A 57,671-nucleotide genomic window follows, 5' to 3' on the forward strand; every position below is an offset into this window, starting at 1 on the left:
CTCGATACCTTTGGTAGAACCTAATTCATACAAGTTAATAGAACCGATTGATGAGCAGACTTTTGGGCTTAACAATGAATATTGGTTGAGCTATTACATAGGCCGCGACATATTTGATAAAAAATTTATTTTCTTGCCAGAGAGCATTGTTGATAATAATTTCATTAAGCTACCGGTAATTAATAAACCTGGTGTGATGATATTATAACCCATCTATAACTTGCAGTTGGTGTACCGATGAACGAATATTTGAATAAAGCTGTTTATACACTACAAAAACCTTACGATATAATTGATATGCTTCCATATCTGGCTCAATAATGGTTCGCCCGGCGGTATCTTTAGCCATAATTGTTTGGATATCTACACCTAAACAATCCATTGCCAGATACACAGCTCCTACCGCTGATGCATCTTCAGATTGCAGTACAGATAAACGTTTACCGGTTATATCGGCCAGTACCTGCACCCACACAGGCGATGATATAAACCCTCCGCTTATAACAATTTCCTGTATTGATATTTCCGGTTGCTCTACTGCATTAAGCACATCATTAAGTGCAAAGCAGATGCCTTCCAGCGCTGCCCTTAAAAAATGCTTTTGCTGGTGCTTTGCGTTGATATTGATGAACGCGCCTGAGCTTTTTGCATCCCAAATCGGCGCACGTTCTGCATATAGATAGGGTAAAAAAACAAGGCCTTCACTACCTGCTTTTACAGTAGCTATCTCTTTAAAAACCTGGCTGTAAGTATCGCTTGACAGGTTACTGGTGTTTAGAAAATTTTTTAGCAGCCAGTCAAGCGCTGCGCCGCCATTATTAACCGCGCCACCACATATAAATACATTGCTTTTCAGCAAATAATTAAAGGTCATGGCATTAAAGTTATACACAGGTTTAGTGCTTCCAACACGTACTGCACCGCTTGTTCCAATAGTTAAAGCAGCTACGCCAGGCTTTATTGCATTACCGCCCAGGTTGGCGCAGCATCCATCGCTGGCACCTGTTACAAAAATGGTACTCGGGTTAATTCCTGCTACATTATCACCGGATTTTAAACTCCTTTTATGCTGTGTACTTACAATTGTAGAAAGCCTTGAACTACTTATGCCGGCTAATTCCAGGCTTTTTTCGTACCATTTTAGATTGAGTATATCAAACATTCCGGTTGCTGATGCCATAGAATAATCTATTTCAAAAACACCAAACAGTTTAAACCACACGTATTCTTTTAGGGAAATAAATTTGTAAGCGTTATTAAAAACTGTCGGATTGTTTTTACTTAGCCACATTATTTTGCATAATGGCGACATGGCATATATAGCTGTGCCGGTATGCCGGTAAATATTCTCAGCATACGCAGAACTTCTCAATTCTTCGGCAATTTCTCCGCTCCGTACATCAGACCACAGCATAGCATCTGTTAAAGCATTTCCTGCTTCGTCTACAGGTAATATACTATGCATAGCGCTGCTAAAACTTATTGCAGTAGGTGTATAACCAATTTTTGCTGTGATATTGCTTATACAATCAATAAACGCCAACCATATTAAAGTTGGATTTTGTTCGCTATAGCCATGCTGTGGGCTATTTACCGAATAATGGTGCTGTACAGTTGCGAGTGTTTTACCATTCTCATTTAGCGCAACGGCTTTAGTACTTCCGGTACCTAAATCAACCCCAATAAAGTATTTTTGCATGCCCGAAACTTTATTATAAAGAATGCGTAAACTTAGCAGAAGATTATTACAAAATAATTCACAATGATGTTATTTGTTAACATTACCTCCCCGAACTGCGGAAATTAATTCTCGGCAAGTTAAATTGGGCAAATATTAGTTAAATATTTTTTTTGCGTAGTAAGCTGTTATATAACGATTTATTGGTTTATTAAGGTAATTATAGCTATTTGGCATGATATTTCTTAGTTAAATTTAGTATAAAAACATCATATTTATATCCTTAAACTACGAATAGGTAGGTATGAAAAAAACCCTGTTGATTGTTGATGATGATTTGAGCATTTTAAAATTGCTTAATTTTATATTATCTAAGGACTATGAAATAGTAGTTAAGAACAATGGAATTGAGGCATTTAGCTGGCTTGAGAACGGAAACCTGCCCGAACTGATTATTTCAGATCTGCAGATGCCTTATTTTGATGGGCAATCGTTTTTAAAGAATGTTAAAATAAGCGGTTTTTATCGCGATATTCCTGTTATCATGCTGTCTGCAGCGCATGATCTTGATGAACAGGTTGCCAATATGCCTTTTAAAGTTGATGCTTATATGCATAAACCCTTTAATCCTACCGAGCTAAAAAACGCCATTATTAAAGCACTAAACGTTTATGATACAGCAAACAGCAACTGATTGGAATGAAAGTTCTAATTCTCAGATCAGGATTGCCTATGCTGGTTTGGAACATAAAGATCTGATTGCATCAGATCTGTCAGGTTATTTTAACATTAAGTTTAATGATTCTATAAATGACCTTGAAAGTTATTTAGGTGAACAATCTATTTTAACAGTACCTGATATCATATTAGTAGAGGTTGATCAGAATGAACAGTGCTTTGCATTGGTTGAAAGGCTGAGAAAAAATTTTCTAATGAACGGGTTGATAATTGTAATGTTATCAACCAAAAAGGATAAAAAATTAGTGCAAAAGGCCATGGAAATGAAATTACATGACTTTTATACTTTTCCTTTTACAACTTCCGATTTGCGGGAACGACTGAATTTTCTGGTTAAATTTAAGTTGATCAAACCACGCTTGCTTGAGCTTTCAAAAGAAGTTGATACAACTTACAAAATGCCCATTGGCAAACGCCTGCTCGATCTGGCGATAGCCGGCATCATGTTTATATGCCTGCTGCCTGTTATGCTTATTGTGGCTATATTAATTAAGCTTGATTCTAAGGGCCCTATTTTTTATATCAGTAAACGTGTAGGAACCGGATACAAGGTTTTTGATTTTTACAAATTCAGAAGCATGCGTACCGATGCCGACCAGTTACTTGCTAAGATGGCAGTAGAGAATAACCAGTATGCGGCGGACGAAGATGGTGCAAAAAAAGCCGCTTTTGTTAAAATAAAGAACGATCCACGTATTACTAAACTGGGCAGCTTTTTACGTAGCAGCAGTTTGGATGAGTTACCCCAACTGATTAACATTCTTAAAGGGGACATGTCTGTTGTAGGTAACAGGCCCTTGCCTGTATATGAGGCCGAAATGCTGACATCTAACGAGTGGTCGATGCGATTTTTAGGGCCTGCCGGGCTTACCGGTTTATGGCAGATAAGCAAACGCGGGAAGGAAGATATGAGTGAAAGAGAGCGAAAAAAACTGGATAATTTTTATGCTCAAAAGTATTCTATCTGGCTGGACCTGAAAATAATTATTGGTACTGTTCCAGCTTTATTTCAAAAAGAGAAAGTATAGCACATGAAAAGTAAGTTACTGATAACCTGTTTATTTCTTATTACAATCACAACAACGCGGTTATATGCACAACAGGAATCATTTGTATCTGAGGTTAACTATCAATATCTTGAAAAGTTAATTGCTACAGCTAAAAAGAACTATCCGGAAATAAAGCTACGACAGGCACAAGTAAACGCTGCAAAGGCAAGCTTAACGCAAACTAAGGTATCGTGGCTTGATGCTTTTACGGCATCATACATCTACAGCCCACGCAACGCCCTTAACCTGGTTAACCCTACAATATTCAATGGCTACCAGTTAAGTGTTTCAATCAACCTGGGAACTTTTTTCGCAAAACCTTTTGAAACAAAAGTGGCAAAAGAGAATTATAACATTGCTCAATACCAGCAACAACAATACAATTTAAACATAGAAGCAAATGTAAAACGCCTATACTATGCCTACCTTGAGGCACAGGCCGATTTAAGAAACCGTGCAAGAGCTGTAACTGATGGCGAAATAGCGGTAAAACAATTAAAATACAGTTTTCAAAAAGGCGAAAGCACTTTTCATGATTATAATGAAGCCTTAACAAGTTTGTATAATCAAAACTCATTTAAGGTACAAGGCGAACTTTCAATGCTTACGGCAAAGGCCAATCTCGAAGAAATTTTGGGTGCTAAATTAGAAGATGTTAAATAAGAAATGGAATTAGGAAATTTTTTTAAGCTATTATGGAAACATCGTCTCCTGTTAATTATTGTTCCGCTTGTTACGATAATCATTTCTTTTTTTCTTGTTAAAAATCTTGCTGATAAATACGTATCAAATGCCCAGATTGCTACAGGTATAGTAGACCAGTCGCGGCAATTGCTTGATGCCGACCCTACAGGATCAGCAAAGGAGCAGTCAATTGCTCATGAGTTCAGTAACCTGATTGAGATTATGAAGCTGAAAACGCTTATCAATCAGGTTTCGTATCAGCTAATACTTCATGATCTTAGCAATGACGTGCCTTTTAAGCCGGAAAGCAAGCTTTTCAAGACAATGAACCCACGCGCAAGAGCTCATGCTATTGAAGTTTTTACCCAGAAGTTCAAAAACAAACAGCCTCTATCCTATTACAACAAAGACGAAAACGGTTTGAACGAACTGTTACGCTCAATGAAGTACGACGAAAGGTCATTAAGAAAAGATTTATACATAAACCGTGACGAGGACAGCGATTTTATTACCGTTGCTTATGAGTCTAATAATCCCCAGTTATCGGCATTTGTAGTTAATGTGCTTTGCAGTCAGTTTATTGATTATTATACCCACACTGTTCGCAAAAATGAAACGGACGCGGTAAATTATCTGTCAGATTTACTTGAACAAAAAAGGCAGATACTAAATAAAAAAACCAATGAGCTACAGGAATACCGTATAAAGAACGGCATTCTTAACCTTGATGAACAATCCAGGGCCATTTTCGATCAGATAATGGTATTTAACGATCGTAAGCAACAAGCCGAAAAAGACGTTGCTTCTTATAACGGCGCTATACAAAAGCTAAATAATAAGTTTACTCCGCAGGAAAGAGGTTATATCGAAGCCAATGTAAGTAAATATAACCAGGCGGTGACTAACACCCAAGATCAGCTACACATACTTAACGACAGATATATAAGAAGCGGCTTTGACCCTAAACTTAAGGCCGCTGTAGATTCCTTGTCTAACAAACTTACCGCCCAGATAAACGAAACTTCTGATAAATACATCAGCAGCCCCTTAACAAGTAAAGATGAACTTATCAGGCAAAAGATTGGGCTCGAAGTTAACCGCGACCTGGCACGTTACAGCATAAACGCCATTAATACCAGTTTAAATGAGCTAAATACACGTTTCAATAAACTGGTACCTTTTGATGCTACAGTTAAAACTTATAATTACGATATTGACATTGCCAGCAAAGAGTACCTGGATGTTTTGAATAAATACAACCAAACTAACCTGCAGTCGACTTTCTCCATAAAATTACGCCAGGTTGAGCCAGCTACACCAGACGCAGCAGAACCATCAAAAAAATTACTACTTATTATTTTAAGCGGTGTAATAAGCTTTGCTTTCTGTGTAGTGGTTTTATTTGGTATTTTCTTTTTTGATGATACAATCAAAGAGCCAGCCGAATTAGTAAAACGCACACACCTGCCATTGTTAGGATATTCAAATACGGTTGAAGGTACGCTTGATCTGCGCAAACTTTGGGACGTTGAAAATCGGGATAAAATGAGGCTTTTCAAAGAGCTTATCAGGTCTATTCGCTTTGAAGTTGACCAGGAGTTGCGAGGGGAAAAGATCTTGGGCATTACAAGCCTTACTAATGCTGAGGGAAAAAGCATTCTGGCAGTTAGCTTGGCCTATTCTTATGCCATGATCAATAAAAAGGTGCTTTTGATAGATGGCAACTTTTCAAACCCTGCAATAAGTAACACCGTACAACCTAAAATATATATTGAAGACTATTTTAAAAACAACCCTGACAATTACGAAACATTAAGTAGTACCACCAATGTTATGGGTAACCATGGCGGAGATATAACCTTGCTTGAGTTAAGCGATGAAAATTATATTCGCAGCAAGTTTAACGAACTCAAAATGAAATATGATATTATCATTATTGAGACTCCCCCACTTTCAGAATTAAATAAATCTAAAGAGTGGTTATTGTTTGCCAATAAGATTGTAGCAGTTTTTGAAGCGGATAAAGGTATTGCTAAATGGCAAAACAACAATCTTCAATATTTACGAAATCTGAACAGCAAATTTGCAGGTTGGGTATTAAATAAAACCAATGCGAGCCAAAATAGGTTTTAAAGCTATCCTATAATCAAGATGTGGAACAGAGATGAAGATAGAGCCAGTATCCAAAACAGATAATGAATTTGACCAACTTACCCTTCTGCAAAAAAAAACACGCTTAGCAGCCATTATACTTGCTTTTGTAGGGGTATTTGTTTGGGCGGTTAAAATTCTATTTCTCTAACAACACGAATGCTTAATAATCAAGCACATAGCAGTAATTCAATAACCAGCTTTTTTAAAAGGCTTATTGCCGGCGAGCTTTCAACGCTTGCCATGGTATTGCTAATGCTACCTGTGGCTATACTTATTGGTGTAGCCATAGCTTATGGCGGCATTGTTGCGGCTGGCGGGATATTAGTGATCATTGTAGGCATTCCGCTTGTACTGGCTATAGTGGCATACCCTATTTTTGGTATAGCAGTGTTTATGGTGGTGGCGTTCTTTTTAAATTACGTATCAGAGTTTGTTCCACCAGACACTCCTACAGGTATTATACTTGATGGAATCACTTACCTGCTGATATTTGGGTTCCTTTTAAAGTTTAAATACGACCGCGACTGGAGTTATTTTAAAACCCCAATAAGTTACTGGGTGCTTGCATGGCTGGCATATAATTTTTTCGAGGCCATTAATCCTGAGTCGCCCTCAATACTGGCTTGGGTATATACTGTTCGTACGGTAGCCTTTATTATGCTGATGTACTTTATATTTGTTTACCAGATACGTAGCCGCGCAACAATTAAAGTTTTATTTAAGCTTTGGTTACTTTTGGCATTGCTTGCAGCAATTTCCGGTTTTCAGCAAGAAAACTTCGGCTTGTTTCCGTTTGAAAAAACATGGTATTACCAGGATCCTTTGAGATTGAGTTTTTTATATATAAACGGGCACCTGCGGAAGGTTGCTATCTTTCCTGATCCGGTTACTTTTTCATACAATATGGTAGTAGCTGCCGTTTTGTGCTTATGTCTTATTTTCACAAAAATTAAAACTTATAAAAAAGTATTACTTGGTTTAGCCATACCTTTTTTCTTTTTAGTGATGCTTTACTCAGGTACCCGTGGCGCCTTTGTTTTGCCTCCGGCAGCACTTGCAATGCTGGCTGTAATGAATTTTAATAAAAAAATATTAGCCGTAGTGATAACTTCAGGATTGATGCTAACGGCATTGATATTTATGCCCACATCAAACCAGTTCATCAAAAGGTTTCAAACAGCTTTCCGGCCTTCAGACGACGCTTCTTTTAATGTACGGGCCGAAAACCAAAAACGTATACAGCCGTATATATTATCGCACCCTATCGGGGGCGGGCTGGGTTCGGTAGGAATATGGGGACGTCGTTTTGCACCAAATTCATTTTTGGCGAAGTTTCCTCCTGATAGTGGTTATGTTAGGGTTGCCGTAGAGATGGGTTATATTGGGCTGTTGCTGTTTAGTGCTTTGATGTTTGTAATTTTAAGAACCGGTATTAATAATTATTACCTGATAAAGGATCCTGAGCTTAAAATGTACTGCATGGCAATGGTGCTTATAATTTTTGTTTTTAATATTGGTAATTATCCTCAACAGGCACTGGTACAATACCCGTCAAATATTCTGTTTTATTTGGCATGCGCGTTACTAAATGTTACATTACGCTTAGATAAACAGGAAAGAGAACAGCAGGCTGCACAGCAAGCCCCGTTATTAAACGTTTGAGAAATAACATATGTCGTTACTGTCAGTAATAAAGTCAAACCCTCGTTTAAAAAGCCTTGTACACTGGATGATTGTTATCCCTGGCCGGGCTACGCCGCGATGGTGGGTAAAATGGTTTGTTAATCCTTTTATTCATAAACGTGGCAAACGTTCTGTTGTGCGCTTTTACGCCCGTATGGACATTTTTCCTTTTAATAAGTTTAGTATGGGCGAATACAGTGTTATTGAAGATTTTGCTGCTATAAATAACGGCGTAGGAGATATCATAATAGGGCATCATACCGGTATAGGTTTAAGTAACACACTTATTGGCCCTGTAACGCTGGGCAATTATGTTACTTTGGCGCAAAACATAGTCCTTTCCGGCCTTAACCATGGTTTTGAAGACATACATACCCCTATCCGGCTGCAAAAAGTGACTACTAAACAAATCAATATTTGCGATGAAGTGTGGATTGGTGCAAATAGTGTGGTTACGGCTGGTGTTACCATTGGCAAACACGCTGTAATTGGTGCCGGCAGCGTAGTAACTAAGGATATCCCTGAGTATTGTGTGGCTGTTGGTAATCCGGCGAAGGTTATAAAAAAATATAATCATGAAACCGGTAACTGGGACAAGGTTTAGCCGTATAACCCTAATATGCCTAATTTAAAAAAGCTTGTTAATAAACATACCATTTCGTTAGCTACCAGTGCAGCAATGCCGGTAATAGGCATGTTGGTATTATCGCTAATGTCTCATAACCTTTCTGCTGCTGATTTTGGAAATTATATATTCCTGCTCATTACCATTTTGTTAGCCGATACTTTCAGGAATGGCTTTGTACAAACATCTTTGATAAAATTTTATGCCGGCACTTCAAAAAAACGCTCTTTTGAAATAGCCGGGTCAGCTTGGTATGTAGGTTTAATACAAACCTTTGTTTTTATAGCAATAGATGCCATAGTGTATTTATTTTATCATAGCAAAAGCGTGGACGCAGAGATAACCATACAGTGGTTCGGCATCATTTACTTGTCAACCTTACCTGCAGCTATTGCATCGTATATTTTACAGGCCGAAGAAAAATTTGGTCAGATGTTGCTGTTGCAGGTTATCAATCAGGGTTTATTTCTGCTTTTTATCTTAATCCTTATCTTCACCCGTCACTTATCATTTCAAACTGCTGTTTATGCTTATTTTGGTGGTAGTGTAATCACTTCTATATTTACAATTTTAAACGGGTGGTCAAAAATCCGGACTTTAAAACATCGTACATCTTTAAGTGTCAAAAAATTGGCCCATTTTGGCAAATTTAGCGTGGGTACTTCCATCAGCTCTTACCTTTTACGAAGCTCAGATACTTTTATTATCAAATTAATGTTTAACCCTGCCCTGCTTGCAGTATACTACATACCGCAGCGTTTAATGGAAGTGTTCGAAATTCCGATGCGGGCTGGTGTAGCCACCGCGATGCCCGAGCTTTCGGCAGCGGTACACCAGGACGATCAGACAAGCGTGGCACGCATCATGAAACGATATGCGGGCATGTTAACTGTAGCGCTTATACCCATCGCTATAGTGTCATTTATATTAGGGGGATTGGTTATAGACCTTTTATTCGGTAAAAAATATCATGATACCGAAGCGTTAAATATCTTCAGGCTGTTTATGTGCTATGTAATGTTAATGCCTATCGACCGCTTTTTTGGAATCACCCTCGATATCATTAATAAACCGCAGCTTAATATGATGAAGGTGATTATTATGCTGATAGTAAACGTTGTAGGTGATTTTGTAGGCATACTGATTTTTAAAAGCCTTTACGCTGTTGCTATAGTGTCGCTTTTTACTTTTTTTTCAGGCGCCATATTTGGCTACTGGGCTTTAAAAAAACATTTAAAATTTACTATCAGAGATATATTTAAATTAGGTTACAGTGAGTTAAAAAGAGTTGTGGGCGATTTGTTAAAGAAGTCTCAACCAAATAAAGTTCAGCTATAAGATAAAGTTTAATTATGGATATCGTTGTATTTGTTTTTTCTGCACTATTTACACTCATATTTATATATCTGGGTATCTATAGCCTTTATTTGTTTATTTTTTCAATCTCAGGAAAAATCATCAAACAGCCTGTTCCCCCTTCTGCAAGCGGTTATAGTAAGTTTGTAATTTATATATGTGCTTATAAAGAGGATGCGATCATACTCAATTCGGCGGCACAGGCACTTACAATAAATTACCCTCAAGACAAATTTCATGTCTGTGTTATCGCCGATTCTATGCAACCTGAAACTATTGTTCAGCTTAAGGCTATGCCTTTACAGGTATTAGAAGTGGTATTTGAAAACAGCACAAAATCAAAGGCGCTACATCGGGGTATTGCCGAAACACATGGCGATTTTGACGCGGCGGTTGTATTTGATATAGACAATATTGCCGCACCGGATTATTTGCAACAGATAAACAACTATCTGCATGCAGGCAATCGGGTAATACAAGGACATCGCATAGCAAAAAATACAGAAACACCCGTAGCAATTTTGGATGCTATCAGCGAAGAAGTCAACAATCATATTTTCCGTAAGGCTCAGCAGGTATTTAAATTATCTGCGGCTATCATTGGCTCAGGCATGGTGCTGGAATATAAATTATTTAAAGACACTATGGCGCAGATAGATGCTGTAGGCGGCTTTGACAAAGAAATGGGATTGGTACTTACACGCCAGAAGATACATGTAGCTTATGCCGATAAAGCTTACATATATGATGAAAAAGTAAGTAACCCTGAAGTGTTTAAAAAACAACGTCGCCGATGGTTATCAGCACAATTCAATTTATTGAAAACTTACGGCTCAACCGGTTTCAAAGAACTGTTTAAAAATGGCAATTTCGATTATTTCAACGAAATTTATCAAACGGCTATCCTTCCACGTATATTAATGCTTGGTTTGATGCCCTTTATGCTTTTACTTTCATTATTACTACCCAATATAGGCCCAACCTGGCAATTATGGCTTGCAGCCACGGTTTGCTGTTACATTGGTATATTAGTTGCAGTACCAGCAGAGTTTTTTAATAGTAAATTGCTAAGCGCAATGGTAAGGTTACCATTGATATTTTTTACAATGCTGGCATTACTGTTCAAATTAAAGGGAGCAAATAAAAAGTTTATTCACACGCCGCACAACCCGGGTACCAAATAAAATCGTATTTAACTGAAAAAAGGCAATCAATCAGGGAATAACGGGGAATTTGCTACCCACTTAAATTATTAGGGCTTTTATTATATGGAAGTAGTATTAAATAATACACAAATAGATTATCCGAAAGGAAAACCGCTTCATCAGCTTATTGAGGAAAGTGCTCAGTCCTATCCCGGCAATGTGGCGCTTACCTTTCATCATACAACCTTTACTTATTCCGAACTTAATGTTACTGCCAACCGCCTTGCTAAAGAATTGATTGCCCGGGGCGCGGCAACGGGTAAAATCATAGGCCTGGCGCTTGACCGTTCTGCAGAAATGGTGATAGGGCTTCTGGCCATATTAAAATCCGGAGCCGCTTACGTGCCGCTTGACCCTGAGTACCCTAAGGACCGGATTGAATTTATGCTTGATGATTCCGGAGCTTCTATCCTGCTTACTTCAAAAAAATACAAAGGTCACTTTGCATCTAACACAATTGAAGTATTGATAGAAGATGCACTGGAGGCATCGAAAAACCACTCAACAGATAATCCGACTGTAAATGTAACCGGCGCTGATCTGGCTTACGTATTATATACATCTGGCTCTACAGGGAAGCCTAAAGGTGTTCAGATAGAGCATCATAGCCTGGTAAATATAATGCTGAGCTTTCAAAAAAAGCCGGGCATTACACCAGATGATAAGGTACTGGCGGTTGCCACTATCTCATTTGATATTGCAGGTATCGATCTTTATCTGCCTTTAACCAGCGGCGCTCAAATAATACTGGCCGACTCTATAACCGCTAAAGATGGTCGCGCTTTGTTGGATATTGTGCGGAACCAGGGTGTAACCATATTACAGGCAACCCCTTACACCTGGCGTATGATGCTGGAGGTAGGATGGGATGATTATTTGCCCATAAAGGTATTCTGCGGTGGCGAAGCTATGGCAAAAGATTTGGCCGAACGCCTTGTACCCCGCAGTAAAGAGGTTTGGAACCTTTATGGCCCTACTGAAACGACCATTTACTCTATCATTAAACAAATTACAGATGCCAACGATATAACTATTGGCTGGCCGGTAGACAACACGCAGATCTATATTTTAGATGAGCAGAAAAACAATCTTACCAATGGTGATATAGGTGAAATTTTTATTGGCGGCGTTGGCGTTGCCCGCGGATACCTCAACCGCCCAGAACTTACTGCCGAGCGCTTTATTGACAATCCATTTGCTTCCGGGGAAAAGATATACCGTACCGGGGATTTAGGTAAGTATAAACCTGATGGGGATATAGTTTATCTTGGCCGCATAGATCATCAGGTAAAAGTGCGTGGTTATCGTATTGAGCTGGGTGAGATTGAACATAACCTGGGTAAGCAGGAAGGTGTAAAACAAGCGGTAGTTATTGCGCGCGAAGATACCCCCGGTATTCCACGCCTTGTAGCTTATGTAGTGCTTGAATCTGGGCAAACCGGCATTCCTGAGAAAAGCATGCTGGACAATTGGGACAAAGCATTATTTGAGGTGCTGCCCGAATACATGATGCCCGATGATTATGTGCTAATGGACATCATACCGTCTACCCCAAATGGAAAAATTGATCGTAAAGCCTTGCCAAAACCTGATTATAGCCATATCAACCGTGACGGCGAATATGTAGCTCCCCGCACCAGCAATGAAAAACTGGTAGCAGAAATATGGGAAGAACTGATGGGGCTTGAAAAGATCAGCATTTTTGATAATTTCTTTCAGCTTGGCGGCCGCTCTTTAGTAGCGGTTAAAATAATGGCCCGCCTGGAACAGGAAACCGGCAAACGACTTCCTTTGGCTACACTTTTTGAATATTCTACAGTTGAAAAACTGGCTGCCAGATTGGAAATAGATGCAGAAGCAATCACATGGGAATCGTTAGTTCCTATCAAGCCCAAGGGCAGCAAAATGCCGCTTTATATAGTACATGGCGCCGGCCTCAATGTATTGCTTTTCAATGCGCTTGCTATGAACATGGACGATGAGCAGCCCGTGTACGGTCTGCAGGCGAAAGGCTTGAATGGTGTAGATGAACCGCTGGATGTGATGGAAGAAATTGCGGCTAATTACGTAGACGAAATTATTAACCATGATCCTGTTGGGCCCTATGCTGTAGCCGGATATTCGTTAGGTGGGTTGATTGCTTATGAAATGGCCAAGCAAATGCTGGCTATGGGTAAAGAGGTGAAGATGTTGGCTATGTTTGATACCTATGCCGATCAAACACAGAAGTACGACTCTAAGTTAAAGCGGGTGATAGATGATAGCTGGACGCTGATCAAGCAGGTTGCCTATACGCCGGTATTATTTTTAGAAGATCCTAAAAGAACTATTGAGTATAAAAGCCGTGAAATAGGAAGGCGAATACAAAAGATATTTAAGAAGCTTTTTCCGGATAAGGTTAAAAAGAAAGAGAGCTTTGCTGCTTATACCAATGAAATACACGAGCGTAGTTTGGCGGCGCAGAAAAATTACCTGTTAACACCTGTAAATATTGAGATCGAACTATTTCGTGCTAAAAAGAGAACCTTTTACATGGACGATTTCAAATTTCTTGGGTGGAAGCCTTACGCGCTAAAGGGTGTCCGGGTACATGATATCCCAGGCGAACACAATACCATTTTTGCACCGCCAAATGATAAGCAGTTTGCCGAAGTTTTGCAAAAGTGCCTTGACGAAGCGGCAGCAAGATAAGGTGCTTAGCTGTTTGCCAGCGCCCTGTCTAAATGCACATAGCCACCGTCTACATAAATAATTTGCCCGGTGGTGTGGCTTGACCTGCCTGACAGTAAAAAGGCCACCATATTGGCAATTTCTGCAGTAGTGGTCATGCGGTTACCTAAAGGTATTTTTGCCTCTATTTCCTTTAATTTAGTTTCGGGTCTTGGCAAAGTATTTATCCAGCTTTCATATAACGGTGTCCAACATTCGGCTACAACCACCGCGTTTACACGGATGCCATATTTAAGCAGTTCTACCGCCCATTCACGGGTAAGCGCATTACGGCCACCATTTGAGGCTGCGTATGCAGAAGTATTCCCCTGGCCTGTATCCGCTGTTTTTGATGAGATATTGACGATAGGACCTTTTGATTGCTTCAAATAAGGCAAGGCGTGGTGCGCCATTAAATAGTAATGCACTAAATTTTTATGTAGTGAAGCCATAAAGGCGTCGTAATTACCTTGTTCAAGCCCTACCCCATCATTTACACCTGCGTTGTTTACAAGCCCTTCTATTCGCCCGTATTTGTCGGCTACAGTTTTAACTGCACTTTCACATTGAAACGGGTCTGTCAGTTCTGCTATAACATGGCTTACCTGTAGCCCCCTACTTGTTAAACGCTCAGCAACAATTTTATTATCCTCTTCATTACGGCCCACAATCACTGGTATGGCTCCTTCCTGGGCCAATAAAGTAACAACGCCTTCTCCTATCCCTTTGGCGCCGCCGGTAACTATAATTACTTTATTTTTTAAATTTAATTCCATAAGGCAGAAATGTTAATGCCCAACAACCATCTCTACTTTTCTTACTCTCAGGTTTTTTAACGCAAACAAAAGTATCGCCACAAAAGACACTCCGGGTACCATATATGCCAACTGGATGTTTGATACGTCAGATATGCGGCCCATTATCGGAGGCAAAATAGCACCACCTACAATCCCCATAATCACTAATGAAGAACCTAATTTGGTTTGAGGGCCTAAATCTTTGATGGTTAACGAAAAGATGGTTGGGAACATGATCGACATGAAAAACAACACAGCCATTAATATGTAAACTACGCCTGCTCCGTGTAAAGTTACCGCCGCTGCGATAAGGCCAATATTAATTATAGCATAAGCTACCAATAATTTTACAGGATTGAATACAAGCATTAATGCCGTCCCGGACAACCGGCCTAACATAAATAATAGTAAGGCCACACTTAGCAGCTTTGCTGCGCGGTGTTCACCAAAACCAGCTACATACTCGCTGTAACGGATAAAGAAGCTGGTAACACAAGCCTGCCCACCTACATAAAAAAACTCTGCAACTACCCCGGACATCAGGTGCTTATTTTTTGTCAAAGCTTTAATTCTTCCAAACAACGGCTTATCTTCCACAGCTTTCATTTCAGGGGATTCTTCCTTAATAGCAGGGAAGGCAGTACGCCATACGAAAACAGCAACAAACAATACGGTAATGCTTATAATAACAAATGGTAACTGTACAGATGACGCCTCATGGTTCAAATAAGCATTAAGTTCTTCGGGCGCCATAGCTTTTTCCTGAGCATCGGTTAACACTTTGCCAGATAAAATAAAAGTCCCGCCTATGTATGGTGCAAACGCGGCAGCCATGCCATTGAATGATTGTGCAAAATTAATTCGCTGTGTAGCGCTTTTAGGGTCGCCAATTAAGGTAATAAGCGGGTTTGCAGCGGTTTCTAAAAAAGCCATCCCGGAAAACACCACGAACAACGCGCCTAAAAAGAACGCGTAATTACGAACAGCGGCGGCGGGGTAGAACAACATTGCCCCAGCCGAAAAAAGCAGTAAACCTAAAATAATACCGCCTTTGTAGCCATATTTTTTCATGAATTGCGCGGCAGGTATAGGCAGAAAGAAGTAAGCGACATAAGATGCGGAATCAATCAGCGAAGATTGGAAATCGGTTAACTGACAAGCTTTTTTAAGGTGCGGAATCAATATAGGATTAAGATTTAAAGCGAATCCCCAGATAAAAAACAACGAGGTAATTAGTGCTACGGCAGCTAAGCTTTTGTCTTTTGGCATTATGATAGTTATTTTTTCAGATCAGTAATTGGCGGTCCAATATAGTTATTTGAGTGTAGCTTACAACAGTTTAATTAACCTCAAGCTCGTCTTTTGATGGCAATTTAGGGAAAGGCCCATGAGGCCCTTGCTGATACCAAAACACTACTGAAGCAATATCGTCTTGCAACGGCAGATATCGCCCACCGCTGCGCCAGCCAAGATCCTGTAAAGTTACCTTCAGGCTTTTTTCAAAGCGTATAGGGTCGGTAACATGCCAACGGTACAGTCCAAAACGTTGGGCCACATTATAATGACCATCACCCCGGATTACTTGAGGTAAACCTGTGTAAGGCCCACTAAATTCGGTGTATTCAACACCCTCGGTTCCATCAGGGCGTTTCTGGCGGCTGTCAAAATCATACGAACCACAAAAATAATCTTCGGTCCCGGTACCTATTATAGTCGGAAATTTAGTGTCCCCGTCCATAAAGAATTTAATCTCCCCTTCGCCCCACCAGCCATTTTTGTTTGAGCCATAAGCCAGGTATGTACCTACGTACTGGCCTTTACCACGGATGCTATCAACCAATACATAATCCTTTTTGTAAGGCAGCGGATTTATTCTTCTAAACTGCGCATGAAAGTAACCAGCATCTTCAGGCACCTTGGTTAATGTATAATCTACCTGATAATAAAGTATCATATCCTCATCATTGATATTCTCCATTGTTATTCTGCACTTTTTGCGGAACGGCATAGGCCAATAGCAATTAAAGGCGCTGCCCGGGTTAACAGTAACAGCAAGTGAGTTTATTTGGGCATACTTACCCCAGCCCATGCAAAAAAAGTCGCCTACGGGCGCTTCAACGGATGGCGTTGTTTCATCATCCCAATAAAACCTGATAATAGAATAGCGCCAGTTACCGGTTGGCGTCATCCAGATATGTTGTATGGCACCCTCGCCATTTATTTCGGCTACTGTAAACGTGGAATGCTTTTTTATGACAACACTTGGACTAACCTTCCATCCCTGCCCAAGCTCACGCGACGCGTTTGCGCCCGTGCCTGTAGTGGCCATACCTCCTTTTCCCTTTTCTCCTGTAAAGTTTTCCGGACTGATAGAACGGCTTACGGCATCAGATGTCCTGAATATATTACCCATATTAGCATCAAGTCCGTTAAACTTTTGCTGTGCACGCACAGTAAATGAAAGCATGCCGCACAAGGCAGCAACGAAGTAAAGCTTCTTCATAATTTTGCAGGTTTAAAACCTAAATGTAATAAAATATATTTTCGGACGCATTAAACAACAGTGATACTCCATTAAGCCAATTGCTATAAAGCGAAGGGCTTTTGGTATCTTTGCCTGTTTATGAATATGAGCTGGGAAAAAATCAAACTGAACAAGCAACTGGTACGGTCATTAATTGATGCCGGGTTTACTTTGCCAAAAGAACTGCAGTTAAAAACACTTAACCGCATTATTGGCGGTCAGGATATTGTAGGCATTGGCCCGCAAGGCAGCGGTAAAACTACTACGCTGATTTTGGCAGCGCTTAACCGCTTTAAACATAGCGCGGAAAACGTACCCCTGGTTTTAATTCTAACAGCCGACCAGGAAAAGGTTGAGCAGATTATTGAACAGTTTGATGGATTTAACCGCAATAAAACTATCCGTATTGTTACATTACATACTGGTAACAGCATAGACCAGCAAATGGACGATCTTGCCGACGGAGCAGATATTGTTGTTGCCACCCCTGACAGGGCACGCGCCGTTTATTTAAAACTTGGCCTGAATTTAAACAAGGTTGAGCTATTGATAGTTGATGAAGCTCAGGATATAGTTAAAAAAGGATTACAACTACCCACTACGGAGCTTTCAACCAGTATAGGTAAAGCACAACGCCTTGTATTTAGCGAGGTGATGCATGATAAGCTGGATAAGATGATCTCTCCGCTGATGCACTTACCGGCTACTATTGAAGTGGATGATTTAGGCGAACAACAAGTTTCGGTACTTTCACAAATGCTTTACCATGTGCCCAATTTTGGCACTAAGCTTAATTTATTGAACCTGTTTTTGCAGGATGCAGAAATATTTAACAAGGTAGTTTTATTCTGCAATACAAGGCAAACCGCTGAAACCGTTTATAATAACCTTTTAAGAAAGGCGCGGTTGGCGACAGCACTCGTAAAACCATTGTCTTTTGAACATAAGAGCGTTAAGGACGTAGAGGAATTTAAAGTTAATGATCAACTACGTTTACTTATCATTGCTAATGAAACCGATGAAATTGTAGACTTAACTGAAATTCCTTTTATTATTCATTTGGACTTACCCGGGGATAATGACACCTATATTAAACACATTGAACAGCGCGAAAGCAATACAGATATTGAAACTATTGCCTTAACTTTTGCTACCGACCTTGAGCTTGACCAGGTACGGCGCATAGAACAGTTGACAGGCCATAAAATGCAAAGGGCCGATTTGCCTGAAGACCTCGTTATAGAAAAAGACAGAAAAGATAAAGAAGCGGAGAAAGCTGCTAAGCCCAAACAGGTGCATAAGCCTGCAGATAAGTATACCCCCGGCGAAGCCTTTCATCAGAAAAAGCCTGAAAATGCTAAAAGCTACAATTATAGCTCGTCAATGAAAGCTAAGATGAACAAAAAGAAGAAGCATTAAGTATTCAGCTCATTATAGTATTCTATGTAAAGGTCTTCAACCTTTTTGCGCGCCCATGGTGTCTTACGTAAAAATTTAAGGCTTGAGGTGATACTTGGATCTTGTAAAAAGCAATTAATACGGATGCGATAACCCATTTCTGCCCAGCCTAAATGACTTACAAGTGCTGTAAGTATAGCCTCTAAAGTTTTGCCATGCAGCGGATTATTAGGTTGTGTTTGCATATTGAGCACTACTTTTGATTCTTAAAATACAAGTTGGGCAAAGGTATTAACTGATTGATTAAACAAAAAGTGCAATGGAAATTATTCCATTGCACTTTTTTCAATTATTAATAATAGCTATTTATTCTTCCATTTTTCTTCCAGCACCTTCATAAAGTATCCGCCTACAACGCTACGCGCCTGAAAACCTACTTGCTTACCATTAGTAGTTTCGTGCCAATCGTTAAGCGGAACACGGGTAGGTGTTTCGGTAGCAAATTTATAAATCGGATCTATCAGCGCCTTAAAATCCTGTGGATTGTCGGTCAATGAAGCTGTCCATATAATCCAGTCAGATTTAGTATAGGTTTTACGGCTATCGAGCGGCAAACCAAATTCATTTTGCTTGGTAAGATAATATTTGATCTCTTTAGTATATACCTCTTTGGGGAAGTTATCCAAATCCAGCAGTTTATCCCATACCAGGTTATACTTTTGGCTCCATGTATCGGGTTTTCCAAATACCAGCGAGTAGTGATCACCTGCATCAGCCATTTGCATCCATTTATTGACATAATCTTTTGCAATAGCGTTATATTTGTTGTAAGTGGCTTTGTCACCAAGCATATTGGCGAGCATAGCATAACCAGCTATACCATTAATGGCTTTAAGCGACAAATTAGCATTACGGGCAAGGTGACCGGCAAAATCGTCGGTACAAAGCTGATTTTTAGGATCAAGACCGTCTTCTACTAAAAAGTTAACCCATTGTGTAAGAGTTTTCCAATGTTTTTTTGCGTATTGAGCATTGCCTTCTGCCTTGGCAATTGCCGCAGTAAGCAAAACCATGTTACCCGATTCTTCAACAGGCATATCTTCGCCGTAGGTTTGGCCATTTGCTAATGGATATGTACCCAAATCATGCGCGGCCCAGGGTTTAGCAAATTTACCGCTTTCACTATAATAGAATATACCATTAAGCATACCTTTAAGTAAATTAGGATTGTATACCAAAAACAATGGTGCCGAAGGATAAGTAACATCAACAGTATTAATGGAACCGTTACTAAAATTTTCTTTTGATAAGAACAAAATATCCCCTTGAGGGCTTCTTACCAACGCATGTGCCGAAATAGCCTGACGGTATGCTATAGCGCATAGTTTGGCGTATTCTTCACCACCTGCTGCGGCAGCTTTAATACTCATTTGATCATCAAACGCCATACATTTTGCTATTATTCGTTTGTAATCTGCTGCGGCCTGCTGTAGTTCGCCTATTATTGTTTTTTTGCCATCCTTATTCCACCAAGGGCGCAGGTTTTTACCAAAATACTGAACTGAATATATATCATCGTACCCTAACTCTACAAACTTTTCTACAGGTGCATTACCTACTTTTCCGAATGGTATAACGGTATTAAGCATAACACTTGTGCCGTTGGTTGCAGCAGGTTTAATAGCGCCCGCAAATGAGCCGATTGCCTCATCATCGTTGCTAATGTATTGCGAAGCGTTTTCAGCAGTCGGTGCAGCAACATACATATAACCCCAATCAATTCGTAAATCATCACCCCGTTTCTTCAACAATGGCTGTTCTTTAGTACCGGCTTTTAAAATGTTCAGGCCATTTGCTGTAGATTTTGTAGCGATTACCTCCTGTGTTGGTTTGTTACGGGCAATATCGGCTGATGCACCAAGATAAACCTGTACATCATGTTGTTTACCATCGGTTGATCTTACTTTATAAGTAATGTAAGTAACCGGCCTCGACATTAAACTCAGGTTATCCATAAGCAAAGGCGAAGTAAAAGCAAGCTCCAGGCTCGCATCACCTGCATTAAATTTATAAACAGTACGTGTAGCCGTAATCAACACCCCTATTTGTTTGGCATCTTTAAGATTTTTGTATGCTGCAGGTTTAACTTCATCGGCAAAGCCCGCATCAAGCCAAGCGCCACCACCTGTATTTTCGCAATGCATTGCTAAAACATTCTCGCCATCTTTTAATTTGCTCAAAACGCTTTTACTTAACTCAATGGGTTGTAAGTCGCCATTGGCACCTTCACTAACGTTAATTTTTTCGCCGTTCAGGTAAACTTCTGCTGCATCGTCATGGCGAAGCCTGAGTATGAGTTTATTTACATCAGTTTTCACAAAAGAAAAGGTTCGGCGTACCCATAAATGCCGGCTGGTCCAAACAGTTTTTACCTGTTTTGCATCATCACCAAAAGGCGCTGTGCCGTTTTTCCATGAGCTGTCATTAAAGTCTGATTTTTCCCAGTTTGCACCCGGATCAGTTTCGGTATACTTACATGTGTATGGTTGTTCTTCGCCTGATGCTACAAGCGTACGATAAGTTACCGGTTGCTGCCCCATAAAACGGTAGGTTACACCATCTACTTTAATCAATCCTAATAGTGATTGGTTTTTACCTGTCCAATGAACGGTAGTCGATTCGTTTAACTGATCGGTAAAAGACCAGACACTAAAATAAGGGTTATGGGTGATCAGCGGATAGGCCGGCGCTTTTGTTGCCTGCGAGTGTGCAAAAGAACTCACACACATGCCTGCAAGCAAACAAGCATACTTTAAAGTACTTCTCATGAATAGATGTTAATTTAACAGTTATTTAATTTGGCTAAATATATCAACTAACTTTAATTTAGCCTAATAATTGTGGTTTTTGCGTATAAGTCTCCCAAAGTAATTCACCAAAAAGCGTATTTGCCCATGCAAACCATTTTCTGGTAAATTTAGTTGGATCATCTTTATGGAACGACTCGTGCATGAAGCCGGTGCCGCCATGTGTTTTACGTAACATTTCAATACATGTCTTGATCTCGTTATCATCATTGCTTGTTAAAGCCCTTATGATAATACTGATAGGCCAAACCATATCTTTACCAATATGCGGGCCGCCGATACCCTCGCCTGCTGTACCTTTAAAGAAAAATGGGTTATTAAGCGATAACAACATTTTTCGTGTATTAATATAAATTGGATCGGTATTTTTAATAGCATCCAGATAGGGCATGCCCAACAAACTTGGCACGTTTGCATCATCCATTAAGTTGAAACTGCCAAAGCCGTTTACTTCATAGGCATACACCTTACCATATTCAGGATGATCTATAACCGCATGCTTTTGTAAAGCTGTATCCACCTCGGTGGCAAGTGCAGTAAGTTCGGCAGCTAAAGCATTGTCCTTTGAAATATTGCTCACCATCTCAGCAGCTTGTTTCAAACTGGTAACCGCGAAAAAGTTTGAAGGGATAAGAAATGAGTAAATGGTAGCATCATCGCTTGGGCGGAAAGCCGAGCAGATAAGGCCTACAGGTTTAACAGGATAGCCAAAACCATTCATCGGTACGCCATCTGTAGCCCAGGCAGTTTTACGTTGAAACGAGTATGGACCGTCGCTTTCTTTGCGCTGCTGTTCTTTAAAAGTTTTTAACACGCTTTGTATAGCCGATTTCCAACGAGCGTCAAATGGTGTAGTATCACCCGTAAGTTTCCAGTATTTGTAACCTAAGCGGATGGGATAGCATAATGAGTCGATCTCCCATTTACGCTCATGTAAACCGGGTTTCATATCAGTAATATCATCCTTCCACTCACCTACTTTGTTAGGGTCATCATAAAAAGCATTGGCATATGGGTCTCGCAGTATACAGGTCACCTGGCGGTTAATAACACCAGCAACCAGATCTTTAAGCTCCTTATCTTTATTGATGAAAGCGATATATGGCCAAACCTGCGCACTGCTATCCCGAAGCCACATAGCATCAATATCGCCGGTAATTACATATGTATCTGGCTTACCATTTAAGTTTTTATAGGTTACTGTGGTATCAAGTGTGTTAGGGAAACAATTTTCAAAAAGCCATCCCAATTCAGGATTTTTAACTTTTGATTTAAATTCTTTTATAGCCTTTTCTATTGAAGCGCTTTTAAACCTGCGTTGCGAAGCCGGTACCCTTACAACAGGAAATGCAGCATCAGCAGATGCTGCAAACGATAACTTGCTCATTAATACTCCTGCACCTAATAGCGAGGTGCTACCTATAAACTGCCTTCTCTTCATTACTTTTTTTGGGTGTAAAATAAAAAATCTTCCGGTAAGTTTACCGGAAGATCATCTCAATGTTTAAAATTTGCCTGCTGCTTTTAATGTAGCCGCGGCTTCTATCGTTGTAACTCCACTTATTTGTGTTGTTAAATCTGTTGTTCCAGATGGCTTGGTTTTCCAATCAGGACTTACCATAAAATCTGGCCTGCTTATTCCTTTAGCAAACAATGTTTCGGCATTATACTTCAGAAAAGTTGCATAAGCGTCGCGTTTTGCAGAAGGTACATCGTCCTTAAGGGTAAGCAGGGTAAGGTATCTAACCAGTATGCCTTTAAATAAACCACCATCGCCCTGACCTTCGTTCTTAAGTAAGCCACCTGGTGAAATGTCAAGGTCTTTGATTGTGGCATCAGCATTGGTGATCGCATCAGTCAAGTAAGCTCCATCACCGGTAGCGTTGTACAACTCTAAAGCTGCACCCATAAAAACACCCTGATTGTAAGTAAACTTGTTTTTATCTATCTGGCCATCGCCTTTAGAGTTTATACCATCCCACACAATACCAGTTCCATCAAGCAATTTGCCTTTTAACCAGGTATAAAGCTCTTTCGCAAGATCAAGATCTGCCTGGTTTTTTTCTAACTGATATAAGCGTGCTGCAAAAATTATAGCAGGTGCATTAGCTGGTGTATTTTTATAGGTAGGTTGAGATTTACGCCATGCAATACCACCACCTTCATTATCGTTTTTACCTTTTTTGATATCTGTCCATAAAATTTTAGCAGCGTTAAGATAATCTGCGTCTTTTGTGGCATTATATCCGCGTAAAGTTGCAAGGGCAAGCCATTCCATATCGTCGTAATAGTCATTTTCCCAATGGTTGCCGTTGGTTTTGTAAATGCCATTTAATAACGATTTCATGCGTTGCTTGTATACATCATTTTTGGTGCGTAAAAAGCCATCCGTTAATGCATCAAGTGTATGGGCCTGGGGCCAGTAATTAAAAGTGGTGCTTCCCTGATTATTTGCAACAAAATAATTCCCGTTTGATGATAAAAATGTAGAATAAGTTTTATCCTGCAACGTATCAGCAGTTTCGGCAAATGTGTAATTGATTACTGCCGATGGCTTGTTGCCGTAAAGCGGAAAGGGTTTATCTTTTAAGCACGATGTTAACGCTATAGCAGCGGTACTTAACAGCGCAAGCTTTTTTATATTTTTAATATTTATAGTCATAAACTTAATTTAATAGGTAGGCAGAAATTTCTACCTACCAGGTTTATAAACTTTATTGTTTAACTGTTACAGTGTGCATATAAGCAGGGACGTCAGCATTAAACATCACCTTGATATCTGCATTTTTGTTATTAAAATCATGGTTAAATTTATAAGTATAATCCCATTGTGAATTATTTACAGGAACCATGTAATAATATGATGCAGGTGTGCTTGCTGTAGCTGCACTGTTGTCTGCATTTACACTTCCATAAAACTGATCGGTAGTTGAACCATCAGCATTTTTGAACGTAAACCTGAATTTATAACGCTCATCCAGTCCCCAGCTTGCTTCATATAGATCAATAGTTTTGTTATCTGCCTCCCATGTACCATTGCTTGTATATGGCAAATCAAACCAGAATTTATTATCGGGTGAGAACCATAGGCTTACTTTCGTAACTTCTGTAGTTTTAAACAGCGCATCAGAAAAGCTTACTTCCAGTTTAACCACTTTGGTGTCACCTGTAAAGGTTGTTTCGCCATCTTCAACTAATCTGGTTCCATCATAAGAGAACTTTTTGATGCCACCTGTTTTGCTGTCAATAAACTGATAAGTACCTGCTTTTAACGAAGTATAAACCTCAAATTTGCCATCACCTACCTTCTTCATCTTTATGGCCTGGCTTACATCTGTTCCGGCTTCTGTTGCAGATCCTGTTAAATAAACCGCATCCGGGCTTTCAAAACCAACCGGCCGCTCAATCTGAATGGTATGGGTTGTTGTACTGTTTTTTACATTTACACCCCTTGATGAACGTACAGTCCAGATTATACTTGCTGTTTCCTGTGGTTTAGCGCCGGCCATAGATGCAATTTTATTCAAATCGCTGTAAGACAGGGTTAATTTGTTGTATAAACCATTGCCATCAGAGGGCACCGAATAAAGAGGCGATGAAAAGTCTCCGCCCTCTTTATCAAATGCCACTTCATATAAAACCAACCCATTATCTGCAGCGCGCGCCTGCTCCCACTCAAATGATACTGAGCCAGAAGCGCCTGACGGAATCTTTACATACTTTGCATCCTCTGGCGCAAACAGGTTGTTTACCGGGGTTACATCAGCAGTATCTATAGTTTTATCTTTTTTGCAGCCTGTTACTAACAGTAATGCCATTACACCTGCACTTAAGCAGTAAAAAATATTTTTCATGATCTTATTTGATTTTTGAATTCTTTTTACAAAATGTGTTTATTACCATCCCGGGTTTTGTGTCAGGTTAGGATCAACGGCCCTTTCATCCCTTGGTATTGGCCATAAGTAACCCTTACTCGGATCAAATGTGCGTTGATTGGCCCTGATATAACCATCATCTACACCGGCAGGGCCAAATTTGGCGCCATGCGCCCATCCGTTCAGTACATCTTCGGCAATTTTCCAACGGCGTATATCAAATATGCGCAAGCCTTCCATACCAAATTCAATGCGGCGCTCGTTACGTACAATCTCACGCATTTCGCTATCACTTACCGATGGATAGTTAAGCGCAGTGGTTTGGCTAAAGCCGGCACGTGAACGAATAGCCTTTATGGTTTGGTCCCATACGGAAGCATTCATCTGTCCTAATTCCATTTTTGCTTCGGCATACATCAATAATACGTCTGCATATCGTATCAGTATCAGGTTTAAGCCCGAGCCAAAATCCGCGGCATTAGAAGTGGGATCATAGTATTTACGGGTATAATAACCGGTTGGTGAGGTAATTGAACCTGGTGAATACTCGTCAGGATGCGCCTGATCCGGATCGGTACCTGGCTTGGTATAAATAACCTTGATACTGTTATCAGGCTTTTTCCACTGATATAAGTGATAAACAACGGTATACGTTAAGCGTGGATCGCGATTTTCATAAGGATTGTTTTCATTATATTCAGATCCTTGCTGGCCAATGCGTTTACCATTCAGCATTAGATAGCTATCTACCAATTCCTGTGTTGGTGCTATGGCATTAAGCCTGCCGTTTACAGATAATGGCGCCATGTCCCTGAAATCGGTATAAAACCTGGTACCAACTGACGGCGGGATATACTGAAGATCAAACATTACTTCGCTGTTATATTCGTTTTGAGATAAGAACAAGCCCTCATAAGACGGGAAAAGCGAATAGGTGCCGTAATCAGTTTTTCCAATAAGTTTTTCGGTTTCAGTAACCACGTCTGCCCATCTGTTTTCATACAACAATACTCTTGCTTTAAGCGCTATGGCAGCGCCTTTGGTTGCCCTGCCGCGGTCTTCTGCTGGCAAAGCTGTATTAACAGGCAGATCTGCTGCAGCCGCATCAAGCTCACTTAAAACAAAGTCGATAACCTGTGCTTTAGGTGTGCGTGCTATAGTTTTTGATTCTTCGATAGTAAGGTCTTTTTCAATTAAAGGCACATCGCCCCACCAGGTTTCCAGCATGAAATAATGCCATGCACGTATAAACCTTGCTTCTGCTTTCATACGCGCTTTTAAATTGGCGTCCATAGAAGCAACCCTGTCTACATTCTCTAAAAAGATGTTACAGGTTTTTATGCCCGAATAGTGGTAACCCCACTCATCTTTTAAACGGCCAAGCGATGGGTCATAGGTGCCGGCCGCAATAGAAGCTACGCCATTAATATCTCCACGCCCATTATAGGCATTGTCTGACAGCGCTTCATTTGAGAAAAAATAACCGCTATTGGATATTTGTGAATATGCTGTATTTAAAACATTATTGGCTTTATCGGTGGTTGTCCAATAATTAGCATCGGTAAACTTGTTAGTTGGTACCAGATCAAGCTTTTTACATGCCGTAAGCGATGTAATAAGCATTAAAGCGAAACCTATTTTATTGATATTAGTTTTTTTCATGTCCTGTGTAGATTAAAGTGTAAGATCAATACCAAAACCATAGTAAATTGGCAGCGGATATGCTCTGGCACTGTTGGCGCCACCTGCAGATACGTTGCCACCTAACTCTGTTGATTCAGGATCGATGAACTTCATAGGTGAAAACGTCAGCACATTTTGCCCTGTAACATAAGCCCTCACTTTTCTCATTCCTATTTTTTTAGCTACGTTTTGTGATAAGGTATAGCCGATCTGCACATTCTTAAGCCTTATATATTTACCATCAAACAAGTACATATCAGAGCCCCGGCGGAAATTGTTTTCATTTGACTGGCTTCCGCTTGCTGACAGACGAGGATAGCGTGCATCAGGGTTTTGTGGTGTCCAGTAATCTAATTGGTGCTGGTAGATTACCTGTGAATAATTTACGTGAAACGGCTCAACCTGCTCACCACGTACAAACATGTTACGTTTACCTACGCCCTGGAAGAACAAGTTTACATCGAAGTTTTTAACGTTAAGGTTATAAGTAAAACCAAAGGTCAGACGAGGGAAACCACTGCCGAAAACAAATTTGTCGTTATCATCAATAACTCCATCGCCGTTTACATCAACATACCGGTTATCACCAGGCGCTACTGTTAAACCGTTCGGCTTAGGTCCTGCTTGCACTTCATCAAGGTTTTGGAAGTATCCATCGCGTTTTAAGGCCACGTAAGAACCTATTGGCAAGCCCACTTTGTTTAATAGTTGCATTTCGTCGTAACTGCGTAGCTGATCGCCTCCCTCAAGCTTTAGAACCTTATTTTTGGTATCGCCTACGTTAAACGAAAAACTGTGATTAAAGGCCCCGGTTTTGGCCCGATATGTTACATTAAGCTCCCATCCACGATTTTGGACTTCGCCGGCGTTATAATTTGGCAGCCCTGCACCAAAAGTACCAGGCACAACCGGCGGCAGTAAAATATCCCTTGTTACTTTATTGAAATAATCTAAAGAGACAGTAAGAGCGTTTTTAAAGAAAGTTGCATCTGCCCCTACGTTAAAAGTAGAAGCCCTTTCCCAGCGGATATCCGGGTTAGCAAAATTAATAGTTGCTGTACTTACCGGTAGATTGTTAAAGGCATAATATGAACTTGTAGAAATACCATAAGTATTTAAAAACTGGTAATCGGGAACACTTTGATTACCCAATATACCATAAGAAGCACGTAGCTTTAAATCTCCCACATTGTTGCGGTAATTCTGCATAAAATTTTCTTCAGTAAGGCGGTAACCAGCCGTTACAGATGGGAAGAAAGCATCGCGGTTTTGAGGGGCAAACCTTGATGAGGCATCCACCCTGAAATCAACCTCTCCGTAATATTTGTTTTTGTAAGAGTATGATGCCCTTCCAAATATTGAATTAAGGCTATTTTCAGTCTTATTATTATTTGTTGCTGTTGATGATGTTTCAATAACTGTACCGGTTACAGGCGTTCCTAATTCCGGATCGGTATATTTTAAACGCAGGTAGTTAGCTTCGTTATTGGTCGACTCGTTAGCTACGCCAATCAATATATCAACGTTATGATCTTTATTGAAAGTTTTAGTGTATTGTGCTAAAAACTGCGAGTTGATAAACAGGTTTTTATTGTTATCATCAGTTGTGTTTCTGTCGGATCCATAAGAACCTTTTGGTAAAAAGTTAACCTGCATTACGCGGCCAAACATGTGGTTCGACAATAATGTACCTCCAAAAACACCTTTCAGTTTCAGATCTTTGGTGATAGAAAGCTCAGCAGTCAGGTTACCAAAAATGTTATCATTATCGCGTTTGCGGTAACCACCTTTTTCAAGTATACCAAGCGGGTTAAACTCAGCAAGTACATCATTTGTAAGATAGTTGCCGTTTTCATCTTTTATTGGATAATAAGTTGGTGTACGGCCCGCATCAACTATCAATGTACCCGTATTGAAAGAATGCTCTTTGATCTCTGTACGAGAGTATGCTAATATGCTGGTCAACTTCAACCTGCCAAACTCGGAGCTTAGGTTCATCCTGTAATTATATCGCCTTAAACCGTAGCCCGGGCCAACTAAGTTATTGCGCTGATCAAGCACACCTGCAGATACCAGGTAGGTTGATGTGGAATTACCGCCGGATAGGCTTAAATTATGATTTTGCTGAACCGCGTTCTGCAAGATCTCGTCTAAAAACCACTCGTGGTCGCCTTCCTGTTGAAACTGACGTATTTGTGCAGGTGAGTAGATTGGTGTTAATCCAGCATTTACCACTGCCTCGTTGCGCAGCATGGCGTTTTCATAAGAATGTACTGGTTTATAACCTACGTGGGGTACCTGTACGCCAGCCTGTCCGTTATAAGTTAATTGCGCGCCACCATTTTTACTTCCTTTTTTAGTAGTAACCAAAATTACACCGTTAGCAGAGCGTGAGCCATAAATAGCGGCACTACCTGCATCTTTTAACACTGAAATGCTTTCTATATCATTAGGGTTTAAAAGATTAAGGTCTCCCCCTGTAATACCATCAATAACAATAAGAGGATTATTATTATTAAAAGTACTTACACCACGAATATTGATAGTTTGGTAAGCGCCGGGCTCGTTACTGGTTTGCTGAATAATTAAGTTAGGAGAAGTTCCCTGCAATGCCTGGGTAAGGTTTACAGCCGGTTTACCTTCAATGTCTTTAGAAGTAACCTGGTCAACCGCGCCGATAACGTTCACACGTTTCTGGGTACCGTAACCTACTACTACAACCTCGTTAAGCGAGTTCGCAGCAGCTTTTAGTTGTACATTAACTGCGGTTTGACCATTTAGTGGTACTTCTTTTGTTTCAAAGCCAATAAAGCTGAATACTAAAGTTGCATCAGCATTTGGTGCTTCAATTACAAACTTACCGTTTACATCTGATACGGTAGCTATAGCAGTACCTTTTACTTTAACAGTAACACCAGGCAGCGGCAGGTTGGTATCATCTACAACGGTACCTGTTATTTTTGTTGCGTTAACTGAGCTAAACTTATTAGCTGTAATAGTAGATGCATCGGCTGAATGCTCGCCAATAACAATCACGTCGTCAATAACCTTGTAACCAAGGTTAAAAGGAGTTAAAACCTCGTTAAGTACTTCCTTAACGGTTTTATTATTAACATTTAGATTTACCCTGTACGATTGCTTTAACAAGTTGTCTGCATAAGCAAATTTCACTTGATTATTGGCCGCAATTTTATCAAGGGCATCGCTAAGCTTTAGGTCTTTTAGCTTAAGCGTTACCGTTTGCTCTAAAAATTTCTGACCATAAGAAGTGTCTGCAACAGCGGTTAAGCACATCAGGCAGACAGCAAAGCAGGCGAGCGAGGTAAATTTCATTAATATTAATACATAACGAACCACTCCATTTGAAAATAGAGATATATTCATAGATTTGAATAAATTAAAGTGTTTGAAACTCAAGTAATACGCTATCTGAATTGGACCTCGGTAACGTATACTTAATAATAACCCGGCATTTTAATTACCCTGTATCAAATGCCTATTTGAGCAGGGTTTTTTATGTAATTATGTTATCATCTGTTTTTTAATTTAGGTTAATGGATAGTTGGTTTTATATCTTTTATACAATTGGTTTTATTAACATCCTTTACCTCTAAGCTGGTAGCTGTTACCATTATCAACTGCTATGGTGCGGCCTTTAACCAGTTTAGAAACAATCTTCATTACATTCTCAAATGACACATTAGTAAAATTGGCAGTAATTGAACAATTTACAAGGTTATCATCTGCTTTTATCTTAATCCCAAAACGACGCTGAATTGCGCTTAACACCTCGGGTAATGGCATATTTTTAACTATAAAACTACCATCCCTCCAACTGGTCAGTACCCCCATATCTACGCCGTGGTTTTTAATGGCAGCATAGTTGTTTTTATCAATTACAGCCTCCTGTTTGGGTGTGAGGTATACGGTTTTAACAGATGGGGCAACTACACCTACCTTTCCGCTTGCTACATCAACTTTTATATAATCCTCATCTTTATATGCCTTCACATTAAAGCTTGTACCCAACACATGTGTTTTTATACTACCTGTATTTACAATAAAAGCCTTATTAGCATCATGTGCTACATCAAAAAAAGCTTCTCCGGTTAATTGAACTTCCCGCTTTTCACCACGAAACTCTTCCGGATAAGTCAGTTTACTCTCGCCGTTTATCCAAACCTTTGTCCCATCCGCAAGAGTTAAACTTGCTATCTGCCCTTTTGATGTCGTAATCTCTATTTTTGCTATTGGCGATACCACATCAAGTATTGTAGTACGGTACTTGTAAGTAATCCCTGTAACAGCAATTAACACAATTAACGATGCAGCAACCACCCACTTTTTATTAGAGGCCACCTTTTTTTCGGGCGTTTGATTAATAGCCGTTGTAATACGCTGGTAAACGGCAGCATGGTCAAAGTCAGCGTTCTGATCTTTAGCAGACCTGCCACCAAGCTCAAGCTTGTTAAAATATTCATTTACAAGCTTTTCCTGCAAAACGCGGTCTTTTGCTTCAATTTTTTTTCTCAGAAAAGTGAACTTTCTCATTTGGTTTATTATATGTAAGATGCACCGACGGTATGCACCCCCTAATAAAAATTAAAAAAAATATTAAAAAAAGATGCTTAGAAAAGCTGTAGTAACAAAACGGCTATCACCAGCGGAAGGTAATCGTTAAGGCCGGTACGCAGATAGCGAAGCGCAATGGTTATTTGGTTCTCTACCGTTTTGATAGAAATATTAAGCTTGGATGCAATTTCCTTGTTAGATAAATATTCTTTTCGACTTAGTGTAAATATCTCACGGCATCTATCAGGTAGCTGCCTGACATTTTCATCAAGCAGGCCACTGATATCTTTCTGCATCACCTTACTGTCTGTAGTATACTTTTCGGTTAACATAGCAATTGCAGAAAGATCAAGCGTAGCTTTTTTTGTACGTATATACATTAATACCCTGTTTTTGATTGCCACCTTCAGGTACCACTCCACCGAGTTTATATTTAGCTGGTTACGCTTTGCCCACAAGTCGATAAATAATTCCTGTACAAGGTCTTCACACACATCCTTATCGCGGAAAAGATTGTAAGCGGCATAATAAATCTTAGATGAATACTTATTGTACAGAACCTCAAATGCCATACGATCGTCATTCCTGAGCAGTTTCAGCAACTCTGCATCAGGCCACAGCTGATATTCCTTGTGTGGAGACATATATAGATGGTAAAATTTGATGTATAATTGGTTAGGCATAATTACAAAGTTTATTTTAAATTTAAAATAGCTTAGTGTAATTAGTTGTAATTTTATATTTATTACGAAGTAAACTTTGTATAGAATAATGCAGTTTACTATGGTATTTAATTGTAAAATGTGATATTACAGCCCTAATCAGTTTCCCAGATCATGAACAGAAGCATTTTTTTAAAAAACAGTGTTTTGGCAGCCGGCGCAGTATTAAGCGGTAATGCGGTTTTAGGAAGTACAGCAGCAAGTTGTAATAGTAACGCAACGGCCGTTGAAACAACCGCGCCATTTAACTTAAACTATGCCCCGCATGATGGCATGTTCAAAAACCTGGCTGGTAACAACTTTCTTGACCAGATACGCTTTATGTATGATCAGGGCTTTCGGGCAATTGAAGATAACGGAATGGCCGCCCGCACGCCTCAAGAGCAGGAAAAAATTGGTAACTTGCTAGCAAAGTTAGGCATGCAAATGGGTGTTTTTGTAGTAGATAAAGGTGGTAATGGCGCCAATACTTTAACTGCCGGTAAACAGGAACATATTGACATTTTTTTAAAAGGATGTAAACAAGCTGTAGAAGTATCTAAACGTTGCGGAGGAAAACTGGCTACAGTTGTTCCGGGAGATTTTCAACGCAACCTACCGTTAGATATACAAAATGCCAATGTAATAACAGCCTTACGCAAAGGTACGGAGATGCTTGAGCCTCATGGCATTGTAATGGTTCTGGAGCCCTTGAGCGATACGCCCGATCTATACCTGCGTAATTCAGCCCAAACTTACATGATCTGCAAAGCGGTAAACAGCCCTTCCTGTAAAATTTTGTATGATATGTACCACATGCAAAAAAACGAGGGTAACCTTATCAATAACATTAAATTTACCTGGGATGAGATAGGCTATTTCCAGATAGGCGATAATCCGGGAAGGAACGAGCCTACGACCGGCGAAGTTAATTACAAAAATATCTTTAAGTTTTTACATAAAAAAGGCTACAAAGGCATTTTAGGTATGGAGCACGGCAATTCGCAGCCAGGGAAAGAGGGCGAAAAAAAGGTAATACAAGCTTACCGGGAAAGTGATAAGTTTTTATGATTTAGTGATTACCAGCCGGATCATAAGCATACACTACCTGGTAAGGCACACTTTTTAATTTAGCCGACAGTTGGCCAATTGCCAGATCTTCTGACTGTGGAGTGGGTTCGCAAACCGAGTAAATTTTGCCATTGTATACTACAGGCTCTCCAACCGGGCTGTTAAATTCAACAGCCATGGTAATGTGTGTAGGATATAAAAGGGCTATCATAGGCAGATTATACACTTCTTTAACCAAATAGAAGAACAAAGCCGCTCGGTCGTCGCAATCACTGTACTTTGCTGCAAGCGTTTCTCCAGGGGAAAGGCGTTTCTCCTTTCCATAGTTTTCACTGTCGTTTTCATATAAAAATGCATAACGGGTAAAACGCATCAGGTAGTCCACTCCTTTTTGCTGATCCATACCTTTAAGATTCTTTTTAAGGATAGGGATAAGAGAGCTATAGGTCTGCTTACTTAACGGAATATTAAAATAGGTTTCGAAATTCACACCCGGATAGTTGATAAATGCCTTTTCCTGATCAGAATTAAGCTTTAACTTAAAGTGATAAACTTTGCTCCCATATTTAAAGGACATGCTTTTTTCAACATCATGCTCGGGCTTAAAATCGGGCATCATGTTAACCTTATAAGAAAATGGATGTATGGCCTCAGCAACCGGCAGCTTTACAGGAACCGGCGGGTCTTCATTTAAATTTGCGTTGGCATAATCATGAATATTTAAACATACATACTGTTTGCCATCTACCATGAAATAAGGAATATCTCTGATATCCTCATCGTTGTAAACGTAAAAGATCACCTTTTTACCCGACAACGCTAACCTTGCATCATAACCAGACCGGGTAAGCATGAACCACTTAAAAAAAGTATACGTACCGTAATTACGCTCTTTAGGCGCTATTTGCTGTGCAACACGCCGAACAAGCTGGTAATACAACCAATCGTTCAATTGATGCCGGTTTTTATATGCTTTAAGTGAATCTATTAAAGAATAATAATTTGCTGTGATAACATTTGCATAAGCTGCCTGGAAGTCGCCAGCTTTAAAGTCTGGGTTTATGCTTGTCTTGGATAATTCATTCCCATTAATTGAAATAATAAATGGGTCTTTAAAAAAATCAACACGAATTTGCTGCCCTTGCCCTTTAGCGATGGTTAATGGTACTATCAGATACAGTACAAACAAATAATTTACAAGCAAACGCACGGCTTAACAAACTGGTTATATTCAATATACATTTATATAACGTTATCTTAATACAAAAGTTATAAATTTTACAATACAGGCGATGTAAGATCTGGGAAACCTGAACATTATAGTACACAATCGCTTTAATCTTATTCCTCTTTGATCTTTAAATCGTTGATGTCATCAAGCAGAAAACAATGGGTAAAATTGGTCATCCCTGTTTTAGGGTAATAACCCACCGCTTTGGGTGCAGCCAGCAATATGAGTTTAGCCTGCGGCGAGTGTTTCTTTGTTTCGTGTATCAGCTTAACGCCAATGCCCTGCTTTTGATAAGTTTCATCTACCGCCAGATCAGAAAGGTATGTACAAAAAGCAAAATCGGTAAGGGCCCTGGATACGCCAACCAGTTTACCATCTACACGAGCCGTTATGATCAGATTGGCGTTTTGAAGCATGGCTGTAATGCGATCGGCATCGTTAACAGGTCTGCGTTCGCCTAAGGTGCTGCGATTTAAAACGTCTATAAATTCACCAGGATTAAGCGTTAATTCTCTCTGGTAGACTATATTTAATGGCATATCTGCTTAATTTGAATAATAATCTATCAAATATCGTAACCTATAATAAACTTGCAACATTTGCGATCATTTATCTGCCCCCTTCCTTTACCCATGCCTATTAAACTGTAAAAGCCACCTATAAAGGCAGCTTTTACATAAATCCTAACAAATACAACGCTTATAAGAAAGAGTAGCCTAATGATAGGTTGAATAAACTCACACGTGTTTTAATGTTAGTAGAACCGTCTATGTACTCTTGCTTGGTAAGGCCGGCTTCATACCGCAGGTCGATAGAAATTCTGCGGATATCAACACCGGCGCCTGCTGTTAAAGCAAAGTTTGAGTCTTTGTAACGCAAACGTGCAGCATCGCCAACTGCCGAGCCGAAATTGTTGTCTTTATTAATAGCGAAAGAAAGCAACGGACCGGCGTAAAACCTGCCGCCCAGGCCAAAAGCGCCAATTTTACCACCTAAAAGTAATGGCACATCAATGCTTGTAAACTTAGCTGAGCCGCTTGTACCATTACTGGTATTGATATCTACATTCTTGCTGGTGATATACAGCTCTGGTTGAAAGTTGAAGCCGATTGCGCCAAAGCGGGCCCATATACCTGCCAGGTAACCGGCGCGGTTATCGGCACTGAATGTACCTGATGTATTGGATAAACTTGAAAGGTTGACACCAGCCTTGGCCCCTACCTGAACGCTTGGCAATAACTGCGCTTTACCGGCGGTAATACCGGCTATAACTATGCAAAGGGTAAGTAATGATTTTTTCATTGGTTTAATTTGATTTATATCGTTTAACACTATATACGTGTTTTTGTGTTGACAGGTAACTGTTGGTGCAAAAATAATTGCTAAAAATAAACCCGGCTTGTTAATACAGGCCGGGTTGTAATTGTATAAGGTTTAATTAAAGTGATAAACGGCCCTGGTAATAATCTAATATTTTATTGTAGATGTAGCAATCATAGCGTGCATTGATAAGGTTCAGATTGGCCCTATCAAGGTAGTTTTTAGCAAGTACGTAATCTACCGAGGTAAGTACACCTGCATTGAAACGTATCTCTGCAATTCTGAACGACTCTGCATAAGCTTTTACCTGTTCCTGCAGTGTCTGATAACGATCATAGGCATTGCTCATGTTCATATAAGCCTGTTCAACATTTTGTCGTAATTGCACCCTTGTGTTTTCTTCAACATACTTCTGTTCTTCCAGATCAATCTTGGCGAGAGTAATCTTGTTACGATTTTGGAAATAGTTAAGTATTGGTATGCGTACGGTTACACCAAATTGGGTATTATAATTGTTTTTAAACTGATCCCAGTATCTTATCGGTTTATCATTCAACTGTGCAGCGCTTGAATAGTTAGTATTCAATCCACCAAATAACGACACCGTTGGAAATAAAGCCCCCTTTGCAGCCGAAACTCCTTTTTCAGCACTCTGACGCCTTAAAGTAGCAGCTTTTACATAAGCCAACTGGTTTAATGCGGTTTGGTACACCTCGTCTGATGTGTTATCTTGCTTAACAATATCGCTTCCGCTGATTCTCTCGAAATTAAGGTTTGCACGGTACGGGATGTTCAATATCTGTAACAGGTTAAGCTTCGAGGTTTGATAAGTTGCCTTAGCGTTTACATAATTAACCTGGTTATCGGCATAGGTTCCTTTTAGATCATACAGGTCTGACGGAAGCTTATTGGCGCCTTTTTTTTCAAGTATCTCCAGCCTGTCCAGTTGTTTTTTTGAAACCTGCACCTGGTTTTCTACCTGTGCAAGTAACTCGGCATTATCCAGCACCTGCAGATAGGCGGTAATGGTGTTTATAGTTACCAGGTCTTTAGCCTGCTGAAAATCCATCTGTCCTGCCTTATATGCCAGTGAAGTTTGCTTGATCTTGTTCAGATTCTGCAGCCCGCTGAATAAGGTTAGATCACCGTTTGCATTGTAATTGGCAAATTTTAAGGATTGATCAACATAAGTGTTAGTGTATGGGTTAATGCTGCGACCATTGTTGATACCATGATCAACCTGCGCGCTGATAAAGGGCAACAGGTTTTCCTTCGCCTGATTTTTATCAACCTTGGCCCTTTGCAGGTCGAGCCCGCTTTTTCTGACATCAAGGTTATTTTTTAATGCGATATCTATGCATTGTTGTAAAGTAAGTACGCTGTCGGCAGTTTGGCTGTGGGCCAGGGCCGGTACTAAAATAATTAAACTAAAAAGTATTGATTTAAAGTGTCGCATTTTGTGTTAAAATTCAAAGGTTTTTGGATGACTCTACCCTTCCATCCAGCAGGTTGATAATGCGCGAACCGTATTCGGCATTTTTTTCTGAGTGTGTTACCTGTATGATGGTAACACCATCCTCCTTGTTAAGCTTTTTAAACAGTTCCATAATCTCTTCGCCTTGTTTAGAGTTAAGGTTACCTGTAGGCTCGTCGGCAAGCAGTAATTTGGGTTTGGCAATAAGCGCCCGGGCAATACCAACCAGTTGCTGCTGCCCACCAGATAATTGTGAAGGAAAAAGATCTTTTTTTCCTACTATCTGAAACCTGTCCAGCATATCAGCTACCATCGCTTTACGTTCAGATCCTTTTACATTCTGGTAAATAAGGGGTGTTTCGATATTTTCTGCAACGGTTAACTCATCTATAAGATGATATGCCTGAAAAACGAAGCCGATATACTGTTTATAAAGGGCAGAACGCTGCTTTTCTTTAAGCTGATGCACCGGTTGATCTACAAAGTAATGGTAGCCTCCTGATGGCTCGTCTAACATGCCGATAATATTCAGCAAAGTTGATTTGCCAGAGCCTGAAGGACCCATTATTGAAACAAATTCGCCTTCATCAACATCCAGGCTTATATCGTTAATTACGTAATTTTTATTTCCGCCTACCTGATAATACTTTGAAATGTGTTGCAGTGATAACATTGGTTGGTAATGTAAATGATAAATTAATAGATTATTTGATCTGCAATTTCTAAAACAGTTTTGGTATTGCTGGCATGAATAACATACCAAAAACTTAGTTATTTAATTATCAGCAACTTATATAGATTTCAATACGACTTGACTGTACGCTTCTGTACATCGTGCGTTCGGTAATGATACAATGGAATGCAGAATGGGGAGTTGTGAATGGTGAATAGTAAGTATTAAGTAAGGAATGTTGAATCGATATAATTTTTTACAATATTTAATAAAACCTGAATATTGTCAACCAACCACTCACTATTCACCATTCCGTACTTACTGCTCACGATATCATTCGTTCCTTAAGCTTTTAACAGGATTAGCCAATGCAGCTTTTACAGATTGCAGGCTGATAGTAAGTAAAGAAATAATTATCGCAGCTATGCCTGCCAGTGCAAACAACCACCAGTTTAAATTAATACGATACGCGAAGTTTTGAAGCCATTTGTCCATAGCATACCAGGCTAACGGCGCTGCCACTATGAAACCCAGCATCACCAAAATGAGATAACTTTTTGATATCAGGTTGATAATATCAATTACATCGGCTCCCAGCACTTTACGAATACCTATTTCCTTAACCCGCTGCTCAACCGTAAAGGTTACCATCCCAAATAAGCCAAGGCAGGCCAAAAACAATGTTAATATACTAAAACAAGTAAAAAGCTGCTGCAACTTAAGTTCGGTTTTATACTGCTCGTTAACCAGATCGCTCACCCAATTATACTTAAATGGTTTGGTGGGATAATAACTTTTATACAGCTTACTTAATGCGGTCAGGAATGCCCTGTTTTTCCCAGGCGACACCCTTATCAGCATAGCGCCATATTTAGGAGTACTTATAGCCTGTATAAGGGTTGGCTTAAGTTTATTATGTAACGATTCGCTGTAAAAATTGCTGACAATGCCAACAGGTATGCCCTCAAACTTTGGTGTTTTACTATTTAATTTCAGGCCAAGCAAACCGGCAGTATACGTGGTAGCAATAAGCGGCTGCTGCTGTATCAAAGCCTTTGTTTCCGGGCTTCTGCCCTGGTTCATCAATGAATCCTGGTCGATAGCATCAGTAGCCGACTGTGGGTCAAACAACCTGCCTGATTGTAAGTGCAATTTAAGTACTGCCGGCAAATCGGCGTCACCCTGTATAAAAAATACGTTCAGCTTTTCGCCACCCACATCAACCATTCTTGACATACTGCCAGAGCCCGATGATGGATACCAGTCGCTGATGCTGGCGTTGGATACTCCGGGCAAACGTTTCACTTCATTTTTAAAGGCTTCGCCGCTTGTGCCCCAATCGGTAAAATCAAGGTTGACCAGGTTTTCTTTATCAAAGCCTAAATTTTTACTGCTCATAAAGGTGATTTGGCTATGTACCACCAGTGTGACCACAATAATTATTACCGAAATGGCGAATTGACCAATCAGCAATACTTTTTTTAAAGTGTTAAGGCCAACATCCCCAGATAGTTTGTCGCGAAGTATCACTGTAGGCTGAGGCCTTGAAAGATACCATGCCGGGTACAAACCGGTACCTATACTTACTAATAAAACAACCGATACGGTCGACAGCAAAAAAACAGAATCATAGAAATTAACGACAAGTGTATGGCCAATATAGGTTTGCACCGGCTGTAATGTCAGCGGATAAAGAACCATAGCAAGCGCTAAAGCAATTACAAAGAATAATACCGATTCAGCCAGAAACCTAATGATCAGCTGTCCTTTTGCTGCACCAAGCACCTTACGTACACCGGTTTCTTTTGCCCGAGTGAACACCCTGGAAATGGTAAGGTTCACAAAGTTTATACACGCTATTAATAGCAATAGCACCGCTACCCCGGCAAAGATGTATACATTACGCATACTGCCATGTACAGTTTGTACTGAGGCAAAATCAGATTTTAAGTAAACATCTTTTAAAGGTTGAAATTTAAGCAGGTAATCAACTTTCTTATTTTTTAGTTTTGATTTATACCAGTTGTTCACCTTGTCCGTGAACGAATTGATATTTACACCTGGCTTTAGCAGAACATACTGGGTTTCGAAATAATAAAAAGTGTCTTCAACAGGCATGGCATTGCTCTCGGGCTTGTGCTCGGCTATCGCCATGGCCTGTGCCCTTAAATGTGTATTTTGCGGCATGTCCTCAATAACGCCTGTTATTAGATATTTTTTGGGTTTACCATAATCGGGCACTGTAGATATTACCTTACCTATCATGTTATTACCTTTAAAGTATTGCTGCTGCATACTTTTGCTGATTACCAGATTAGTATATCCTTTGACATAACTGCGGGGCGTACCTTGGAGAACTTTAAAGTCAAACAGGTTCCATACGGAGGGCTCGGCATGCAGTATATTAAAGGATACGCCTTCGGCATTTTCGTTGAACTTTAACCGGCTCTCACCAACAGAAACACGGCAGTAATCAATCACTTCAGGCAGGTCTTTTTTCAGATTCGGTGCAATGCCCGAGAATGCTACCGGCATAACGCCTTCGTCTTTAACATTAGCATTTACCGATAGTATGCGGTATATGTTATCGCCTTTAGTCCATTGTTTATCGTATGATAATTCATCGAAAACAACGGTCGCAACAATTAAACAGGCTGTTAAACCTGCTGTTAAACCTATGATATTGATGAGAGAGTAAGCTTTATGTTTCCATAAGCTCCTCCAGGCTATCTTGAAGTTAGTATTAAGCATTGTGAAGGTGTTGAGCGTTTCTTTATTCTGATCGTATACTTTGTACCGGATTGCTAAGCGCGGCTTTTACAGACTGGTATCCCACCGTTAAAAACGCGATAACGATAGCTAAACCGCCTGCTAAAGCAAATATCCACCATTGTATTTGTATCCTGAAGGCAAAGTCCTGCAGCCAGGTACGCATAAAGCTATAAGCTAAAGGTGATGCAATGATTATAGCGATGATTACAAGCTTTAAAAACTCAAAAGATACCATCCTGGTAATGCTTAATACCCCTGCGCCCAGTACTTTGCGTATGCCTATTTCTTTTATACGCTGGCGTGTTGAAAAGACAGCCAAACCAAACAAGCCTAAGCAGGAGATAAATATGGTAACACCGGTAAATGCAGTTAAAATAGCACCGGTACGCTGTTCCGTTTTGTACATCTCCTCATATTCCTGGTCAAGAAAATAATATTCAAAAGGACTGTTAGGGTAAAACTTTTTCCATTGCGCCTGTATGTTTTCAATGGTTGCTGCCATTCTACGGCCCGTGGTTTTTACGAGTACTTTGCCAAACCAGTCGTACTCGGCAAACATTACCATCGGCGTTATTTCCTGGTGCAGCGATGCAAAGTTGAAATCTTTAGCCACTCCTTTTATGGTACCTGCACGGCCGTTTAAGTTCATTCGCCTGCCAATAGCTTCCTCAGGCGTCCATCCCATTGCTTTGATAGCAGTCTCATTAAGTATAAAGCTGTACCTACGATTATTGAAAGCGGTATCCTGTACCTGCTTTTCATCGCTCAGATTAAACTCGTTTCCTGCTATTAGCTTTATTCCTAAAGTGTTGGTGAAATTTTTTTCTACCGGGATAGCTGTTACAGATAGCTCAAAGTTAGATGCTTTACCTTCGGCACTATTAATAGTATACCCTCCGCGAATATTAACCGGCGAATCATAACTTGCCGTGGAAGATAATACTTCCGGTTGACGGGAAATCTCCGTTTTGAACGGTTCAATGCTGCTGAAAGGCATCCCACCAATATCTATTACTACAATTTGCTGCCGGTTTATACCGGTATCTAAACTGCGCATATAGCTTAACTGCCGTATGGCTATCAACGTACTGATTATAAAGAATACCGATACCACAAATTGAAACACCACTAACGATTGCCTTACCATGTTGCCGCCAGACTTTGAATTCGACCTGCCCTTTAACGATGCTACAGGTTTAAGCGCCGATAAATAAAGCGATGGATAAATACCCGCTAAAAAAGTTACCCCTACAAGTAAAGTTATTAAAGCAAGTGCAAGCCATGAAACATTCCAAGTTGAAAAACTCAACTGCTGACCAGCAAAATCGCTGAAAAGCGGAAAAATAAACGCTGTTATCACAACGCCTGTCACCAGTGATATAAATGTGATAATGCCCGCCTCAATGATAAACTGGCTGAACAGTTGCACGCGTAAAGCACCCATTACTTTTCTTACGCCAATCTCTTTGCTTCTTTCGGCAGAGCGCGCCGTAACAAGATTTAGGAAGTTTACACAAGCCAGCAGTAAAAGCACTAAGGCTACAATCCCCAGTATATAAATGTATTTGATATTGCCGCCAGGCTCCAATCCGTAAATTGCCTTCGAACGTAAATGAACATTTGTAAGCGGCTCCAGCGTATACCATGATTTTGTACCGCCAGGAGTTGCTTTCATTAAACGATCCAGGTAAGCGTTCATTTTGTTTTGAACGCTTTGCATGCTTACCCCTGGCTTAAGTAACAGGTAAGAGTAGTTATTAGCAGAATCCCACTTGTAAACCTTTGGAGACTCCATACTGGCGGCATTAACCATCAAATCAAACTTTATTTGCGAGTAAGCCGGCACATCTTCAATTACACCGGTAACTGCCAGGTTTTTATTTTGGTTGACCTTTAACACCTTACCTACCGGGTTTTCGTCGCCAAAGTATTTTTTAGCAATAGATTGTGTGATAACTACTGATAAGGGATCTGAAAAAGCGGCGACTGCATTCCCTTTCAAAAACTTAAAACTAAATATCTTAAAAAAAGATGGATCAGCAGCCAACACATTTTTTTCAGCAATCAGCTTATCATTATATTGGATAGTTGCAGGCCTCGAGGATGAGTAATTAAAAATGCGAACCCCGTCTTCAATCTCATCAAACTCCTGTTTAAAAACAGGCACAGGGGCCGTTTGTGTAACAGCAATTGTGCGCGTTTCCTTATCATCTGCAGATTTAACACTGTAAGCCACACGTACAATCCTGTCGGCATTGATGTTGAACCTATCATACCGGAGTTCGTTAATTATGTATGTAATTAACAGCAAAAAACAGCATATACCAACGGCTAAACCAGCCATACTGATCAATGATGTACTTTTGTTATTTAGCAGGTTGCGCCAGGCGGTTTTTAAATAGTTTTTGATCATGAGACGTTATCGCAAGGTAATCTTATTATTCGCTCCTTAAACTTTTCACCGGGTTTGCCAGTGCGGCACGTATAGCCTGAAAACTGATAGTTGTGAGCGCAATTATCATTGCAAGCACACCAGCAACCAGGAATACCCACCATTGAATATCAATACGGTAAGCAAAATCCTGCAGCCATTTGTGCATGAAATACCAGGCAAGAGGCGTTGCAATAAAAAACGAGATCAGCACCAGTTTCATGAAATCGGTAGACAGCATATTCACAATACCGGGCGTTGAAGCACCTAAAACCTTGCGTATGCCTATTTCGCGGGTACGCTGATAGGTACTGTAAGATGCCAAACCTAACAAGCCCAGGCAAGATATAGCAATAGCCAGTATGGCAAAATTGAAAAACAGCTTGCCAAAGCGTTGTTCACTACGGTACTGCCTGTCGAAAAACTCATCTAAAAAGAAGTAACTAAACGGTTTGTTTGGAATATATTGTTTCCATTTACCTTCAATATCTGCCAATGTGCCTTTTAAATTTGCGGTATTTACTTTGATCGAGATCAGGCTTAAAGCATTAAGTTCAACACGCATTGTTAAAGGCTCAATTTTCTCTTGCAAAGATTTGTAATGAAAATTCTTCATCACTCCCACTATCTTGCCCTCACGTCCCCATTGTTTAAAGCGCCTGCCCACAGCCTGCTGAGGTGAGGTATAACCGAATAATTTTGCGGCTTCCTCATTGATGATCATAGCCTGAGAGGTATCAGTACTGATAAAGTCGCGGGAGAAAGGCCTACCGGCCACCATCTTTATACCAAACTGTTTGATGTAATCAAAGTCTACAAAATATAGTGCAAGATTGGCCACTTGCAGGTCTCCTTTATTATTTTCAATTTCTGAGTAAGCACCGTTATAGCCACCGCCTGGTACACTTGATGAAAATGTGGTTGCCTTAACACCCGGTATACCGTCTACAGCCTGTTTAAAAGCTTGTTTACCGCTATCATTATCAGTACTAAAGACCAGCATCTGATCTTTAGAAAAGCCCAGATCGCGGTTTTGCATAAAGTTCATCTGATTATATACGATGATGGTGCCGATAATAAGCACTATTGAAACTGTAAATTGTACTATTACAAGGCTTTTTCGCAGCAGATTGCCTTTAGTACCCGCAGAAAAGCGGCCCTTCAACACCATAACAGGTTTAAATGAAGTTAATACTGCTGCCGGGTATATGCCTGCAAGTACACCAATAATTACTGCTACAACAAAAAGAATTAGAATGTATGATGAGTTTGAAAATATACCCGGGCTAATAACCTTACCCGAAAGCTGATTAAAAGTTGGCAACAACAAAGCCGATAAGGCAAGGGTGATTAAAAACGCGATAATACATAACACCACCGACTCGCCAATAAACTGCCCTGCCAGCTCGCCTTTTGCTGCACCAACCACTTTACGTATACCTACCTCTTTGGCCCTTTCTACAGAGCGTGCAGTAGTAAGGTTAATAAAGTTGATACAGGCAATAAGTAGTATGAACACAGCCACAATGCTAAAAATATAAACATTACTCATACTGCCGGTTTCCTGCCCGCCCCTGGTAGAGTGCAGGTACACATCTTTTAATGGTTCCAGTAATAAAGTGGCAAACATCTTATTGCGCCTTGCATCTACGCCGTTATGCTTTTCTACAAAGGCAGGAAATTTAGTTTGCAAGCTTTTGGCGTTTACACCTGGTTTAAGCAACAGGTACGTATTAGCACCATAATTACCCCACTGAGTATCTATATCCGGACGGAATTTTTGCGTCAGGCTGGTCATAGACAGCAGGACATCTGCTTTTATCTGCGAGTTAGCAGGCATATCTTTCATTACACCGGTAACCTGAGCAGGTACGGCATCGCCGGATATTAAAACAGTTTTACCTATTGGGTCGCTGTCGCCAAAGTATTTTTTTACAGCAGTTTCTGAAAATATGACACTTGTAGGCGCCTTCAATGCTGTTTTTGGATCGCCTTTGATAAGTTTAAAATCAAAAACCTTAAACAACGACGAGTCGGCTAACATACAGTTGTCTTCCTGGAATTTGATGTTGTCCTTACGAATCAGGAAGTCCTGACGTTGTACACGCACAAACGACTCTATCTCCGGGAAATCCGCCTTCAAGTTAGGTGCAAAAGCCCAGGATGTGGCATCTGTGTTAATGGTTTCAGATGGTGTTTTAATATCCGTTACCAAACGATAAATACGGTCGGCCTTGGTATTAAACTTATCGTAACTAAGCTCAAAAGCCACATACATCGAAATAAAAAAACACGCGGTGATACCGATAGACAGACCGGTGATGTTAATAAACGAGAATACTTTGTGTTTCCACAAATTCCTAAGCGCTATTTTAAAGTGATTTTTTAACATGTTATTGGTTGTGATAAGTGTTTTATTCGCTTCTTAAACTTTTTACAGGGTTGGCAACCGCCGCTTTAATGGATTGAAAACTAATGGTGAGCAAGGCAATAATTACAGAAACTAATCCTATAAACAGAAAAACTGTAACAGAGATATTGATGTGATAAGCATAATCCTGCAACCACTTTTGCATTACGTACCATGCTAAAGGCCATGCAATTAAATTGGCGATGATGACCAGCTTTATAAAGTGGCCGGATAGCAGCAGTACAATATTCTGCACAGATGCACCCAACACCTTACGAACGCCTATTTCTTTTACACGCTTTTCGGCCGAGAAAGATGCCAGGCCAAATAAGCCAAGGCACGAGATGATGATAGCCAATGCAGCTAATATGCCTACTATCTGACTTACCTGGTTATCAGCCTGATATACCTCGGCAAAATGGTCATCAAGGAACTGATATTCGAAGGGGTGATCAGGGTTAAGCTTCTTCCAGGTTGCTTTAATAAACTCAACGGCTTCTTTAGATTGGCCTGCCTTGATTTTTATAGATGCGGTATTAAAACCCCATTTACTTTGATTGACAATGAACAGGTTCTCAATTTTATAATGCAGGGAATTGAAATTAAAATCTTTTGCAATACCGGTGATAACACCCAATGAATCGTAACCAAAGCGCTGGCCAATGAGTGACGATAACTCTGCCTTGGGATAATCTTTAAGTAGTTCTTTGGCCATCGACTCATTGATGATATACTCCCTTCCGTTTGCAGACTTTTCAGATGAGAAGTTTTTACCTTCAATAACTTTGATGTTGTAAGTACTTAAGTAGTTATTATCAACAACAAGCTGGGTACCGGATAATTCGCGCAATGGTTGGTTGTTATACTTAAACTCAACACCTGATTGATCAAGGTGGCTGCCTAACTGATCCTGAGATGCTGTAACACCTTTTATTAGCGTATTTCCTGATAGCTCCTGTTTCAACAACTCATAATTTTTGTCGGATATCCTATCCATAGGTACAGTAACTATCTGATCGCGCGTAAAACCCGGATCTTTTTTCTGCATGAAATCAAGTTGCTTTAATACAAAGATGGTTGCTATCATCAAAAAGACAGCGCTGGTAAACTGGCCAACAACAAGTACATTACGTAATGTGCCCTTGTTTTTCCCGCTTTCAACCGAACCCTTCAAAACTTTTGCCGGTTGAAATGAGGATAAAAAAATGGCTGGATAAATGCCCGATAACGTGCCAACCAATAAAGTACCTGCTAAAATTACCACCATTAACTGCGGGCTGTTAAAAATATCCAGATTAAGATTGCGCTGGCTTAAGTTATTGATGTAGGGCAGTGCAAGTTCAACCAAAACGATAGCAAAAATCAAGGCAAACAAAGATAACAAGATGGTTTCTGCTAAAAATTGTATCGCTAACTGCGCCCGCTGTGCTCCAATTGACTTGCGCACGCCTACCTCTTTTGCCCTGTCGGCAGAGCGGGCGGTAGATAAATTCATGAAGTTTATACAGGCTATGACCAATACAATAAAAGCGATTACAGCAAATAGGTTGGTGGACTTTTTATCAAATTTTTGATAGTTTAAATAATCAAGACCTATATCAGCTGAGTTGGCATGCACATCTTTTAAGGGCAGGTAAAAGAGCTCGTAATATTTCCAGCCATCGCCGTTGATGTGCTTTTTAAGAAAGGCAGGCATCTTTTTTTCAAACGACTTGATATTTGTGCCATCGGCTAATTGCAAATAAGTGTTAAGCCAGTTACCGCCCCAGTTATCCATCCACTTTTGATGAATTCCCGGTAGTGAAAATATAGCATCGAACTGCAGTTGTGAATTTTGCGGCGGATTGGCCATTACCGCAGTCACGGTGAAAGTTGCCGTGTCGCCTCCATAATGGTTAATTACCTTTCCGATGGGGTCTTCATTGCCGAAAAGTTTTTCTGCGGTTTGTTGTGTAATGGCTATACTATTAGGAGATTCGATAGCTTTGTGCGCATCACCCTTTATAACATCAAACTTAAATAGTTTTAAAAAACCGGTGTCCACTGCGAATACCTGCGGCAGGAACATTCTTCGTTCTTTATAAGTAACCTGATATTTGCGGTCCCACTTTACTCTTGTAAATTCTTTAACCTCAGGAAACTCCGCTTTTAAAGCCGGAGCCATCGGAAACATGGAAAGCGCAACTTTTTGGGATGCCGCCATACCAGGAAATTTTTGTACCTCATTGAGCCTTACAATGTTTTGCCTATGAAAGTTGTCAAAACTTTTTTCATAAGTCACAAATAACATTATTACAATACAGGCGGCCATGCCAACTGCAAGCCCAACAATATTTATAATAGACGAAACCTTGTTTTTCCAAAGGTTACGCAGAGCGATTTTGAGATAATTTTTAATCATGGCAGGCTTTATAAAGGCTAATGTTATTCGCTTCTTAAACTTTTGATGGGGTTCACCAGCGCAGCTTTTGCTGCTTTATAACCTACTGTTAACCATGCAATAACCATAGAGCCTAGAATGGCCAATACAAATACACCTGCGGTTAGCGGTATGCGGTATGCAAAGTTTTGCAGCCAGCCCGTCATCATATACCAGGCAGCCGGGATAGCAATCACGAATGATATGGTAATAAGTATCATAAATTCTCTTGAAAACAACAACACGATATTAAATACCGATGCTCCCAATACTTTGCGCACGCCTACTTCTTTAGTGCGCTGTACTGCCATAAATGATACAAGGCCATACAAACCAAGGCATGAAATAAATATAGCGATGCCGGCAAACAGCTTGTAAACTAACGCTAATTGATTTTCCTGTTTGTAAAATTGCGCAATGTTTTCATCCAGGAAGTATCCGTTATATGCATACTCTGGATAAGTGTTCTCCCACATTTTTTGTATGGCTGCAACAGTTTTCGTTAAGCTTTTCGTTTCAATTTTTACCGCAGCCTGCGACAGGAATGTTTTTCGTGGTGAGATTACAATCGGTTTTACCGCATCACGCAATGAATTGGTTTTAAAATCTTTGACTACCCCTGTAATAGGCGACCATGTTTTTGCCCCGCCTATCTTAAGTGTTTTGCCTATGGCGTTTGCAGCGTTTTTAATGCCAAGCTTATGTATAAAGGTCTCGTTAACTACAACCTGCCTTACGGTATCGCTTGGATCATAACCTTTACCGGCAACAAAGGTGAACCCGAATGTCTTGAAGTAATCGGCATCGCCATATTTAAGGAAAGTGCTAAAATCAGGGTCTTTCATCGAGTTATCGAAATAAAAGTTTGAGCCCCAATTGTTCTCTGAAGATGGTGCATCTGAAGCAAAACTTACTGATTTTACATCTGAACGTTGCAGCAGCTGCTGCTTAAATGATTGCATTTTACTGAGGCTGATACTATCGGTATAGCCCGGGATAATAAGCACCGCACTTTTGTTAAACCCAAGGTCGGCCTCGTTAACATAGTTCATTTGCCTTACCGCAACGATCGTCCCGATGATCAGAAATTGTGCGATGCAAAATTGTGCTATAACCAGTGCCCTTCTCAACGGTATACCGCCGATAGAAGCGGCTGTAATTTTATTTTTAAGGGCAAGCACCGGTTTAAAGCCTGATATCACCAAGGCAGGGTAAATGCCTGATAGCAGGATCACAACTATAAGTGTAGCAGCTAAGAACGCCATTGTACCTGCATTAAACAAACTGATATCATCAGGTACACTGGCTATATTCTTCAAGTATGGTAATGCAATACGAGCTATTGCAACCGCTATTATAATAGAAAGCAGCACCACCAGTGTCGTTTCGCCAACAACCTGGCCTATTAACTGCTTACGTGTACTGCCTAACACTTTACGTATGCCAACCTCTTTAGACCTACCTACTGACTGAGCTGTAGAAAGGTTGATAAAGTTAATAGATGCCATCAGGATAATAAGCACAGCTATAAACGATAACGTTTTTAAAGTTGCTTTGCTGGTTAAATGATCGCCAAGCGTATTGCCAACCTTAGTGTCAAAATGCAGTTCGCTTAGTGGCTGCGCCAGATGCATGCGGGTAGAACGTGTTTTTTCAGACGTATTCTTTTTTGTAAATGCATCCAGCTGCTTTTGAAAGGTTTGCTGACTTAACCCTTTCGGCAACAAAGCAAACATTTGGTGATTACTGCTTAATGTGTTCCAGTTATTTTGATATCCATATAGATCGCCCCCTTGTTTCCAGGTAATGTATGATATCATTACATTCATAGGGATATCAGTATTGTTGGGGATATTATCTATAACGCCTGCCACACGCAGTGTAAGTGAGTTGTCCATTTTTAAGGCCTTACCCTGCGCTTCTTTCCAGTTACCAAAATATTTATCAGCTGCAGATTTAGATAATACAACCATATTGGGTTGCGACAATACTTTTTTGTCGCCGCTTAGCCATTTAGCAGTGAAAATATCAAAGAATTGCGGCTCCATAAAAAAGACACCAATAGGCTCGATAAACTTTTTATCGCCTGCATCGGTACTTCCATTACTACCTAAAACGGTTATCTGGCTGCCGTAGCTGGAGTTTAAACCGGCAAATGTAATTTGAGGATAGTCGGTACGTAACCCTTCTAACGCCGGCACAGAAACACCAGGATTATAAGCCATATTCCCCTCCTGAGTTTGCTCGGTGATGATATGGTAAATGTTACTGTAGTTGTTGTTAAACTTGTTGTAGCTGGTCTCGAACTGAAGGATAACAAATATGAGCAGGCATGCTCCGATCCCAACACTTAAACCCGAAATATTTATAATGGAATTAGCCTTATGGCGAATAAGGTTGCGCCACGCTATCTTAACGTAATTTTTTATCATTGCTTTAAGGTATTTCCTATAAAAGGTTAAAACCTATACCAAAACAATAATATATTTAAAATCAAGTACTTACAATATAAAACATTAGTGTACGCTGTACGTATGTGTAACACCGGTGTACGGTAATGATACAATCCGGTAGTGAGGGCTGAGTAGCAAATAGTGAGTAGTAATATATTAAAGATGATTAATAACCTGAAATTACCACTCCATATTCACTACTCAACCGTAGGCTATTCATAATTCTTAAAATCCGAAATGTTTGATGTAAGTGTTAAGGTCTTTGTCGCCCCGGCCAGATATGCAGATAACTACGTTATCGTTCTTTTCAAAAGTCATTTTTTCAAGATAAGCCAAAGCGTGCGACGTTTCTATAGCAGGAATAATACCTTCTAACTGAGAGCATAACAGCCCTGCATCTAATGCTTCATCGTCTGTAATACTTGCATATTTGGCGCGGTTTATTTTGTATAAATGCGCATGCTGCGGGCCAATCCCGGGGTAATCCAGCCCAGCTGAAATAGAATATGGCTCAATCACCTGCCCGTCGTCGCTTTGCATTAAAATAGTGCGGCTGCCGTGTAAAACACCTTCACGGCCTAAAAACGTTGTTGCTGCCGAGTGTCCGCTATTCACACCTTTGCCCGCCGCTTCTACAGCAATCAATTTAACTTCCTCATCATCTAAAAAATTATAAAACATACCCATGGCGTTACTACCGCCGCCAACACATGCCAGCACATACTGTGGCAACTCGCTGCCGGTATGCTCAAGCAGTTGCTTTTTAGTTTCTGCAGATATAATAGATTGAAATTTGGCAACCATTTCAGGATAAGGAAAAGGCCCTACTACCGACCCGATGATATAATGCGTATCAACCGGATTGGCTATCCAGTCGCGCAGGGCCTCATTGGTGGCATCTTTAAGCGTTTTACTGCCGGATGTTGCCGGCACTACTTTAGCACCCAGCATTTTCATTCTGGCTACGTTTGGCGCCTGGCGCTCCATATCAATCTCGCCCATATAAACCACGCATTCAATGCCCTTTAATGCACATACAGTTGCTGTTGCCACACCGTGCTGGCCGGCGCCGGTTTCAGCGATAATGCGTTTTTTACCCAGGCGCTGGGCAAGCAATATCTGCCCTATGGCGTTATTGATCTTATGTGAGCCGGTATGGTTCAGGTCCTCTCGCTTAAAAAATATGTTTGCTCCATATTTTTCTGAATAACGTTTAGCATAGTACAAAGGTGAAGGGCGGCCAACATAATCGCGTAGCAACTCGTTATACTCATTTTGAAAGTCTGGATCTTCAAGTATTTTTATGTACTCGCGGCGTAGTTCTTCTACATTTGGATACAGCATTTCGGGTATATATGCGCCGCCAAAATCTCCGTAATAACCTTGTTCATTAACTCCGTACTTCATTGCTGTAATTTTTTATAGTATCAAATGCTTGTTTCAGTTTATCTATGTCTTTTAGTCCGGGTGATAATTCAAACCGGCTGTTTAAATCTACACCGTAAAATGCAGGATGTTTTATCTGCATTACCTCTTTTATGTTTTCTGCACTCAATCCGCCCGACAGGAAAAATGGAGTGCTTAATTTATATTTTTCGAGAACTCCCCAGTTAAATGTTTGGCCAGAGCCACCATGAGCAACTGTTTTGGTATCAAACAAAAAGTAGTCGACGGAACTCTCATATGCATCCAGTATGCTAAAGTCAAAGTTATCGTCTACGCCAAAAGCTTTTATCACTTCAAACTTACCTTTAAATAATTTGCATAACTCCGCGCTTTCGTTGCCATGCAATTGAATAGCGTCAAAATGGTATTTATCGATCAAGGTATTTATGGTATGTGCTTCCTCATTCACAAAAACACCGGTTTTCTTTATATGAGGTGGTATATCTGTAAGTGCCCGCTCATCAACTTCATCAATAAATCTTGACGATTTTTGATAGCAGATAAAACCCATATAATTTGGCGATAAAAGTTCAACAGCCTTTATATTATCCGGATACTTGAGCCCGCAAACCTTAATGTGCATGTTAGTTAGCTATTAAAGTTTTAAAACTATTAAGCGCCTTTTTGCTTGTTAACGATGCTTCTGCTTCGTAAAAGCAATCGGCAAAACTACGTTCGGGATGAATAGTTTTTATGGCAAGCGCTGCATTGCTTAATACCACGCTTGTTTGTGCGGTGGTTGCTTCATCGTTCAGCACCTCCATAAATATTTTGGCAGATTCTGCTACTGTATGTCCGCCGGTTATTTCATCCTCGTTTAGTTTAGTAAAACCAAGCGCCTCTATACTGTTGACCTTCTCACCCTCCGCCGAAAAAGTTTTGAAATCGCAGGTAAGCGACACCTCATCATATCCATCTAAAGCATTTAAAATAGTATATTTTATACCAGATTTTTGATAAAGATAAGCATACACCCTCGCCAGTTCCAGATTAAACACCCCAACCATCTGGTTTTGCGGCTTAGCCGGGTTAACCAGCGGCCCAAGCATATTGAAGAACGTCTTAACTCCTAATTCCCTGCGGATAGGTGCTACCGTTTTCATAGCCGGATGGAACAGTGGCGCATGCAAAAAGCAAATGTTGGCTTTATCTATATTTCTATTTAGCATGTCGTTATCATTGGTAAACGTATAACCCAAATGCTCCATCACGTTTGACGACCCGCAGCCGGACGACACGCCATAATTACCATGCTTAGCTACCTTATACCCTGCACCTGCTACAACAAATGATGCCAAGGTAGAAATGTTGAACGTGTCCTTACCATCGCCCCCCGTACCACACAAGTCGATCAGTTCATTGCCTTCCAGATCAACAGGCAGGCAAAGTTCCAGCATGGCATCCCTAAAGCCTTCCAACTCATTAACGGTGATGCTGCGCATGCAATAAGCCGTCATGAAAGCGGCCATTTGGGAGTTATTGAACTTGCCCAGGGCAATATCTTTTAAAATATCCCGCGACTGCTCACGGGTGAAAGTTTTATGTTCAAATAAATGATTAAGTATCTGTTTCATCGAGTCATAAAAAAAGGGTTACCTTACGGCAACCCTTCTGTAATAAATGCTATGTTAAAAACAAAAAATGAGGTTGCCTTACGATATCTCGTTAAGCCACCACCAGTTATTGTTCAATTGTAATTTCATTTCGATATGGGCAAATATGAAGATTGTTTTTGCTATATGCAAGTATTATTTTTAAGCAGTAATTTTGAGTGAGTAAATTAATGATTTATTACTGATCAAATGCATACGCTATTGGTAAAACAGCTCATTAACATACCTTAATCACACTTATCGGTTTACATGTCTATACGCACACAAAAAATTAATCCAGAGAACGACCTTGGTTTTGGGCCTCAACCTGTTATTAAAAATCAACCCCTACTCAATAAAGATGGATCAGTAAATATTAAGCGTCGCGGATTATCAAGGTTCAATACAGCCGATACTTACCATACGCTGATCACCATGAGCTGGAGCAAATTCTGGGTGGTTGTACTTAGCGGTTACTTATTTACAAATCTTGTGTTTGCTACGGCTTATGTCGTCATTGGCAAAGAAAGCCTTGATGGAACATCCGCACATAATGGTATGAGCCATTATTTAGATGCATTCTTTTTTTCGGCCCAAACTATTTCAACCGTAGGTTATGGTCATATCAACCCCAAGGGTGTTGTGGCAAACAGTATAGCGGCCTTTGAGTCCATGCTCGGTTTGCTTGCGTTTGCGTTGGCTACAGGTTTGCTTTACGGCCGGTTCTCCAAACCATCGGCTAAGATAATTTATAGCGAGAATATTTTGGTTGCACCCTATCGTGATGGTGGAAAGGGGTTGATGTTCAGATTAGCAAACATGCGTAAAAATGTGCTGATAGACTTATTTGTGGAGGTGGTTTTTTCTTATAATGAAGTGGTTGATGGCAAACCGGTACGCCGTTTTTTTCCGCTAACGCTCGAGCGAAAAAACGTCAGTTTGCTAACGCTGAACTGGACGGTGGTGCATCCGTTGGATGAAAACAGCCCCCTTGTGGATATGACCAATGAAGAGTTGATCCGCAATGAAGCAGGATTCTCTGTTTTACTTAAAGCTTTCGATGACACCTTTTCACAGACGGTTCATTCGCGCACTGCTTATACCGCCGCTGACTTGGTGTGGAATGCCAGATTTATGCCGATGTTTAGCCGAGACGAGGATGGACGCATAGTTTTATACCTGGACAAGCTTAACGAATTTGAAAAATCAGACCATGTTTAGCTGCTGAAACGCTACTTCAATAATGAGTTACGTTCTTTTGCAAACAGATTATAAACCTGCTTATCTAAAAAAGACGGCCATAGCTTACTTAAAAGTACAGTAAGCTTTCCCTGAAATGTCATGGTAAGCGTGCGTTTGCGCTGTTCTATGCCATTAGCTATAATGCGGGCAACCTCCTCAGCGGTCATCATCTTATTTTCTTCGAGTGTACTTTCGCCTTGAGAGACACCATCTTTGTTCAAGGCCGTATTCCGGATGTTAGATGCTGTAAAGCCAGGGCAGGCTACCATAATGTGTACACCTGTTTTTAAATTTTCAACCCTTAAAGCATCCATAAATCCATTCACAGCAAATTTTGAAGCCGAGTATCCTGTACGTCCAGGCAAGCCCTTGTAACCTGCAATGGATGATACCGCTACAATACTGCCTTGGGTTTTGACAATCTCAGGCAGTGCATATTTGGTGCAGTACACCGTTCCCCAAAAGTTAACATCCATTAACTTTTTCAAAACATCTACATCAGCATCATTAAATAGCGCCCGCATAGATATACCTGCATTGTTTACCAATACATCCACACGTCCAAAAGTTATAAGGCTTTGTTTGATCAATAAATGGCAGTCATCTTCAACTGTTACATCGCATTGTACGGCAACGGCTTTTATGCCGTGTTGCTTTTCAATGTCCTGCGTTATTTGGCATAAAGTAACATATTGCCTTGCACCAAGGATGAGGTTTGCTCCACGAGATGCCAATTCATAAGCAAGTGCTTTACCGATGCCAGATGAAGCACCTGTGATGATGACTACTTTATCTTTCAACTTCATATTTAGGCGTAAATAGTTGCGGTACGCCCGGTAATTTTAGTTGAGGCATTTTGAACAGATATTTTGCCGCGAATATAACCATAGCACCATAAAAGTGCTTAATATATTCCCAGGTTATTTTGGGGGCAGACTGCTTATTGAAATTGAGTATATAAGTCCTTGGATAGTAGTAGTTTTTATAGCCGGCAAGTCGGATCCTTAAAGAAAGGTCTATATCGTGCCCGAACATCACAAAACGCTCATCTATACCGTCCACCTGTTTTACTGCCTGCCGACGCAAAGCCATAAAGGCGCCGTTAACAACATCTACTTCGGTAATGGCAAATTCCTCCTCACGCATCCAGTTATCATTGTTTTTATACAGGCGCGATTTTGGAAAGTATTTGGCAAGACCGGTCAGTTTTAGCAAAGTGCTCCAGGGTTTTGTAAAACCCGTGCGCGACTCTGACAGGAACCTTCCCTGCGGCGATAACATACGGACGCCTACTGTCCCGGCATCTTTATGGCTATCCATAAATTCCAAGACCTGCTCAACTGTTTTTTTGCTGATTATTGTATCCGCATTGACCAGTAAAACATACTCTCCGGTTGCTACATCAAGACCCTGATTGCGGGATCTGGCAATGCCAATTCTTTCGGTATTTGCAATAACTTTCGCTTCTGCAAATTCTTCTTTAAGCATAGCCATTGATCTGTCTGTAGAGGCGTCGTCAACCACAATCAGTTCAGAATTAATTTCATGGCAAGCCCTATTTAAAGTAAGTAATGATTGCCTAAGCAAATCGCACATGTTGTAACTAACTACAATAACGGAAAGTTTCATAAGCGTCAGGATAATGAATTTTCGTATGGTACACGGGTAACAATAGATCGGCCTAAAGTTATTTCGTCTACATACTCTAATTCACCCCCAAAAGCTATGCCACGGGCAATGGTTGATATATTTACAGTAAATTGTTTTAAGCGTTTGTGCAGGTAAAAAATCGTGGTATCCCCTTCCATAGTAGCGCTCAGGGCAAATATCACTTCTTTCACAATACCATCGCTTAACCTTTCCACAAGGGTGTCCACTTCCAGGTCGGCGGGGCCGATACCATCCATGGGTGATATTAATCCGCCAAGCACATGGTAAACACCATTATATTGATTAGTATTCTCAATGGCCATCACATCGCGGGTATCTTCCACCACGCAAATAAGGCTTTTATCGCGCCGTGGGGATGAGCAGATCTCGCAAACAGCACTATCTGATATATTATGGCAAACCTGGCAAAACTGAATCTCGTTACGCAGCCTGCTAATAGCGCCGCTGAATTTTTGTACCTCTTCAACATCACGGTTCAATAAATGCAATACCAGGCGCAAAGCCGTTTTTTGCCCTACTCCCGGCAGTTTAGAAAATTCTGCAACAGCATCCTCCAACAACTTCGACGAAAAATTCATAATGCGAAATTACGGTTTTATAAGCTTGCTTTATAGCCCAACTTAGCATAACCCATAACGTGTTCACGAACACACAAGTGAACATCGTGAACATCAATAAAGTACTGATAATCAGACATTTTATTTTTTATAATATTTTGTATCCAAAAAATAAAAATAACCTATAACACTGATTAACAAAAGCTTAACATAAAACCCAGTATTCACGAACAGCAGCAAAATGAACGCTCGTGGACATTATTCGCTTCTTAAATTATTTACCGGGTTAGCATACCCCGCTTTTATGGCTTGCCAGCTAACGGCCAGCAGGCATATCGTAACACTTGCTATCAACGTAAACACATAAGCACCGAATGTTATTGAAGTATGGTAGGTGTAACCCGAAAGCCAGTTATTTATATAATACAAACTAATGGCCGAGCCGATAACGAAAGAAACCAAAATCAGGATCACAAACTCTTTTGAGAGTTTGAACCATATACCGGTTACACTCGCCCCCAATACTTTGCGTATACTGATCTCCTTACGCCTGCGTTCGGCTGAGAATGAGGCGAGGCCGAATAACCCCAAACAGGATATGATAACCGCCA

The 57,671-nt window shown here is 40.3% G+C and carries 43 protein-coding genes (2 of these 43 cut by a window edge); 13 read left to right on the plus strand and 30 right to left on the minus strand.

Annotated features, from left to right (window positions below; translation table 11 throughout):
• Positions 1–208 carry the 3' portion of a hypothetical protein gene (locus ACFQZX_RS09690; RefSeq protein WP_377114376.1) on the plus strand. Its footprint begins 197 nt before the window's first position, so the window shows 208 of its 405 coding nt (coding positions 198–405); its start codon lies off the left edge, out of view; the stop codon is at positions 206–208.
• Here ACFQZX_RS09690 and ACFQZX_RS09695 read toward each other — a convergent pair.
• The gene (locus tag ACFQZX_RS09695; protein WP_377114379.1) at positions 203–1,699 is read right to left on the minus strand and encodes a gluconokinase; all 1,497 of its coding nucleotides are present in this window, start codon (positions 1,697–1,699) and stop codon (positions 203–205) included. The two genes, ACFQZX_RS09690 and ACFQZX_RS09695, sit on opposite strands and share 6 nt — an antisense overlap.
• A gap of 283 nt (positions 1,700–1,982) precedes the next feature.
• On the opposite strand from ACFQZX_RS09695, the gene ACFQZX_RS09700 reads away from it, so the two are divergent.
• The 9 genes from ACFQZX_RS09700 to ACFQZX_RS09740 all read left to right on the plus strand — a co-directional run bounded on the left by ACFQZX_RS09700 (position 1,983) and on the right by ACFQZX_RS09740 (position 13,863).
• On the plus strand, positions 1,983–2,372 hold the full coding sequence (locus tag ACFQZX_RS09700) for a response regulator (protein WP_377114382.1): 390 nt from the start codon (positions 1,983–1,985) through the stop codon (positions 2,370–2,372).
• Positions 2,350–3,444: a sugar transferase gene (locus tag ACFQZX_RS09705; protein ID WP_377114385.1), complete on the plus strand. Its 1,095-nt coding sequence runs from the start codon at positions 2,350–2,352 to the stop codon at positions 3,442–3,444. Before ACFQZX_RS09700 ends, ACFQZX_RS09705 begins: the two co-directional genes overlap by 23 nt.
• A gap of 3 nt (positions 3,445–3,447) precedes the next feature.
• Positions 3,448–4,128, plus strand: a complete 681-nt coding sequence (locus ACFQZX_RS09710; RefSeq protein WP_377114388.1) for a TolC family protein — start codon at positions 3,448–3,450, stop codon at positions 4,126–4,128.
• Positions 4,129–4,131: 3 nt separating this feature from the next.
• On the plus strand, positions 4,132–6,282 hold the full coding sequence (locus tag ACFQZX_RS09715; RefSeq protein ID WP_377114391.1) for an exopolysaccharide transport family protein: 2,151 nt from the start codon (positions 4,132–4,134) through the stop codon (positions 6,280–6,282).
• A gap of 177 nt (positions 6,283–6,459) precedes the next feature.
• Positions 6,460–7,965 (plus strand): O-antigen ligase family protein, encoded by a 1,506-nt coding sequence (locus ACFQZX_RS09720; RefSeq protein ID WP_377114394.1) that lies wholly within the window; start codon positions 6,460–6,462, stop codon positions 7,963–7,965.
• Positions 7,966–7,975: 10 nt separating this feature from the next.
• On the plus strand, positions 7,976–8,590 hold the full coding sequence (locus ACFQZX_RS09725) for an acyltransferase (RefSeq protein ID WP_377114397.1): 615 nt from the start codon (positions 7,976–7,978) through the stop codon (positions 8,588–8,590).
• Between the two features lie 15 nt (positions 8,591–8,605).
• Positions 8,606–9,949: a lipopolysaccharide biosynthesis protein gene (locus ACFQZX_RS09730; protein ID WP_377114400.1), complete on the plus strand. Its 1,344-nt coding sequence runs from the start codon at positions 8,606–8,608 to the stop codon at positions 9,947–9,949.
• 14 nt (positions 9,950–9,963) lie between these two features.
• Positions 9,964–11,151, plus strand: coding sequence for a glycosyltransferase (locus tag ACFQZX_RS09735; RefSeq protein ID WP_377114403.1), 1,188 nt, complete (start codon positions 9,964–9,966; stop codon positions 11,149–11,151).
• An 84-nt stretch (positions 11,152–11,235) separates the two neighbouring features.
• The gene (locus tag ACFQZX_RS09740) at positions 11,236–13,863 is read left to right on the plus strand and encodes a non-ribosomal peptide synthetase (RefSeq protein ID WP_377114406.1); all 2,628 of its coding nucleotides are present in this window, start codon (positions 11,236–11,238) and stop codon (positions 13,861–13,863) included.
• Between the two features lie 5 nt (positions 13,864–13,868).
• Here ACFQZX_RS09740 and ACFQZX_RS09745 read toward each other — a convergent pair whose 3' ends face one another.
• The 3 genes from ACFQZX_RS09745 to ACFQZX_RS09755 form a co-directional block, all read right to left on the minus strand.
• Positions 13,869–14,657, minus strand: a complete 789-nt coding sequence (locus tag ACFQZX_RS09745) for an SDR family oxidoreductase (protein WP_377114408.1) — start codon at positions 14,655–14,657, stop codon at positions 13,869–13,871.
• A 12-nt stretch (positions 14,658–14,669) separates the two neighbouring features.
• Positions 14,670–15,947: an L-fucose:H+ symporter permease gene (fucP, locus tag ACFQZX_RS09750; protein WP_377114411.1), complete on the minus strand. Its 1,278-nt coding sequence runs from the start codon at positions 15,945–15,947 to the stop codon at positions 14,670–14,672.
• Positions 15,948–16,017: 70 nt separating this feature from the next.
• Complete coding sequence (locus ACFQZX_RS09755; protein WP_377114413.1) at positions 16,018–17,181, minus strand: glycoside hydrolase family 172 protein; 1,164 nt, start codon at positions 17,179–17,181, stop codon at positions 16,018–16,020.
• Between the two features lie 126 nt (positions 17,182–17,307).
• Here ACFQZX_RS09755 and ACFQZX_RS09760 point away from each other — a divergent pair, with 126 nt between their 5' ends.
• A complete protein-coding gene (locus ACFQZX_RS09760) occupies positions 17,308–18,621 on the plus strand; it encodes a DEAD/DEAH box helicase (protein ID WP_377114416.1) in 1,314 nt (437 codons plus the stop codon).
• On the opposite strand, the gene ACFQZX_RS09765 is transcribed toward ACFQZX_RS09760, so the two are convergent.
• From ACFQZX_RS09765 to ACFQZX_RS09805, 9 genes are all read right to left on the minus strand, one after another.
• Positions 18,618–18,845 carry a VF530 family protein gene (locus ACFQZX_RS09765; RefSeq protein ID WP_377114419.1) on the minus strand — a complete coding sequence of 76 codons (228 nt, stop codon included), beginning with the start codon at positions 18,843–18,845 and terminating at the stop codon, positions 18,618–18,620. The two genes, ACFQZX_RS09760 and ACFQZX_RS09765, sit on opposite strands and share 4 nt — an antisense overlap.
• 117 nt (positions 18,846–18,962) lie before the next feature.
• Entirely contained in the window at positions 18,963–21,428 is a 2,466-nt protein-coding gene (locus tag ACFQZX_RS09770) for a glutaminase domain-containing protein (RefSeq protein ID WP_377114422.1), read from the minus strand.
• 58 nt (positions 21,429–21,486) lie between these two features.
• Positions 21,487–22,908 carry a glycoside hydrolase family 125 protein gene (locus ACFQZX_RS09775; protein WP_377114424.1) on the minus strand — a complete coding sequence of 474 codons (1,422 nt, stop codon included), beginning with the start codon at positions 22,906–22,908 and terminating at the stop codon, positions 21,487–21,489.
• 63 nt (positions 22,909–22,971) lie between these two features.
• Positions 22,972–24,129 carry a glycoside hydrolase family 76 protein gene (locus ACFQZX_RS09780; protein WP_377114427.1) on the minus strand — a complete coding sequence of 386 codons (1,158 nt, stop codon included), beginning with the start codon at positions 24,127–24,129 and terminating at the stop codon, positions 22,972–22,974.
• A gap of 52 nt (positions 24,130–24,181) precedes the next feature.
• A complete protein-coding gene (locus ACFQZX_RS09785; RefSeq protein WP_377114430.1) occupies positions 24,182–25,321 on the minus strand; it encodes a SusE domain-containing protein in 1,140 nt (379 codons plus the stop codon).
• A 42-nt stretch (positions 25,322–25,363) separates the two neighbouring features.
• On the minus strand, positions 25,364–27,004 hold the full coding sequence (locus tag ACFQZX_RS09790; RefSeq protein ID WP_377114432.1) for a RagB/SusD family nutrient uptake outer membrane protein: 1,641 nt from the start codon (positions 27,002–27,004) through the stop codon (positions 25,364–25,366).
• Between the two features lie 12 nt (positions 27,005–27,016).
• A complete protein-coding gene (locus ACFQZX_RS09795) occupies positions 27,017–30,409 on the minus strand; it encodes a TonB-dependent receptor (RefSeq protein WP_377114435.1) in 3,393 nt (1,130 codons plus the stop codon).
• A 210-nt stretch (positions 30,410–30,619) separates the two neighbouring features.
• Positions 30,620–31,576, minus strand: a complete 957-nt coding sequence (locus ACFQZX_RS09800; RefSeq protein WP_377114437.1) for a FecR family protein — start codon at positions 31,574–31,576, stop codon at positions 30,620–30,622.
• A 77-nt stretch (positions 31,577–31,653) separates the two neighbouring features.
• The gene (locus ACFQZX_RS09805; protein ID WP_377114439.1) at positions 31,654–32,241 is read right to left on the minus strand and encodes an RNA polymerase sigma-70 factor; all 588 of its coding nucleotides are present in this window, start codon (positions 32,239–32,241) and stop codon (positions 31,654–31,656) included.
• 192 nt (positions 32,242–32,433) lie between these two features.
• Between ACFQZX_RS09805 and ACFQZX_RS09810 the strand changes: the two genes are divergently transcribed.
• The gene (locus ACFQZX_RS09810) at positions 32,434–33,369 is read left to right on the plus strand and encodes a hydroxypyruvate isomerase family protein (RefSeq protein ID WP_377114442.1); all 936 of its coding nucleotides are present in this window, start codon (positions 32,434–32,436) and stop codon (positions 33,367–33,369) included.
• A gap of 1 nt (position 33,370) precedes the next feature.
• On the opposite strand, the gene ACFQZX_RS09815 is transcribed toward ACFQZX_RS09810, so the two are convergent.
• The 13 genes from ACFQZX_RS09815 to trpD all read right to left on the minus strand — a co-directional run bounded on the left by ACFQZX_RS09815 (position 33,371) and on the right by trpD (position 53,572).
• Positions 33,371–34,579: a hypothetical protein gene (locus ACFQZX_RS09815; RefSeq protein WP_377114445.1), complete on the minus strand. Its 1,209-nt coding sequence runs from the start codon at positions 34,577–34,579 to the stop codon at positions 33,371–33,373.
• Between the two features lie 131 nt (positions 34,580–34,710).
• The gene (locus ACFQZX_RS09820; RefSeq protein WP_377114448.1) at positions 34,711–35,139 is read right to left on the minus strand and encodes a GNAT family N-acetyltransferase; all 429 of its coding nucleotides are present in this window, start codon (positions 35,137–35,139) and stop codon (positions 34,711–34,713) included.
• Positions 35,140–35,299: 160 nt separating this feature from the next.
• Positions 35,300–35,902, minus strand: a complete 603-nt coding sequence (locus tag ACFQZX_RS09825; RefSeq protein WP_377114451.1) for a porin family protein — start codon at positions 35,900–35,902, stop codon at positions 35,300–35,302.
• Positions 35,903–36,038: 136 nt separating this feature from the next.
• Complete coding sequence (locus ACFQZX_RS09830; RefSeq protein ID WP_377114453.1) at positions 36,039–37,376, minus strand: TolC family protein; 1,338 nt, start codon at positions 37,374–37,376, stop codon at positions 36,039–36,041.
• 13 nt (positions 37,377–37,389) lie between these two features.
• Positions 37,390–38,067 (minus strand): ABC transporter ATP-binding protein, encoded by a 678-nt coding sequence (locus ACFQZX_RS09835; protein ID WP_377114455.1) that lies wholly within the window; start codon positions 38,065–38,067, stop codon positions 37,390–37,392.
• A 333-nt stretch (positions 38,068–38,400) separates the two neighbouring features.
• Positions 38,401–40,818 carry an ABC transporter permease gene (locus ACFQZX_RS09840; protein WP_377114458.1) on the minus strand — a complete coding sequence of 806 codons (2,418 nt, stop codon included), beginning with the start codon at positions 40,816–40,818 and terminating at the stop codon, positions 38,401–38,403.
• 22 nt (positions 40,819–40,840) lie between these two features.
• Positions 40,841–43,252, minus strand: a complete 2,412-nt coding sequence (locus tag ACFQZX_RS09845) for an ABC transporter permease (RefSeq protein ID WP_377114461.1) — start codon at positions 43,250–43,252, stop codon at positions 40,841–40,843.
• Positions 43,253–43,277: 25 nt separating this feature from the next.
• Positions 43,278–45,662 (minus strand): ABC transporter permease, encoded by a 2,385-nt coding sequence (locus tag ACFQZX_RS09850; RefSeq protein WP_377114463.1) that lies wholly within the window; start codon positions 45,660–45,662, stop codon positions 43,278–43,280.
• A 22-nt stretch (positions 45,663–45,684) separates the two neighbouring features.
• Positions 45,685–48,081 (minus strand): ABC transporter permease, encoded by a 2,397-nt coding sequence (locus ACFQZX_RS09855; RefSeq protein WP_377114466.1) that lies wholly within the window; start codon positions 48,079–48,081, stop codon positions 45,685–45,687.
• 23 nt (positions 48,082–48,104) lie between these two features.
• A complete protein-coding gene (locus ACFQZX_RS09860) occupies positions 48,105–50,531 on the minus strand; it encodes an ABC transporter permease (RefSeq protein WP_377114469.1) in 2,427 nt (808 codons plus the stop codon).
• Between the two features lie 246 nt (positions 50,532–50,777).
• The gene (gene trpB / locus ACFQZX_RS09865) at positions 50,778–51,959 is read right to left on the minus strand and encodes a tryptophan synthase subunit beta (protein ID WP_377114472.1); all 1,182 of its coding nucleotides are present in this window, start codon (positions 51,957–51,959) and stop codon (positions 50,778–50,780) included.
• Positions 51,943–52,581: a phosphoribosylanthranilate isomerase gene (locus ACFQZX_RS09870; RefSeq protein ID WP_377114474.1), complete on the minus strand. Its 639-nt coding sequence runs from the start codon at positions 52,579–52,581 to the stop codon at positions 51,943–51,945. The genes trpB and ACFQZX_RS09870 overlap by 17 nt, the downstream gene beginning before the upstream one ends.
• A gap of 1 nt (position 52,582) precedes the next feature.
• The gene (trpD, locus tag ACFQZX_RS09875) at positions 52,583–53,572 is read right to left on the minus strand and encodes an anthranilate phosphoribosyltransferase (RefSeq protein ID WP_377114477.1); all 990 of its coding nucleotides are present in this window, start codon (positions 53,570–53,572) and stop codon (positions 52,583–52,585) included.
• Between the two features lie 288 nt (positions 53,573–53,860).
• On the opposite strand from trpD, the gene ACFQZX_RS09880 reads away from it, so the two are divergent.
• Positions 53,861–54,811, plus strand: coding sequence for an ion channel (locus tag ACFQZX_RS09880; RefSeq protein ID WP_377114480.1), 951 nt, complete (start codon positions 53,861–53,863; stop codon positions 54,809–54,811).
• An 11-nt stretch (positions 54,812–54,822) separates the two neighbouring features.
• Here the strand turns inward: ACFQZX_RS09880 and ACFQZX_RS09885 are convergent, their stop codons facing one another.
• The 4 genes from ACFQZX_RS09885 to ACFQZX_RS09900 all read right to left on the minus strand — a co-directional run.
• Positions 54,823–55,638, minus strand: a complete 816-nt coding sequence (locus ACFQZX_RS09885) for an SDR family oxidoreductase (protein ID WP_377114483.1) — start codon at positions 55,636–55,638, stop codon at positions 54,823–54,825.
• A complete protein-coding gene (locus ACFQZX_RS09890; protein WP_377114486.1) occupies positions 55,622–56,461 on the minus strand; it encodes a glycosyltransferase family 2 protein in 840 nt (279 codons plus the stop codon). Before ACFQZX_RS09890 ends, ACFQZX_RS09885 begins: the two co-directional genes overlap by 17 nt.
• Before the next feature lie 5 nt (positions 56,462–56,466).
• Positions 56,467–57,081: a recombination mediator RecR gene (gene recR, locus ACFQZX_RS09895; protein WP_377114489.1), complete on the minus strand. Its 615-nt coding sequence runs from the start codon at positions 57,079–57,081 to the stop codon at positions 56,467–56,469.
• A 237-nt stretch (positions 57,082–57,318) separates the two neighbouring features.
• Positions 57,319–57,671, minus strand: the final stretch of a protein-coding gene (locus ACFQZX_RS09900) for an ABC transporter permease (protein WP_377114492.1). The gene runs 2,014 nt beyond the window's last position; 353 of the gene's 2,367 nt are visible here — the last part of the coding sequence; its start codon lies beyond the right edge, outside the window; the stop codon is at positions 57,319–57,321.

This window comes from Mucilaginibacter litoreus (assembly GCF_042676805.1).
Classification (GTDB): Bacteria; Bacteroidota; Bacteroidia; order Sphingobacteriales; family Sphingobacteriaceae; genus Mucilaginibacter; species Mucilaginibacter litoreus.

Coding starts and splice junctions, on each gene's coding strand:
- ACFQZX_RS09695 (WP_377114379.1), bottom strand. CDS start 1,699: ATGCAAAAATACTTTATTGGGGTTGATTTAGGTACCGGAAGTACTAAA.
- ACFQZX_RS09700 (WP_377114382.1), top strand. CDS start 1,983: ATGAAAAAAACCCTGTTGATTGTTGATGATGATTTGAGCATTTTAAAA.
- ACFQZX_RS09705 (WP_377114385.1), top strand. CDS start 2,350: ATGATACAGCAAACAGCAACTGATTGGAATGAAAGTTCTAATTCTCAG.
- ACFQZX_RS09710 (WP_377114388.1), top strand. CDS start 3,448: ATGAAAAGTAAGTTACTGATAACCTGTTTATTTCTTATTACAATCACA.
- ACFQZX_RS09715 (WP_377114391.1), top strand. CDS start 4,132: ATGGAATTAGGAAATTTTTTTAAGCTATTATGGAAACATCGTCTCCTG.
- ACFQZX_RS09720 (WP_377114394.1), top strand. CDS start 6,460: ATGCTTAATAATCAAGCACATAGCAGTAATTCAATAACCAGCTTTTTT.
- ACFQZX_RS09725 (WP_377114397.1), top strand. CDS start 7,976: ATGTCGTTACTGTCAGTAATAAAGTCAAACCCTCGTTTAAAAAGCCTT.
- ACFQZX_RS09730 (WP_377114400.1), top strand. CDS start 8,606: ATGCCTAATTTAAAAAAGCTTGTTAATAAACATACCATTTCGTTAGCT.
- ACFQZX_RS09735 (WP_377114403.1), top strand. CDS start 9,964: ATGGATATCGTTGTATTTGTTTTTTCTGCACTATTTACACTCATATTT.
- ACFQZX_RS09740 (WP_377114406.1), top strand. CDS start 11,236: ATGGAAGTAGTATTAAATAATACACAAATAGATTATCCGAAAGGAAAA.
- ACFQZX_RS09745 (WP_377114408.1), bottom strand. CDS start 14,657: ATGGAATTAAATTTAAAAAATAAAGTAATTATAGTTACCGGCGGCGCC.
- fucP (WP_377114411.1), bottom strand. CDS start 15,947: ATGCCAAAAGACAAAAGCTTAGCTGCCGTAGCACTAATTACCTCGTTG.
- ACFQZX_RS09755 (WP_377114413.1), bottom strand. CDS start 17,181: ATGAAGAAGCTTTACTTCGTTGCTGCCTTGTGCGGCATGCTTTCATTT.
- ACFQZX_RS09760 (WP_377114416.1), top strand. CDS start 17,308: ATGAGCTGGGAAAAAATCAAACTGAACAAGCAACTGGTACGGTCATTA.
- ACFQZX_RS09765 (WP_377114419.1), bottom strand. CDS start 18,845: ATGCAAACACAACCTAATAATCCGCTGCATGGCAAAACTTTAGAGGCT.
- ACFQZX_RS09770 (WP_377114422.1), bottom strand. CDS start 21,428: ATGAGAAGTACTTTAAAGTATGCTTGTTTGCTTGCAGGCATGTGTGTG.
- ACFQZX_RS09775 (WP_377114424.1), bottom strand. CDS start 22,908: ATGAAGAGAAGGCAGTTTATAGGTAGCACCTCGCTATTAGGTGCAGGA.
- ACFQZX_RS09780 (WP_377114427.1), bottom strand. CDS start 24,129: ATGACTATAAATATTAAAAATATAAAAAAGCTTGCGCTGTTAAGTACC.
- ACFQZX_RS09785 (WP_377114430.1), bottom strand. CDS start 25,321: ATGAAAAATATTTTTTACTGCTTAAGTGCAGGTGTAATGGCATTACTG.
- ACFQZX_RS09790 (WP_377114432.1), bottom strand. CDS start 27,004: ATGAAAAAAACTAATATCAATAAAATAGGTTTCGCTTTAATGCTTATT.
- ACFQZX_RS09795 (WP_377114435.1), bottom strand. CDS start 30,409: ATGAATATATCTCTATTTTCAAATGGAGTGGTTCGTTATGTATTAATA.
- ACFQZX_RS09800 (WP_377114437.1), bottom strand. CDS start 31,576: ATGAGAAAGTTCACTTTTCTGAGAAAAAAAATTGAAGCAAAAGACCGC.
- ACFQZX_RS09805 (WP_377114439.1), bottom strand. CDS start 32,241: ATGTCTCCACACAAGGAATATCAGCTGTGGCCTGATGCAGAGTTGCTG.
- ACFQZX_RS09810 (WP_377114442.1), top strand. CDS start 32,434: ATGAACAGAAGCATTTTTTTAAAAAACAGTGTTTTGGCAGCCGGCGCA.
- ACFQZX_RS09820 (WP_377114448.1), bottom strand. CDS start 35,139: ATGCCATTAAATATAGTCTACCAGAGAGAATTAACGCTTAATCCTGGT.
- ACFQZX_RS09825 (WP_377114451.1), bottom strand. CDS start 35,902: ATGAAAAAATCATTACTTACCCTTTGCATAGTTATAGCCGGTATTACC.
- ACFQZX_RS09830 (WP_377114453.1), bottom strand. CDS start 37,376: ATGCGACACTTTAAATCAATACTTTTTAGTTTAATTATTTTAGTACCG.
- ACFQZX_RS09835 (WP_377114455.1), bottom strand. CDS start 38,067: ATGTTATCACTGCAACACATTTCAAAGTATTATCAGGTAGGCGGAAAT.
- ACFQZX_RS09840 (WP_377114458.1), bottom strand. CDS start 40,818: ATGCTTAATACTAACTTCAAGATAGCCTGGAGGAGCTTATGGAAACAT.
- ACFQZX_RS09845 (WP_377114461.1), bottom strand. CDS start 43,252: ATGATCAAAAACTATTTAAAAACCGCCTGGCGCAACCTGCTAAATAAC.
- ACFQZX_RS09850 (WP_377114463.1), bottom strand. CDS start 45,662: ATGTTAAAAAATCACTTTAAAATAGCGCTTAGGAATTTGTGGAAACAC.
- ACFQZX_RS09855 (WP_377114466.1), bottom strand. CDS start 48,081: ATGATTAAAAATTATCTCAAAATCGCTCTGCGTAACCTTTGGAAAAAC.
- ACFQZX_RS09860 (WP_377114469.1), bottom strand. CDS start 50,531: ATGATAAAAAATTACGTTAAGATAGCGTGGCGCAACCTTATTCGCCAT.
- trpB (WP_377114472.1), bottom strand. CDS start 51,959: ATGAAGTACGGAGTTAATGAACAAGGTTATTACGGAGATTTTGGCGGC.
- ACFQZX_RS09870 (WP_377114474.1), bottom strand. CDS start 52,581: ATGCACATTAAGGTTTGCGGGCTCAAGTATCCGGATAATATAAAGGCT.
- trpD (WP_377114477.1), bottom strand. CDS start 53,572: ATGAAACAGATACTTAATCATTTATTTGAACATAAAACTTTCACCCGT.
- ACFQZX_RS09880 (WP_377114480.1), top strand. CDS start 53,861: ATGTCTATACGCACACAAAAAATTAATCCAGAGAACGACCTTGGTTTT.
- ACFQZX_RS09885 (WP_377114483.1), bottom strand. CDS start 55,638: ATGAAGTTGAAAGATAAAGTAGTCATCATCACAGGTGCTTCATCTGGC.
- ACFQZX_RS09890 (WP_377114486.1), bottom strand. CDS start 56,461: ATGAAACTTTCCGTTATTGTAGTTAGTTACAACATGTGCGATTTGCTT.
- recR (WP_377114489.1), bottom strand. CDS start 57,081: ATGAATTTTTCGTCGAAGTTGTTGGAGGATGCTGTTGCAGAATTTTCT.